The organism is Pseudoalteromonas sp. S4741 (genome assembly GCF_005886135.1).
Taxonomy (GTDB): domain Bacteria; phylum Pseudomonadota; class Gammaproteobacteria; order Enterobacterales; family Alteromonadaceae; genus Pseudoalteromonas; species Pseudoalteromonas tetraodonis.
Genome location: NZ_PNCN01000020.1, coordinates 1 through 41,967 on the forward strand (window position 1 = coordinate 1; position 41,967 = coordinate 41,967).

34 protein-coding genes and 1 pseudogene are annotated in these 41,967 nt (G+C 37.8%); 7 read left to right on the forward strand and 28 right to left on the reverse strand.

Annotated elements, in window-relative coordinates:
• The first annotated feature begins 264 nt into the window (after window positions 1-264).
• Window positions 265-768: a transporter substrate-binding domain-containing protein gene (locus tag CWC30_RS18600; protein WP_249929816.1), complete on the forward strand. Its 504-nt coding sequence runs from the start codon at window positions 265-267 to the stop codon at window positions 766-768.
• The gene (locus tag CWC30_RS18605; RefSeq protein WP_249929817.1) at window positions 765-1,016 is read left to right on the forward strand and encodes a transporter substrate-binding domain-containing protein; all 252 of its coding nucleotides are present in this window, start codon (window positions 765-767) and stop codon (window positions 1,014-1,016) included. Before CWC30_RS18600 ends, CWC30_RS18605 begins: the two co-directional genes overlap by 4 nt.
• A 159-nt stretch (window positions 1,017-1,175) precedes the next feature.
• Here the strand turns inward: CWC30_RS18605 and prpF are convergent, their stop codons facing one another.
• From prpF to CWC30_RS03215, 5 genes are all read right to left on the reverse strand, one after another.
• Complete coding sequence (gene prpF / locus CWC30_RS03195) at window positions 1,176-2,348, reverse strand: 2-methylaconitate cis-trans isomerase PrpF (protein ID WP_138626401.1); 1,173 nt, start codon at window positions 2,346-2,348, stop codon at window positions 1,176-1,178.
• 12 nt (window positions 2,349-2,360) lie between these two features.
• Window positions 2,361-4,970, reverse strand: a complete 2,610-nt coding sequence (gene acnD / locus CWC30_RS03200) for a Fe/S-dependent 2-methylisocitrate dehydratase AcnD (RefSeq protein ID WP_138626402.1) — start codon at window positions 4,968-4,970, stop codon at window positions 2,361-2,363.
• A 113-nt stretch (window positions 4,971-5,083) separates the two neighbouring features.
• Window positions 5,084-6,211: a bifunctional 2-methylcitrate synthase/citrate synthase gene (prpC, locus tag CWC30_RS03205; RefSeq protein ID WP_028835890.1), complete on the reverse strand. Its 1,128-nt coding sequence runs from the start codon at window positions 6,209-6,211 to the stop codon at window positions 5,084-5,086.
• Between the two features lie 24 nt (window positions 6,212-6,235).
• Entirely contained in the window at window positions 6,236-7,114 is an 879-nt protein-coding gene (prpB, locus tag CWC30_RS03210) for a methylisocitrate lyase (RefSeq protein ID WP_013464731.1), read from the reverse strand.
• Between the two features lie 58 nt (window positions 7,115-7,172).
• Window positions 7,173-7,889, reverse strand: coding sequence for a GntR family transcriptional regulator (locus tag CWC30_RS03215; protein WP_036982928.1), 717 nt, complete (start codon window positions 7,887-7,889; stop codon window positions 7,173-7,175).
• Window positions 7,890-8,153: 264 nt separating this feature from the next.
• Here CWC30_RS03215 and rsmF point away from each other — a divergent pair, with 264 nt between their 5' ends.
• Entirely contained in the window at window positions 8,154-9,593 is a 1,440-nt protein-coding gene (rsmF, locus tag CWC30_RS03220) for a 16S rRNA (cytosine(1407)-C(5))-methyltransferase RsmF (protein WP_138626403.1), read from the forward strand.
• A gap of 515 nt (window positions 9,594-10,108) precedes the next feature.
• Here rsmF and CWC30_RS03225 read toward each other — a convergent pair.
• From CWC30_RS03225 to CWC30_RS03335, 23 genes and pseudogenes are all read right to left on the reverse strand, one after another.
• A complete protein-coding gene (locus CWC30_RS03225) occupies window positions 10,109-10,822 on the reverse strand; it encodes a VpsP family polysaccharide biosynthesis protein (protein ID WP_138626404.1) in 714 nt (237 codons plus the stop codon).
• Window positions 10,815-11,543 carry a tyrosine-protein phosphatase gene (locus CWC30_RS03230; RefSeq protein ID WP_138626405.1) on the reverse strand — a complete coding sequence of 243 codons (729 nt, stop codon included), beginning with the start codon at window positions 11,541-11,543 and terminating at the stop codon, window positions 10,815-10,817. The genes CWC30_RS03225 and CWC30_RS03230 overlap by 8 nt, the downstream gene beginning before the upstream one ends.
• A 12-nt stretch (window positions 11,544-11,555) precedes the next feature.
• Window positions 11,556-13,763 (reverse strand): GumC family protein, encoded by a 2,208-nt coding sequence (locus CWC30_RS03235; protein ID WP_138626406.1) that lies wholly within the window; start codon window positions 13,761-13,763, stop codon window positions 11,556-11,558.
• Between the two features lie 24 nt (window positions 13,764-13,787).
• A complete protein-coding gene (locus tag CWC30_RS03240; protein WP_013464725.1) occupies window positions 13,788-14,309 on the reverse strand; it encodes a polysaccharide biosynthesis/export family protein in 522 nt (173 codons plus the stop codon).
• Window positions 14,306-15,520 (reverse strand): outer membrane beta-barrel protein, encoded by a 1,215-nt coding sequence (locus CWC30_RS03245; RefSeq protein ID WP_138626407.1) that lies wholly within the window; start codon window positions 15,518-15,520, stop codon window positions 14,306-14,308. The genes CWC30_RS03240 and CWC30_RS03245 overlap by 4 nt, the downstream gene beginning before the upstream one ends.
• Window positions 15,504-16,907, reverse strand: coding sequence for an undecaprenyl-phosphate glucose phosphotransferase (locus tag CWC30_RS03250; protein ID WP_138626408.1), 1,404 nt, complete (start codon window positions 16,905-16,907; stop codon window positions 15,504-15,506). The genes CWC30_RS03245 and CWC30_RS03250 overlap by 17 nt, the downstream gene beginning before the upstream one ends.
• 177 nt (window positions 16,908-17,084) lie before the next feature.
• Window positions 17,085-17,483, reverse strand: a complete 399-nt coding sequence (locus tag CWC30_RS03255) for a 3-phosphoshikimate 1-carboxyvinyltransferase (protein WP_138626409.1) — start codon at window positions 17,481-17,483, stop codon at window positions 17,085-17,087.
• Between the two features lie 108 nt (window positions 17,484-17,591).
• The gene (locus CWC30_RS03260; RefSeq protein ID WP_138626410.1) at window positions 17,592-19,808 is read right to left on the reverse strand and encodes a choice-of-anchor A family protein; all 2,217 of its coding nucleotides are present in this window, start codon (window positions 19,806-19,808) and stop codon (window positions 17,592-17,594) included.
• A 394-nt stretch (window positions 19,809-20,202) separates the two neighbouring features.
• Window positions 20,203-20,934 (reverse strand): WecB/TagA/CpsF family glycosyltransferase, encoded by a 732-nt coding sequence (locus CWC30_RS03265; RefSeq protein ID WP_138626411.1) that lies wholly within the window; start codon window positions 20,932-20,934, stop codon window positions 20,203-20,205.
• A 14-nt stretch (window positions 20,935-20,948) separates the two neighbouring features.
• Window positions 20,949-22,145, reverse strand: coding sequence for a glycoside hydrolase family protein (locus CWC30_RS03270; RefSeq protein ID WP_138626412.1), 1,197 nt, complete (start codon window positions 22,143-22,145; stop codon window positions 20,949-20,951).
• Window positions 22,142-22,594 carry a serine O-acetyltransferase gene (locus CWC30_RS03275; RefSeq protein WP_138626413.1) on the reverse strand — a complete coding sequence of 151 codons (453 nt, stop codon included), beginning with the start codon at window positions 22,592-22,594 and terminating at the stop codon, window positions 22,142-22,144. The genes CWC30_RS03270 and CWC30_RS03275 overlap by 4 nt, the downstream gene beginning before the upstream one ends.
• The gene (locus CWC30_RS03280; RefSeq protein ID WP_138626414.1) at window positions 22,594-24,084 is read right to left on the reverse strand and encodes an asparagine synthetase B family protein; all 1,491 of its coding nucleotides are present in this window, start codon (window positions 24,082-24,084) and stop codon (window positions 22,594-22,596) included. The genes CWC30_RS03275 and CWC30_RS03280 overlap by 1 nt, the downstream gene beginning before the upstream one ends.
• 2 nt (window positions 24,085-24,086) lie before the next feature.
• Window positions 24,087-25,412 (reverse strand): phenylacetate--CoA ligase family protein, encoded by a 1,326-nt coding sequence (locus tag CWC30_RS03285; protein WP_138626415.1) that lies wholly within the window; start codon window positions 25,410-25,412, stop codon window positions 24,087-24,089.
• The gene (locus CWC30_RS03290) at window positions 25,405-26,556 is read right to left on the reverse strand and encodes a glycosyltransferase family 4 protein (protein ID WP_138626416.1); all 1,152 of its coding nucleotides are present in this window, start codon (window positions 26,554-26,556) and stop codon (window positions 25,405-25,407) included. Before CWC30_RS03290 ends, CWC30_RS03285 begins: the two co-directional genes overlap by 8 nt.
• Window positions 26,546-27,742 carry an O-antigen ligase family protein gene (locus CWC30_RS03295; RefSeq protein WP_138626417.1) on the reverse strand — a complete coding sequence of 399 codons (1,197 nt, stop codon included), beginning with the start codon at window positions 27,740-27,742 and terminating at the stop codon, window positions 26,546-26,548. The genes CWC30_RS03290 and CWC30_RS03295 overlap by 11 nt, the downstream gene beginning before the upstream one ends.
• Window positions 27,743-28,957, reverse strand: a complete 1,215-nt coding sequence (locus CWC30_RS03300; RefSeq protein ID WP_138626418.1) for an MATE family efflux transporter — start codon at window positions 28,955-28,957, stop codon at window positions 27,743-27,745. It lies immediately after the preceding gene.
• Complete coding sequence (locus tag CWC30_RS03305) at window positions 28,947-29,870, reverse strand: glycosyltransferase family 2 protein (protein WP_212746074.1); 924 nt, start codon at window positions 29,868-29,870, stop codon at window positions 28,947-28,949. The genes CWC30_RS03300 and CWC30_RS03305 overlap by 11 nt, the downstream gene beginning before the upstream one ends.
• A gap of 36 nt (window positions 29,871-29,906) precedes the next feature.
• Complete coding sequence (locus tag CWC30_RS03310; RefSeq protein WP_138626419.1) at window positions 29,907-31,250, reverse strand: UDP-glucose dehydrogenase family protein; 1,344 nt, start codon at window positions 31,248-31,250, stop codon at window positions 29,907-29,909.
• Between the two features lie 9 nt (window positions 31,251-31,259).
• Window positions 31,260-32,510, reverse strand: coding sequence for a UDP-N-acetyl-D-mannosamine dehydrogenase (wecC, locus tag CWC30_RS03315; protein WP_138626420.1), 1,251 nt, complete (start codon window positions 32,508-32,510; stop codon window positions 31,260-31,262).
• Window positions 32,511-32,543: 33 nt separating this feature from the next.
• Window positions 32,544-33,677 carry a non-hydrolyzing UDP-N-acetylglucosamine 2-epimerase gene (gene wecB, locus CWC30_RS03320; protein ID WP_138626421.1) on the reverse strand — a complete coding sequence of 378 codons (1,134 nt, stop codon included), beginning with the start codon at window positions 33,675-33,677 and terminating at the stop codon, window positions 32,544-32,546.
• 39 nt (window positions 33,678-33,716) lie between these two features.
• Window positions 33,717-34,613 carry a UTP--glucose-1-phosphate uridylyltransferase GalU gene (gene galU, locus CWC30_RS03325; RefSeq protein WP_138626422.1) on the reverse strand — a complete coding sequence of 299 codons (897 nt, stop codon included), beginning with the start codon at window positions 34,611-34,613 and terminating at the stop codon, window positions 33,717-33,719.
• Window positions 34,614-34,775: 162 nt separating this feature from the next.
• Window positions 34,776-36,686, reverse strand: a complete 1,911-nt coding sequence (locus CWC30_RS03330; RefSeq protein WP_138626423.1) for an acyltransferase family protein — start codon at window positions 36,684-36,686, stop codon at window positions 34,776-34,778.
• A gap of 119 nt (window positions 36,687-36,805) precedes the next feature.
• Window positions 36,806-36,910: pseudogene (locus CWC30_RS03335) on the reverse strand (UTP--glucose-1-phosphate uridylyltransferase); the annotation flags it as partial.
• Between the two features lie 260 nt (window positions 36,911-37,170).
• Here CWC30_RS03335 and CWC30_RS03340 point away from each other — a divergent pair.
• From CWC30_RS03340 to CWC30_RS03355, 4 genes are all read left to right on the forward strand, one after another.
• Window positions 37,171-37,869, forward strand: coding sequence for a transglutaminase-like cysteine peptidase (locus CWC30_RS03340; RefSeq protein ID WP_138626424.1), 699 nt, complete (start codon window positions 37,171-37,173; stop codon window positions 37,867-37,869).
• Window positions 37,853-39,859: a bifunctional diguanylate cyclase/phosphodiesterase gene (locus CWC30_RS03345; RefSeq protein WP_138626425.1), complete on the forward strand. Its 2,007-nt coding sequence runs from the start codon at window positions 37,853-37,855 to the stop codon at window positions 39,857-39,859. Before CWC30_RS03340 ends, CWC30_RS03345 begins: the two co-directional genes overlap by 17 nt.
• Before the next feature lie 21 nt (window positions 39,860-39,880).
• Entirely contained in the window at window positions 39,881-40,426 is a 546-nt protein-coding gene (locus CWC30_RS03350) for a hypothetical protein (RefSeq protein WP_138626426.1), read from the forward strand.
• A gap of 64 nt (window positions 40,427-40,490) precedes the next feature.
• Window positions 40,491-41,813 carry an O-antigen ligase family protein gene (locus CWC30_RS03355; RefSeq protein WP_171034677.1) on the forward strand — a complete coding sequence of 441 codons (1,323 nt, stop codon included), beginning with the start codon at window positions 40,491-40,493 and terminating at the stop codon, window positions 41,811-41,813.
• Window positions 41,814-41,967: the final 154 nt, after the last annotated feature.

Below are 41,967 nucleotides of genomic sequence, written 5' to 3' on the forward strand. Positions count from 1 at the left end.
ACCTACATCCATGTAGGCAACAAAGAGTAAATCGCCCCTAGGCAGAACCCTTCGGGCAGCGCCTGTTTGGCATTGATGCTACGTTATCGCCTATTTATGGGGAATAACCACACCACATAGGCGCTGCCTTGACTAAATACCAAACAGACTGCTGCAAATTTAACCTTGAAAGGTCAACAGACCCTAGAAGAACCTCACTATTTAAGTTGTTTATTCCAAATAACGCACTAAACTTAAAATTAAAGATAAAAATGCATTATCCTTATGAGAATATTTTTAATCGCTGCCTTAGTACTATCATTTTTCACTTACGCACAACCTGCGCCAGTAACCTATACGGTCGACAATAAAAATATCACACTTCCCGGAGAGAAATACAAAAGCGGCTATGGCTATAATTTAAAGGCTGATACCGTCCTTCGTTTAGTTACACTTAATTGGCCCCCTTATATAGACGATCACTTATGCAATAAGGGCTTTCTATACCAGCTCACAGTTAGCATGCTAGTAAAGCGTGGTTATGGCGTTCATATTGAGTTTTACCCTTGGGCGCGTGCGGTACGAGAAGCAGAGCTAGGCAAAGCCGATATATTATTTCCTGAGTACTATATTGACGACGATGTCATATCCAAAAATATTCTAACAAAAACACGAAATCAGTTATTGGCGCTATCAGAACCTATTCCAGGCGGCGATTTATCATTTGTTGCGCTAAAGGATCATACTATTGACTACGATGGCAGCATTAACTCTGTAAAAACCGAGTGATGGGCGTCGTTCGTTCATATAAGAATAGTGCTAAACTCGATGAACTTATTGATCAAGGTGAAATAAAAACCATTGTGGCAAACAGTGAATATCAGCTTATTCACTTGCTATTAAACGGTCGTGTTGAGCTTATTGTTGCTGACTTAGAAGTACTTAAAGCCAGCGTTTACAAGTCACTTTTATCAAATAGAGATAAAAAAAGGATGCTAAAAGTGCATCACAATGGCAATCTATTTTGGAAGATATAAATACTGAAATTGCGAATATGCATGCAAACAATGAGTTTGATAGCTTTATAAAAAATAAAAAACAACAGTGTTATAACCTTGGATAATTAACGATTTATTTTAAACTACATGGTAACTATAAAGCTGATGCTCTCAAAGCCATCAGCTATTATATAATGTTTAAAAATCAAATGGCGCTCTTACCCAGCCTTCCATTAATACACGTGCGCTGCGGCTCATACTCGCTTTAGTCACTTGCCATTGGCCATTTGTAACAACCGCCTCGGCACCTACTTTGAGTGTGCCCGATGGGTGACCAAAGTTAACCTCGTTAATAGCACCGCCACCAGCGGCCAAATTAACTAATGTTCCGTCAATTGCGGCTGCAGTACCAATAGCGACAGCGGCAGTGCCCATCATTGCATGATGTAACTTACCCATTGACATAGCACGGACTAACAAATCTATATCGCTTGCATTAACCTGCTTACCACTTGATGATTTGTAATTAAGCGGTGCAGCCACAAATGCCACTTTAGGTGTGTGCTGGCGTGCTTGTGCTTCATTAATAGTATTAATTAAGCCCATTTTTACTGCCCCATGGGCACGAATGCTTTCAAGCTTAGTGAGTGCGGCTTCATCAGCGTTTATGTCATCTTGTAGTTCAGTACCGGTATAACCAATATCACTGGCATTTACAAAAATAGTAGGGATACCTGCGTTGATCATAGTTGCTTTTAACGTGCCCACGTTTGGCACTTCTAAATCATCCACCACATTGCCTGTTGGGAATAGCGCACCATCACCATCAGCAGGGTCAATAAATTCAAGCTTTACTTCAGCGGCAGGAAACGTCACACCATCTAACTCAAAGTCACCGGTTTCTTGTACTTGAGCGTTGGTCATGGGTACATGCACTAAAATACTTTTTTTAATGTTCGCCTGCCATACGCGCACAATAGCAATATCATTATCCGGTACGCGAGATTTATCAACTAAACCATTGCTGATGGCAAACGCGCCCACAGCAGAGGTTAAGTTTCCGCAGTTACCACTCCAATCAACAAACGCTTTATCAATGGCGACTTGACCAAATAAATAATCAACATCGTGATCGGGCTGTTCACTCTTACTCAAAATAACCGTTTTACTGGTACTTGAGGTTGCTCCGCCCATGCCGTCGGTTTGTTTACCGTATGCATCTGGGCTACCAATAACGCGCAATAATAAGCTATCGCGCGCCGCACCTGCCACTTGGGCAGGTGCGGGTAAATCGGTTAAATTAAAAAAAACCCCTTTACTGGTGCCACCACGCATATAGGTCGCAGGCACTTTAATTTGTGGTTTAAACATAAACGTGTGTCCTTATGATGCTTGCGTGGCTTCTAAAAAGTCTTGCGCAAAGCGTTGTAACACACCGCCTGCCGCATAAATAGAGAGCTCTTCTTGCGTATCTAGTCGACATTTCATGGGTACGTTTATTACCTCGCCATTTTTACGTGTAATAACCAATTCCAAAGTTGCTCCTGGTGTTGGTTCACCCTTTACATCGTAGCTTTCGCTACCATCTAAGTTAAGTGTTTTACGCGTTGTGCCTGGCTTAAACTCAAGCGGCAAAACGCCCATACCAATTAAATTAGTACGATGAATACGTTCAAACCCTTCAGCTGCAATAACCTGAACACCTGCAAGCCTTACACCTTTTGCCGCCCAATCGCGCGACGAGCCTTGCCCGTAATCAGCGCCTGCCACAATAATGAGTGGCTGTTTACGCTGCATGTAGGTTTCGATTGCTTCCCACATGCGTGTGTTTTTACCCTCAGGCTCTATACGCGCATATGAGCCTTGCTTCACCTCGCCGTTTTCATCCAATACCATTTCGTTCAATAGTTTAGGGTTTGCAAACGTGGCGCGCTGCGCAGTTAAGTGATCGCCTCGGTGCGTTGCGTACGAGTTAAAGTCTTCTTCTGGCACGTTCATTTTAGTTAAGTATTCACCTGCCGCGCTGCTTGCCATAATCGCATTAGAGGGTGATAAATGATCGGTTGTAATGTTATCGCCAAGCACTGCCAACGCGCGCATACCACTCATACTGCGCTCACCTGCTAGTGCCCCTTCCCAATAAGGTGGGCGGCGAATATAGGTACTTTCTGGACGCCAATCGTAAAGTGGGTCGTTATCTTCGCCGTAATCAACGGTTAAGTTAAACATTGGCTCGTATACTTTTCTAAACTGCTCTGGTTTTACGCTTTGTTTGATAACCGCATCTATTTCTTCATCAGATGGCCATAAATCTTTTAAGGTTATATCATTACCTTGTTGATCTTTACCGAGGATGTCTTTTTCTATATCAAAACGAATGGTACCGGCAATTGCATAAGCAACCACAAGCGGTGGTGACGCTAAAAACGCTTGCTTAGCATACGGATGAATACGACCATCAAAGTTACGATTGCCCGAAAGCACTGCTGTTGCATATAAATCGCGATCAATCACTTCTTGTTGAATTTTAGGGTCTAGTGCGCCACTCATACCGTTACAAGTGGTACAGGCAAAACCAACAATACCAAAACCAAGTTGCTCTAGCTCTGGTAATAAGTTTGCATCTTCAAGGTACGACTGCACTGCTTTAGAGCCCGGTGCCAGGGATGTTTTAACCCATGGTTTACGCATTAAACCTTTTGCATTGGCGTTACGCGCCAATAAACCTGCCGCAATCACATTGCGCGGATTACTGGTATTAGTACAGCTAGTAATAGCGGCGATAATACACGCGCCATCTGGCATTAAGCCCTCTTCGTTTTCAACAACGCCCGAAATACCTTGCGCTGCTAAATCGCTAGTTGATACACGACGATGCGGATTTGAAGGCCCTGCAATGTTGCGCCCTACACTTGATAAATCAAATTTAAGTACACGATCGTAATGCGCTGTTTTTAAGCTGTCGCTCCATAGCCCTGCTGTTTTAGCGTAGTTTTCTACAAGGGCAATTTGCTCTTCATCACGGCCTGTTAAACGCAAGTAATCAATAGTTTTATCGTCAATGTAGAACATAGCGGCGGTTGCGCCAAATTCAGGAGTCATATTCGAAATGGTGGCTCTATCACCAAGAGTTAGTGCATCAGCCCCTTCACCGTAAAATTCGAGGTAAGTCGATACCACACGTTGCTCGCGTAAAAATTCGGTAATAGCCAATACAATATCGGTTGCAGTAATGCCCGGTTGGCGTTTACCGGTAAGCTCTACGCCAACAATATCGGGTAAACGAATGTACGATGCGCGCCCAAGCATTACACTTTCGGCTTCAAGGCCGCCCACACCAACAGCAATAACACCTAATGCATCAACATGAGGAGTATGACTGTCGGTACCTACTAAGGTATCTGGGAATGCAATACCATCACGGTTTTGAATAACCGGCGACATTTTTTCAAGGTTAATTTGATGCATGATGCCATTGCCCGGAGGGATCACATCAATATTTTTAAACGCGGTTTTGGTCCAGTTTATAAAATGAAAACGGTCATCATTGCGTCTATCTTCAATGGCGCGGTTTTTTTCAAATGCATCGGGATCAAAACCTGCGTGCTCAACAGCTAATGAGTGGTCAACAATCAGTTGAGTCGGTACAACCGGATTTACTTTTGCAGGATCGCCACCTTTTGCAGCAATAGCATCACGCAGGCCCGCTAAATCAACCAGTGCGGTTTGCCCTAAAATATCGTGACATACAACGCGTGCCGGATACCACGGAAAGTCTAAGTCTTGTTTACGCTCAATTATTTGGCTCAGTGCATCGGTTAGCATTTCGGGCTCACAGCGACGCACTAAGTTTTCGGCAAATACACGCGAACTGTAAGGTAGTGTAGCGTATGCGCCAGGTTTAATGGCATCGACGGCGGCTTGGGTATCGTAGTAATCAACATTTGAGCCCGGTAAAGGCTTACGGTATTGGGTGTTATTAATAATGGTCATAATAAATTCGCTAATTTGGTGACGGAGGAGAGTACGCTAAAGCGCTATAATGAGTAATCATCAGCGCTATAAACAATAAAAGGTGAGCTAGGCTCACCTTAAACGCTAACTAATTAGCCTCTTGATTCAATTGGCGTGTAGCTACGCGCATCTGGCCCGGTGTAATCAGCACTTGGGCGAATAATACGGTTATTTGCACGTTGCTCTTTTACGTGCGCTGTCCAACCAGTTACACGGCTCATTACGAAGATAGGCGTAAATAACTTAGTAGGAATACCCATAAAGTGGTACGCCGATGCATGGAAAAAGTCAGCATTACAGAATAACTTCTTCTCACGCCACATAACTTCTTCACAGCGAACTGATACTGGGTAAAGCACCTCATCACCCACTTCTGCGGCTAATTTTTCAGACCATTTTTTAATAATAACATTACGTGGATCTGACTCGCGGTAAATAGCGTGGCCAAAGCCCATAATTTTATCTTTACGCTCAAGCATTCCCATCAGTGCATCTTCTGCTTGGTCGGCGCTGGTAAAGCCTTCAATCATATCCATGGCGGCTTCGTTGGCACCACCATGCAGTGGACCACGTAAAGTACCAATTGCACCAGTAACACATGAGTGAATATCAGAAAGCGTTGATGCACACACGCGACCGGTAAAGGTAGAGGCATTAAATTCATGCTCTGCGTACAAAATTAGTGATACATTCATTACTTGTGCAAATAATTCACTTGGCGCTTTATCGTGTAATAGCGTTAAAAAGTGTGCACCAACTGAGTCATCATCAGTTTGTGTTTCAATACGAACACCGTCATGAGTAAAACGATACCAGTAACAAATAATACTTGGGAAAATTGCCACCATACGGTCAATCGCATCGTTTGCTTCGCTAAAGTCATTTTCCATTTCAAGGTTACCTAGCATAGAGCAACCGGTACGCATAACATCCATTGGGTGCGCGTCTTTAGGGATGTTCTCAAGCACTGTTTTTAGTGCCTCTGGTAAACCGCGTAAACTTTTAAGTTTAGCTTTGTACTCTGCCAGTTCGCTTGATGTTGGTAGCTCGCCGCGTGAAAGTAAAAACGACACTTCTTCAAACTGCGCTTTTTCAGCCAATTCGCTAATGTCGTAACCACAGTAAGTTAAACCTGAGCCTGTTTGCCCTACTGTACATAATGCGGTTTGTCCTGCTACTTGGCCACGTAAGCCTGCGCCACCTAATGCTTTATCTACCATGATGTGTCTCCTGTTGAATTTTTATTATTTGTCAGATTTTGCTGAAAAAAGGTTATCGAGCGTGTTTTCGTATGAGTGATAATCTAAAAAGTCGTAAAGCTCTGCACGCGTTTGCATGTTTTCAATTTGGCTTTGTTGCGACCCTTCATTCAAAATAGCCGAGTACACATTAAGTGCAGCTTTGTTCATTGCTCTAAATGCACTTAATGGGTAAAGCACCATTTCTACGCCCACATCGCTTAGTTGCTCTTTGGTGTAAATTGGGGTTTGGCCAAATTCAGTAATGTTGGCCAAAATAGGCACATTAATCGCTTTGGTAAATGCTTGATAATCTGCAAGGTCATGAACCGCTTCTGCAAAAATGGCATCGGCACCGGCTTCAACACAAGCTGCTGCACGGTCTATTGCTGCGTTTAAGCCTTCTTTTTGAAACGCATCGGTACGTGCCATAATGTAAAAATCGCTATCGGTTTTTGCATCTACTGCGGCTTTAATACGGTCTACCATTTCAGCTTGGGTAACTATTTCTTTATTAGGACGATGGCCACAACGCTTTTGCGCTACTTGGTCTTCAATATGAAAGCCTGCTGCACCTGCTTTAGTCATTTCTTTAACGGTACGGGCAATATTAAACGCCCCGCCCCAACCTGTGTCGGCATCCACTAACAAAGGTAAATCGCTAGCACCGGTAATACGGCGAATATCTTCAAGCACGTTATCAAGGCTGGTCATACCTAAATCTGGCATACCAAATGAGGCATTAGCCACACCCGCACCCGATAAATAAATAGCCTGATGGCCCATTTTTTCAGCCATCATCGCGGTGTACGCGTTAATAGTACCTACCACTTGTAACGGATGGTTATTTGCAATTGCCTGTTTAAATTTTAATCCTGCTGACATTACCTTCTCCTAACTTTGAACGGGGCTGCTCTTTGGCAACTTAGTATTTTTTTAACAACTAGTTAGCCATTTCATTTTGAGTGGCTTGTACTGATTGTTGATATCTATCAAATTTTGTTTGTATATTTGCTTGTGATGCACTGATATGGCGCTTCATTAACATTTCGGCAAGCTCTCCATCATGGTTTTCTATGGCGTTTATAATCGCTAAATGCTCATCAAACGCTTTAGATACCCGCGGCCCTACCATACCCATTTGTACACGATACATTCTTATTAATTGGTACAGGTCGTGGCATAACAAATGAATTAAGTGCGCGTTTTTACTGCCTTTGATTATTCTGTAATGAAAATCTAAGTCGCCTGCTTCTTGATAGTACGACTCACCTTCTTTAACACGCTGAGTGTGCAAATGCTGATTAAGTAATTGTTTCAAGCCTTGTACTTCATCTGGTTCCATATTGTCGGCAGCTAACCTACATGCAAGTCCTTCAAGGGCACTACGTACTTGATACACTTCAATTAAACGTTCTGCGGTTAATGCCACAACACGACAACCTATGTTGGCTTTACGCTCAACTAAATAACAACTTTCTAAACGGTTTAATGCTTCTCTAAGCGTTGCACGGCTTACACCATAACGCTTTGCAAGCTCCGGCTCTGATATTTTGCTGCCTTGTGCAATACTGCCTTCTACTATCTCGCGGCGCATATCTACAAACACTTTATCGGAAGCGGTTGTAACTGCGGTGTCGTTTAACAAGTGCTGAGTCATAAAGTATTTTTATATTGTCGACAATTTATGGTCTAACTATGTGCTTATTAACCTACAGTGTCAACCCTGAAAACACTAAAAATGAATAAAAAACCACCGCATTGTCGACATTATTAGCCAAAAGTATAATAAAAAATGTATTTAAGCTGTTTAACTCAACAAGATGTCGACACCTTTTAAGGGTTACTATTTCGTTTTTAACACTGAAAAAAATCGTTAAAAATGCTATTATCCGGCTTTAATTTTTATTGTATGAGCCAAATCGTGGACGCTAACACTTATATCCCAGAACAATTTATTGACGACGTAAAAACTTATCTGCCTGATCACCTTACGTTAGATGATTTTTTAAATGCGTGTCGTCGACCTTTACGTAAATCTGTTCGCGTTAATACATTAAAAATGAGTGTTGAAGAGTTTAAGCAACAAGCGGCTAAAAAAAACTGGCAACTTACCGCTATTCCTTGGTGTGATGAAGGTTTTTGGTTAGAGCGCCCAAATGATGAAGAGCAAAACCTAGCGCTGGGTAATACCGATTTACATTTAAGCGGGGCTATGTACGTGCAAGAGGCAAGCTCAATGTTGCCGCCAATAGCACTAAAGCAAAGCCTTAAAACCAGCCAAACTGTTCTTGATATGGCCTCGGCACCGGGTTCAAAAACCTCACAACTTGCCGCGATAATGGACAATCAAGGCGTTTTAGTTGCAAATGAGCTGTCGTCATCACGGTTAAAAGTGCTTAGTGCCACGCTAAAGCGTATGGGTGTAGGTAATTGTGCGCTATCGCATTTTGATGGCGTGGTATTTGGTAATTACATGTTTGAGTGCTTTGATAGTATTTTGCTTGATGCGCCCTGCTCGGGTGAAGGCACGGTTCGTAAAGACAGCGATGCACTAAAAAATTGGTCTATCGAATCAAACATTACCATTGCCCAAGTACAAAAAGATCTGATTAAAAGCGCATTTTATGCACTTAAACCTGGCGGTACACTGGTGTATTCAACCTGTACATTAACCCCACTCGAAAACCAACAAGTATGCAGCGCATTATTAGATGAGTTTGGCGAATATATAAGCCCTGAGTCATTAAGCGATTTATTCCCAGGGGCTGATAAAGCCACCACCACAGAGGGCTACTTACATGTTTGGCCGCAAACGTTCGACAGCGAAGGCTTTTTTATTGCCAAATTTAAAAAGCACAGCAGCTGCGAAAACCAAACATTAAAAGTTAAAAAAGGCGCGTTCCCCTTTAGTGACTTTGATAGTAAACAAAGAGCTGCGTTTATGAGCTCCCTCAAAAAGCAATTTGGTTTAACAAGCCTGCCAGGCACTTTAATGCAGCGCGATAAAGAGCTTTGGCTGTTCCCTGATGAATTTGAAGCAATACAAAATAAAATAAAATACGCGCGATTAGGGATACAAGTAGGCGTTATTCATAAAAATGGCGTACGCCTAACGCACGAATTTGCAACAGTATTTGGTAAGCAGTGTAAAAGTAATGTACTGGCATTAACCAATCAGCAGGCTAACGATTACTTTAATGGTAAAGATATACGCCTAGAAGAGGTAACCAAAGCCAGCGGCGAAGTGATCCTAACTTTATGTGGTTGCCCTATTGGGTTAGGAAAATGGCAAAAAAATAAAGTTAAAAACTCTTTACCAAGAGATTTAGTACAAAATACGCAGTTAATAAACTGGGCGTAAATTCTAATAAAGATGTGTATAACAAATGTAACTTGCTATAATTACAGCAGTATAAAAAACGAACAAGAATGTGTGTTTTTAGCACTTTTGACTATACTTAAATAACTTTCTTCTTCTCCCTAAGAATCTGAAAGTGTCTTTAGTTAGCGCAGGGCTCAAATACGAGCCCCTCTATAACCCAGAGTTCTTATAGCTCTGGGTCTTTTTTTGTCTAGGCGAAAGTTAACGGGCGTCGGGGATCGGGTTACGAGCTTAATCACTCTCCCAACCCTATATTACAATAAGAACTTAGTGATTTATTTACCACAGAGGATAGGAGCAGACAGAGAAAGTAATTAAAGACAAAGGTTAAAGAACTGTTGTTAGTACTTAGATTTCCAAAATCGAAGCTTTCTCTCCGTGTAGCGCGAAGCGCCTGGGTATTCTATGTGCTTAAAAAAAGATTAAAGTTTAGAATTAACGAGGTGCGAGGTTCAAGGCCCGTTACCCGAAACCCGTGGCTCGTGGCTCGTGTTTTAACCACAGTATTTATTAAACATCCAACTGCCTCTAATAGCCTCATAATGAGAACCAAATTGCAGCGATAAACACACTATTGGCAAACGATTCATTTGCTCAGCCATACTAAACACATCATAAAATTTATAACCATATTTAGAGGCTAATTTAAGCTCGTTCACATAAAGGGCTTTGTAGGTAGGTGGTAGTTCATTCCAATGCATTAAAGCTATTTGAATAATACCTAAATGAACATCTAACTTATACGAGCCAACTTTTTTGGCTTGCTGAATATAATTGTATACCCGCTCTGTTGGTCCCTCTTGATAACTTACAACCTGTGCTAAGCTCACCCAAGTTTGTGCCCAAGTTTGTCTAAGCTCAACCGACTTTAATAAAGCCTGCTCAGCTTGTTGATATGTTTGCTTTACTTTATCTGATTGCTCACTCGATGTGGTATCAACACCGCTGAGGCTTAATAATTTTATATGGGCTAAAAAATGCCAATAATGAGGATGCTCGGGATCCATATTCGTAGCCAACGTAATCGCATTTTCTGCAGCTTGAAGCGATGAACCAGACAAAGCACCATCCGACTCTTTCACAATATTAAGTGCATTAAAGTACCATGCATTTGCACGCATACTTTGCATGCTGGTATAAGCGATCACAAGAACTATCAAGGCTAAAATAACTGCAGGCACTACCTTGACCATGTTTAATTTAGTCATTAAATAAGCACTCGGTTAGTTGCAGCGGGTTAGTTACAAAAAGCGTTGTGGCCAGCTCTTCACCTAATAATTGCGCTACTGTTTTTCTAGCTTGGCTTAAAATAGGCGGTCGGCGCTTTACAGAATGAGCATCAGAGGCAACATAGTTCACTAAACCATCTTTTAACATTTGCAACGATATTGCTTGAGCGCTTTCGCCCCACTCACCTTCAATGCTCGATGCTGTTAATTGAAAATCGCAGCCTAATTGGTTTAAGTGTTGAATATAATAAAGGTTGGACTGAATATCGCGATTGCGCTCAGGGTGCGGAATAATAACGCGTATATTTTTTTTGGCGAGCCACTGAATAAACTTATCGTAACCTTGTGGCATGTGTGAATGCGGTAACTCTAATAACAACACATTTTTGTCTGCTATTTTACCAATAAAAGGCAGTTTATTAGCCATCACCATTGCCATAAGCTCTATGTCTAAACGTACTTCAGCAGCGGCCGCTAATTTTACATTAATACCCTCTTTATGCGCCTCTCGCTTTAAACTTTGTAAATCGTTTTGTATTTGAGCAGTCGCATTATTAAAGCGGCCCACATGTATATGTGGCGTTGCCACCATATGAGTAATGCCATCGTTTTCAGCCAATTTTAAAAGCGCCAAAGATTCAGTTAAATCTTTAGCGCCATCATCAATACCCGGCAATATATGCGTATGAATATCAATCATAAATTAACTTAATTACGCTTGGGGCTTTTCAGGTTGCTGTGAGTAATCGTAATAATCATAGTAACCATGGCTATGCTCATCTTTAGATTTGCTCATATCTACCTGATTAAGTACCACACCAGCAACATGAGCTTTTACCTCAAATAAACGCTCAAGGCCCGCTGTAATTGGTTTAATACGGGTAACGTCTGACTTAACAACATAAACAACCGAATCAACACTTTGTGCAATTACCAATGCATCACTTACTGCTTGTGTAGGCGGTGTATCAACAATAATATGATCGTACTGCACTTTCAACTCACTAAGCAATTGTTCAAAGCGTGGGCTTGACAACAACTCAAGTGGATTCGACGGAATTTGCCCACTCGGCATAATTGTTACATCCGATTGAATATCAACATGCACACATTCAGCTAGTTGCTCAGTACCTATCATTAAATTACTTAAACCTGGGTGAAATACCGGTATATCAAAACGTTTAGCTAACGTTGGTTTACGTAAATCGGCATCAATTAGTAATACTTTGCCCATTTGTGCCAACGACATCGCTAAATTAGCAGAGGTGGTGGTTTTACCTTCCCCTGGAGAGGTAGAGGTAACCGCTATAACCTGATGCGCTCGGTCAAGATGAGTTAACAGTAAACTAGTGCGGAATGTACGAACCGACTCAGCAAAGCGGCGATAGGTATCCTCCAAATAAGCATGAATCGGAAAATAGCTCTTTTTAGGAACTGCAACGTGAGGCAACAAGCCAAGCATGCGCTGCGCGAGTTTATTTTCGACATCATTTTTATTTTTAACTGTGTCGTTTAAGGCATCAAAAATAAAGGTCATTACCACTGCAAACCCAAAACTGGCTACAAAAGCTAAAATAACAATTAATTTTTTATTAGGCTTGCTTGGATCTTTTGGTGCGTAAGCACGGTCAGTAAAACGCGCTGCTGCAGAGCTAAAATCACTGGTTACTTCGGTTTCTTTAGAGCGTGATAAAAAGGTATTGAAAATATTACGATTTGTCTCAACTTCACGCTTTAACTGATTATATTGGGTTTCTTTGCGGGTAATATCTTGATATTCAGCACGAATTTTAGCTAAGTCGCGTTCAAGCGCATTTACAGTTCGCGTTGTTCTGTTAAGCTCTTTTTCAATACCCGTAATTAACCCTTTTATTTGCTTGTTAAGGTTAGTTTTAACTGTAGCAAGCTCAGATTTAGCTGAAATCATTTTAGGATGTTTAGGGCCATAAACTTCTGCAAGCTCACTTACCTTACGCTCAACCAATACAACTTCGCGTTTAACATCTTGTACTACACGGTGCGAAGTAATTTCAGGCATACTGCCAAGTAATTCTATGTTGTCGTTACCATATTCGTTAATAACACGGTTTATGCTTTCAAGGTTATTTTTAGTCGCTCGCGCATCTACTAGCTGTTTTGAGGTTTGCTCAAGCTCTTGGGTAACCAGCCCTGCTATACCTTCTATATCAACTAACTTTTGTTCTTCTCGGTAAGCTTGTAAACGTACTTCAGAGCTATCTAGTTGTATACGCAATTCAGATAAACGCGTATTTAACCAGCTAGATGCCTGCTGGGTAATGCCCATTTTGGCGCGCATTTGGCTTTCTATGTAAACTTCACCAACGGTATTAGCCACTAAAGCTGCAAGCTTAGGGTCGCTCGACTCAAAACTTACACGCACTAGTTGCGTTTTACGGATTGGAGACACCGTTAAACGAGACTTAAACGCAGCAAGTAAGCCCAACATCTCACGTTCGGCTTGCTCCTCAACTGTAAGAACAGAGCTTTCTTTTTTATTTAAAAAAGGCAGTAATTGCTTAACCATACCTTTTAGCTCACCAGTGAGTGAAGGCTTAGCAATAAAGTCGGTATGCTCTTTCAAATTAAGCTTAGTAATTACCTCACGAGCAATGCTGTTTGACTTAATAACTTCAAACTGGGTTAAATAATACTCTTTTTTAGTAGAGTCTAAGCCATATACTTCCTCAAAGCTGACCGCTTTGGTTTGCTCCGACTCAATTAATAAAGTGGCTGTAGCTACATATTTTGGCACTAGAGTTAACGCAACCATTATAGTGAGCAAGGTAACTACAATAGCAAAACCTAATATTTTCCATTTACTTTGCTTAATAACATTAAGGTAAGCACCTAAATCAATAACTTCCTCGTTGTTGCTAGGTTTTTCAGAGTGTGAATTCATTTTTTAATTACTGCCTTAAACTGCTTAAAACAAGCGCTGTTCTATTTTTATGGTGTCACCCGCTGCAATTTGGCTGTTTAAACTACCTTTTTGTTGCTGCTGTTTGGTTTGCTCTTTAAAAATAAATATTTTATCAACTGAGGCACGCTCGGTTAACCCACCGGCTAACGCAATAGCCTGGTTCACCGTCATAGCAGGTTGGTAAGGGTAAGCGCCTGGTTCTTTAACTTCACCATGTATATAAAAAGGTCGGTATTCTATAACTTGCGCATATACATTAGGGTTAACTAAATAGTCCGGCTGTAAGCCTTCGCTTATTGTTTGCTCAACTTGCGAAACACTTAAACCCACAAGTTTAACCTTACCTAAAAATGGGTAGTTAATCTCACCGCTATTACCAAGCAGTGAGGTTACATCTAAATCAGGCTGGCCAAATACTTTAATTTCTATTTTGTCACCCGCACCTAAAATGTAGTTTTGCGAATCGTTCGCAAAACTACAAAAGCTCAGTAATAATATTAAGCCCGTTAAAATTTTAACCTTCATTCATTTCCCTTTAATGCAAATGTAAAGTTAAGGCCAACAATTACGCGGTCAAATTCAATATTAGTTTGGGTTGAATTACGGTCAATAAAATCAACATAGCCTGTTACCATGCCAAAGTTACTAGCTAAATAATTTAAACCTAGGCGGGCATTTTTAACTTTATCTTTTCGGTTAAAATTACCAGAGTACTGTTGATCAACATAATTCGCGCTTACTACCGAGCTTAAAAAGTCGCTCCAATCATGCTGCCATGTTGCACCATAAACACTTTCGCGAATGTAATCGCCTTCTAGTAATGGGTCTTTAGCGGCACGACTAGTAACCAACTGTAGTGATGAATAAGTAAGAGGTTTCCATACAGCGGCAGCTTCCCAACTTAAACCACTAAAGTTATCACGTAAGTTCGACTCAAAGTCTTTGTTTTGGTAACCCACTTTAAATGAGCCAGTAGTAACGGCTGTAGCTTCCCACTCCATACCTAATAATACTTTAACGTCGTCTGAATCGCGGGTAATACCGTTTGAATCAATAACGTCGTATTGGTAGTTTTCTTGCTTTACTTCTAAAAAGGCACGGGTACCAGCTTGGGTATTATAATAACCTGTAATACCTAGCATAGGCTTGTCGTAATCACGGTACTGCGATATGGCCGTAAAGTTCTGATAATTTTTGTTATAATAACCTGCTGTAAAAGCAACCTGAGCTTTAGAGCTTTCTGCGCCATATTCGTAACGAGCAGTTAGGTTTTGTTGCTGATAATTTACAAGCTCATCTAGTGCGCTGCCCTGGCCTTCAGTTAAACCCGCACCGCGTGGCTCGTATAACCAATCAGCATCACCAGTAACATCTAAACGGTGTTGACTAGTAAACTCTTTGTGCACACCAGCGCCTACATTAACTTGGGTAAAGTTATCGGTAGTGTCTTTATTATGAAACGACGTGCTTGATGCAATATCAAATTTATAGCTGTCTGGGCCGTCTTCAATCAATGCATTTAAACTCGGCGCTATATTCCATATTAAACGTGACTGAGTGGCAGACGGCGTCATAAAAAAGTTGTCGTTGCTGCTCACACCTAGCTGTAGCGTAGGTGTAATCTCGGCGCCGTCTTTAGTCATTACGCTGCCTGGTTGTAATTCTACCGCCAATGCAGGTGCACTTAAGCCCAACGCAACAAGTAAAGTGGTAATTGTATTAGTACGCATTTTCACTTTTAAATCCCTTAAAAATTGTCATAAAAATTATTTTTACATCAAACCATAAAGACCAATGTTTAATGTAATGTAGGTCGTATTCAACTCGCTTGGCCATTTTATCTAAAGTATCGGTTTCGCCGCGCCAGCCGTTAATTTGTGCCCAACCGGTAATACCCGGTTTGGTTTTATGCCTAAACATATAAAACTCTACTTTTTTTCGGTATTCTTCGTTGTGAGCAACTGCATGGGGCCTTGGGCCAACAATCGACATATCGCCTTTTAAAACATTTATAAACTGCGGCAGTTCGTCAAGGCTAGTGCGTCGCAAAAAACCACCTAGTGGAGTAATGCGGGCATCATTTTTAGTTGCCTGAGTCACCACATCGCTGTTTTCGGTCACCGTCATCGAGCGGAACTTCCACACTTTTATTTTGCGGCCATCTAAGCCATAGCGATCTTGCTTAAATATTATAGGCCCTTTAGATGTCAGCTTTATTGCGGCAGCAATAGTCAATAATAGTGGGGTGATTAAAGTAACAATAATAGCTGAAACCACTATATCTTCTGTGCGTTTTATAAATTCATGAGCACCAATACACGGTGCTTCAAACACGCTTAATGTATCAACATCACCCACGTGCTCAATGCGAGCATGTATTAAGTTTGAGAGTAAAAAGTCAGGCACTATGTGCACATCAACGGTGGTATCGCCCAACTGCAATAAAATATCAGCTATGCGTTTTTGCGCTTTCATGGGGAGCGCAATATACAGTATATCTATTTCGCCATTACGTGCTGCGTCTACCGCACTTTGAATACGGCCCTCAACACCTTGTTGTTCGAGTTGTTCAAATAAACGTTCAGGGCTTCTGTCGTCGTAAAAACCTTTAAAGTTAAAGCCTAGTTCATCATGTTTAACTATTTCAGCATGTAAGTATGCGGCCGACTCAGTGGCACCAATAATGGCCACATTACGTTGTGATAGCCCTAGTTTACGGCGGTTGCGTTTATACAAATAAGCACCCAAACGCCAAATATATAAATACGCCACACTTAACGTAAACCAAATAGCTATTCCCACGCGAGAAAGTGACTCAGAAAACTTAAATAAAAATGACACAACTAATAAAAATGCAAAAGCAATGAGTACACTACCCCATGCACACATTACCATTGTTCTAAATTTGCCAGCACGCCAAGAGCGATAAGTAGAAAACAGCTCAGCGCTGTATAAAAAGCTAAGTGCAACAGTGAGTGCAGAAGTAGCATAAATAGGAGTGAGTTTAAAATCATAAAGAAGAGCTGCACACTGAAACGCTAAAAACAACGCAAATATATCAAATAATCGGTAAAAATTGGCATCAGAAGAACCTGAAGGTTTAAATGTCCTTGGAGATGTCATTTTGCTTAATTCCTTATAGCTAATTCAGTGTGAGTAAAGCCCCACAAAATTCACGCGAATAATATAGCATTAGCCGTTACTGTTCAATTGCTCATTCAAACAAAAGTTGTATGTTTTATACCAAAAAGTTTTTATAGGATAATTAAAAAATTACATAAGTTTGTAATGTAATTTTAGTTAGTTAAATAAACCTTTAAACCAATGCCAAACACCAAACGAATATCCTGCAAAAATATCAATTCCCAATGCCGATTTAATTAAATATAAAACCAGCAATGTAAATAAAATAGTAAACGTAACTACCAAACTTAAAATTATTGCTTGAGTAAACCTTGCTATTTTTTGCTCTTTTAAGCTTAATTCACGCCTGTTTCGACCCGCTAAAACAACATAGTAATAACGATATTTAAAAAACTTAACTACGCCTCTGCAATCAACAGCATGATTACCCCACTGCCTAGCGCCAATGGCTATTTTTAAATGCGCTAACTGTTCATCAGTAAAGGTAGTTTGAATGTTTTTAGGCATTCGCTCTAGTAAACTTCTAATAGCTGGATCTTGCTGTAAGTTCGACAAAAAAGCCTCAATATAAACGTGATTATTAATTGCCCATTATTTTAAACAACTATTTAATAATAAAAAGCCAATTAAAACTTAATTGGCTTTCATTCGCTAAAAGTACTTTTATTTAAGAGTACTAGAGCGATAGGTGTTGTTGTTTAACCAGCTTGGTAACTCTACCGTTGGTATGCTGCCATCTTGATTAATATTTGTTTGGTGGTACGAATGTTGGTTCCAAATGCGTGTAGCATTTTTCCATGGCTTGCTGTTATCTGCAGCACCATAAACTGTTACACCATTATTAATGTTGTATTTAGAATCATAGTTATTCGACACAGTTATAAGTTCAGCGTTATCATCACCCTCGAGGTCAACCACAATAGGGTACTCCCAAAGTGTTGCTGTTGAATTATCAATTGAAGATAACAATTCGCCATTAACTCCATTTAATACTTTAACCTTAAAGTGATCTTGTACAATCACTTCGTCGATACCATCACCATTAAAATCGTAAGCACTTACTCCAATTTTACCACTGAAAGAATCATCAATCTCTACTGACCATTTCTCATTACCTGTAGCATCAATCATCTTAACAGAATTATAATTAGCATAAACAATACCTAGCTCACCATTTTCTAAAAAGTTTGAAATAGATTGAACACCGCCACCAGGAGCTGTCGTTGTATCAATTTGCCATTTTACATTCCCATTATGCTCTAAAGCTGCAAGAGAAGACTTTTCACCCGTTGATGCAGTTGCCGGAATAGAAACGATTAACTCTGGCTGATAGTCTGAATCTAAGTTGGCGACAGAAGAAAACCAAGACTTTTCTAAACTAGGGTATGTCCAAAGCACTGCCCCATTAGTATCAAAGAGTGTGCTATTAGCAAATAACTCTTGAATTCCATCATCATTAGAATCAAACATAATTGGAGCAGGAGCCCAACCATATGAAAAAAGCACTTCATTTTCATATGTAAATACAGCATCACCAACAGCTATATCAGCAACACCGTCATTGTTCATATCAGATATACTAACAGAACCAATAGAGCGCCCTGATTTAGGGCTAAATTTATTTATAGATTTTTTAACATTACCCAAGTGATCAATCACACTAATCGTATCGCTATTTCTATCACTCAGAACTATTTCAACCAAGCCATCATTATCTAAATCAGCTAATGCAGGTGAATATCTTGCATCCGAGTAAATTTGGCCATTTTGATAGTCCCAAAGCTCTGTACCATCAACACCGCTAAGAGCTCTTAATATACCGTTAGATGTATTTGTAGATGAAAATGTTACAACAATTACATCTGCAACATCATTTTCATTAATTAGACCATCATGGTTATCATCGTTAAGTTGGCCAACAACTGGGGTAGTCATGACTTGATTATATTCAGGCATGAAATCACTTGAATTCCAGTGCCACTTTTGCTCCATTGCAAATGGGGAAATTGGCTGTGCCACTGATGGTAAATCACCATTAAATTCGCCACCTAACAACGCCATAGAGCCATAAAAACTTTGGCCAATAATAGGCATTTTTGCTGTACCGTATACACCTCTAACATCTGCATAAGGCGCTAATATTACACCTTGCCAACGATTACCTTTAATATCTAGCTTTTGAGCATTAGTAAAGTTAAATACTGTTTTACTTGCATGGTGGCGTAAACGCGCAAAACTCTTACCTTTAACAACTAAGTTGTCATCACCTGTAATATTAAAAATCACTGTGGCATCAGCAGGAATGCCCCATACTTTAAAAGTGTGCGCTTTAGCAAAATCACGAGCATCTAAATTAAATACTTGTCTATCTGAACTGCCATCACCTTGTAAGTAAAGGCCACCCCATTTACGGTAAACTGTACCTGTTTCATCTAGCTCACCTAATTGCGCACTTAAATCTTTGTAGTATTGTTCTTGTTCATCAAAGTTAAATGGTAACGCCGATTCATCTTGGTTAGAAAGTATTTTAGAGCCCCACTCCATACCCCAACGAACACTCCAGTGAACATCAGTACCACCACCGGCGATCATACTACCTACATATTGGCGACCATATTTAAAGTCGATAGTAGATTCACTAATTAAGTAATATTCTTCAGGGCTGTATGGGCGAGTGTAGCCTACACTATAACCTTTAAGATCAATTTCACCGGCAGCAATTGCGCCATCTGCACGGCCAAAGTTCGATTTAAAATCATTAAAAACAAATGCTGAAAAATTATTGGCTACGCCTAAGTCTGCAGCCAGTGTTGTAGAGCTGGCTAAAGAAAGTGCGATCACTGCACTTATCTTTTTAAATTTAAGTAATGAGTTAGTCATTTTTTCCCTCGAAAATGAAAAGTGCATTTATAGGCACCAAGTTTGCGTCATTTGTTTAATGAAAGTTAATTCATCAAGCGCTTTGTGATCATTATATACACAAATAAAATCAAAAGGAATAAAAACACTACGAAAGTACTAATTTTTAGTACCTAAAAGAACACAAAAACATAATATCAATGAGTTACAGTAATAAAAAATCAAAATTAATTTAAAAAAAACATAAAACACACCTTAAAGAACTGCAGTTTGTTAATTTTTTGTTATAGGCTAAGGATTACATAAGAGCATAAGAGCTACTCTGTTGTAACTCTTATATTATTATATTGTCAGCTTGAAATTTGATGTCTAAAAGTGATTTGCGAGGGAGGGGGTTTTAGTCAATGTTAAAAAATTAGCTACTAAACTTATTCTTTATTAATAAGTATGCAAATTTAGAATTTGTAATTAAGTAACGTTTCCACATTCTGCCGGGTTCCTGTATAACCCTGTAAAGCCATTCGAACCCTGCTTTTTGCATCCACTGTGGTGCGCGCTTTACTTTGCCTGCTACAACATCGAACGTACCGCCTACTCCCATTACAAAATCAACGCCGAGTTTGTCTTGCCATTTATTAATAAAGTTTTCTTTTTTTGGGGAGGTTATAGCTACAAATAATAATTTTGCGCCCGACTCTCGTATTTTAGTGACGACAGCCTCTTCATCCTGCCAAAAATAACCATCATGATAGCCAGCAATATTTAAATTTGGGTTTTGTGCTTTAACGACTTCGGCTGTTTTGTTCACTACTTCTTCGGTGGCACCCAATAAAAACACAGGAAAGTCTCGTTTAGCACTCATGGCTAATAATTCATGAAATAAATCAACTCCTGCTACACGCTCTGGCACATCGTGCCCTAAAAAACGTGCACCGAATACTACACCCATACCATCAATATTAATTACTTCACACGCTTTAACCGACTCAGCTAAAACAGGATCTTTTTGCATATTAACTATTTTGGCAACATTAACCACAACATGCTGTAAAAATTGCTTTTGCTCAATTCTGCTTTCGATAAAAGACACCGTCTCTTGCATAGTGGCAATATCCATGGGTGCTTTTAAAAATTCAATACGTTTCATTGTTGAGTCCGTTTTTAAAGTTGTTCAATAACTGCATTTTTGGTGCTATTCATTTTTTGTCGATTAAAATAAGCAAACGAATAATATACCCATGCCTGTGTCCAACGCACATAGTCAACCTTATTAGTGAAGTACTTATTTTTTTGATAAATAAAACGCTGCTTTTTAGGCATATATAAGGTTTGAATAGCGCGGTTTATTACTTTTTCGGCCATTATAAAGTCATCTGGCGTTTTACCTACTTTTAATAACGTAAAAACAGCCTGCGACACACTATGCATATCGAGTGGGTAACGATTGTTGTTGTAATATTTTGCGGTGCCATCTTGCTCAAACAAATGTGTTTTATAATAAGTAAGTCCTTTAGCAATTGCAGATTCAAACTCATCAATTTGCAACTCATCACTCAATAAGCGTAGCGCTTCTAGGTTATAACCGGTATGAAAGCCATCAATAAACTGGTGATGATGGCGAGCACCATATACCCACGAGCCATCAGCCCCCTGCTCGCTTACAGACTGTCGAGCCGCATTTAAAGCAAGCTGTTTGTAGTGTTGGTTATTAGTCAGTACAGCAACTTTTGCAACCCATGCTGCGCCCCAAAGACTGGCATTATGTACAAAGGCCGTTTCACCCGGTATATAACCAAAAAACTGCCTACCATCACATTCTTTATATAATGTTTTTACAATAAAATGCGCACTATCAATTGCAGGTTCTGAGTGTTTTTTGTCTTTGGTGATTTCACTTAACGCATATAAAGCCTGAGCAACATAAATAGTAGTAATTACGTTTGGCTTACCTTTAGGAACAAAAAAAGCGCGTGCATTCCAGTCAAAATGATAACCCCAACAGCTATGCTGCCAAATAGATTTATCACTTTGCTGGGCCAATAACCAATCAGCCAGCTTTATCGCTTCATTTAAATAAGTTTGCTCATTGGTTGCTTTATAGTCTTCCAATAACCCCAAAATAAATAAACCAATGCCTTTTGGGTTACGCTTCTTGGGCACACCAAATAAGAACCTTAAATTTATTGCAGAGCGCTTATGTAACTGTATCCACGCCAGACCAACCAACCCTTTTTTAAAACGAGGAAACCAATTAAAAAACTTACTATTGAGTCCATCGAAAGGATCCTGTCCTGCGTAATTTGATTTTCTTACGTCACGTATTAACTTTTTAGTTATGACTTGTATGCTATCTGTCATAAAATTTCACCAAGCTCATCCCAGATTGACTTATCAATTTTCTTTAACACTTTACCAGGAGACCCTGCTACAATTGAATTTGAAGGGATATCACTTACAACAACTGAATTAGCACCAATTATAACGTTATCACCTATGGTTATATCACCTAAAATTCGAGAACCTGCACCTATATAAACATCGTTTCCAATCACTGGGCAAGATTCTCTCAGTTTTCTACCTATTGTGATCCCTTGTCCTATACATACGCGCTCACCAATTATGGCTTTTTTATGTATTACGCAGCCGATACCACCATACATAAAACGGCTACCCTTACCAATTTTTACTGAGCTAGGAACAACAGAATTAAATAAAATAAAAATTATAACTTTAATTACAGGTTGTATTATTGGAATATTTTTTTTAAATGCCCAATGCGTAATATTATAAAAATTAATTAAATTCATTATGCTACCTTAGCTCCAAATTGATTCTTTAATTTATACCTCAGTCGGTCAATAACTTTGAATAACTTTGTACTTTTAAAACTTACTTTTAACTTTGCAATGAGAGAGCTTTGTGGGTTTATAGGAATAGAATTTAACTCTGGTGCTAAAGTGTTAACTAATTTTTTAAATAATTTATTACTGCTGTAGGTTGTAAGTTTGGGACTTAAACAAAGCATCTGGTTTATTATTGCATGACTTGCAAATGGATTAACTTCTTCAAAAGCAATATCTGACTCAGCATTACCAACGGCTCCCCAGTTACCTAGTTTTTGCTCAATGTAAAACAACAAGTTAACAGGATATGTTGACGCTAATTTATGCTTTTTAATATCAGCCATCCATTTATGTGTAACTGTATTTGCGTAGCTAGAATTTATGCACTGATATTTGTAACACATAAAATTTGTGTCAGTATTAAACATATGCGTCCCATAAACAGAGCGCCCATACTCTCCAACCCCACAAATATTTATGCGATTATGTAAATGCTTGGAATAATAATAAACTTCTGGTAGCCGCTTAGGTAGTGCATAAAAAACAGAGGCAAAATAATTGCTTTTAAACTCACTCGGTATATTATCAAGTGATTCAAAACTTTTATGCACATTAAAATTTACATTTAATGCATCACATACTTTTTTCCCTATTACAATATCTGAATGCTCAGTATCCATAAACGATAGTGTATCTACAAAATAGTAAACATCACCTTTAATAGCTTTGGATGCCGCAGCCATTATTCGACTGTCGTTACCAGCAGTTACTGCTATTGAAAGGGGTGATACCTCAGAAAAAGCCTTGAGTAATAGTTGTAATTCTCGAGCTATGTTTTCTACAACATGTTCAAACCTTTCAATTGTAAATTTTTTCCAAGGCCAATACCTAGTAATATCGAAAGAATTTAAATTTAAAGCATGGTTTGGTAATACCTTATTTATTTCGTTAAATGGCGTTTCATCACCCACCCATGCATTACCATTTCCTTTTTTAGGAAATACTTCTTTGTAAAATTTTTCGGCACGTTTGTTTTTTGTAACATTTAAACCGCTATATTTAAGTAAATTAATATCTGTTGCAATTTGCTTTGTTTGACTGCAATAATTTATTTGTGCAAGCGAGGTAGCATCAGCTCTGAGGAAAGCCCCATCCATGCCATTGTAAAACAGATAATAACGACCACAACAACGAGATAACTTTTGATTTATTAGCCCGAATGTAGCCTCATTGTAGCAATCACTTAATAAGGCCTCTAAATTAAAATTTTCTTGCTCAGGATGTACAATTGTACCAATAACCATACATTCAAAAGCTTTACTTTTATAATAATTTACCTCATTTAATTCATGATAATAAACATCATAGTTATCAATATCCGTAAACTTAAAGCCATCAGGGACCTGTAAATTTTTAGATTCTTTATAGCTAATTAGTATTTGCCTATTAAACATAATCAAGGTTCCACACTGTATATTACTTGTCTAAATTTGCCACTTTTTGTTCTTGGAATGCGTTCAACTGTTATCACTTCGACTTCCATATCTTGTCCTAAATATTGTTTAACATTTTTTATAAGCTGCGCCTTTGAGGTCATATTATAATTACTACCAACCACAACTTTTGCAATCAGTTTGATTTTGTGTGTTTGTTCTAGCTGTAATTCAATCAATCCTGTAACGTCTTTTGGAATATGATTAAAAATTGTTACTTTGTTACCATTAGAAGCTACTAAATAATCACCTAAACGCCCTTTAATACCTCCTACTTTTTTAAAGGGTAGCCCGCATAAACAAGGGCTATAGTTTAAATCTATATCAATAAATTCATCACCTGTGTTGTATCGAATAAGAGGCATGGCTTTATTATGAAACCCGGTTGCCAAAAGTTGATTATTTTGATCAAATTCGTAATAACCATAATCCTCGATTAAGTGTTGATAACCTTTTCTGCAAGTACCTACTGTCGCAACTCTTTCACTTAGGCCATACCAGCTATAGACCTTAGAATTAAAAACACGCTCTATTAATGCAGTCTCTTCTTTAGTAAAAGACTCTGAAGAGAGTATTATTGCATTTATTGGTGTTTCTATTTTATGCTCAGATGCATCAATAAGATGTGCTAATAAACATATTGAAGACGGGTAAGCTTGTATAAGTTGAGGTTTATAGCTGTTAATTTTATCTACATATTGCGCTATGGTATTTGCATTTATATGATAAACAGACATCATTAGCATATTATCAACAATATTTCTTCGCCAAAACGGCGCATTAGATTGTTCTAGCGGTACAATTAAATCAGCTCTTAACCATAATTTTCTGTCCGTAGGTTTTAAACCCGTCCACGTTATTTGTCTGGCTGATTGAGCATGATCTTCAATTATTGCCATTAAATTAGCCTTTAACTGAAGGGGCTTTCCCGTTGTACCACCAGTCTGAGATTTAAAAAAATACTTGATATTTTTATCATTACTGATGAAACGACTCGGCATCTCTCTAATATTATCCTTAAGGATAACTGGAAAGTCTTCAATTTTGCTTGAATTTATACTTTGATAAAAATCACAGTGTTTTTTTGAATAATCTAATTGTTCTGTTAAAAGTTTTTTATTTAACGCAGTTAATTCTTCTCGTGACAATTCTGCGTTTTCCAACAGCTCTTTAAAACGGTTTTTGTATAGGTAATTTTCTCTAAGCGCTTTATATATTAGAGCCTTAATATTGATAAGTAACTCTTGTATTAATACTGGCGCCTTTTTGTAAAGCTTGCTTTTATACATTAGCCATAACACCAAGAGCTTTAGCCATTGAGCTTAATTGATTACTAATACTAGCTTCATTATTAACCGTTTTTAAAGCCTCCTGTGACATTCCAGATTTTGTTGCGGCATTAAGTCCTTCACTATCAATAAATGTAGTCCATTGATCTATTGAAAACTCATCAAACATTTTTCCATTTACGCCATCTTTTAAATAATTGATCTCAGGGCTATGAAATGAAATTTTTTCAGTTAATACCGGTAAACCTGCACTAAAGGCATGTACTATAGCTAAACCTACATAACCTGGCATGATGAACCAGTCAGCACTTTTAAAAATTACCGCCAATTTAGTTTCATCAAAAATTTCACCTAAAAAGTGGCAATTTAAGTCAGCGTTTTCACTCATAGATTTCCATTGGTCAAACATTTCACCATTACCTACAACTATTATGGCAACATCTGCTTTATGCTTACTTTTTGCCAATGCGTTTATAAAATGATTTAATCGTTTACCTTCTCTCAATCTTCCTGAAAATAAATACACCGTTTTGTTATGTAGCGAATACTGAGTTTTAAAATCCTCGACTTGTAGATTAGTTACAGGTAAATAACTGGCCAATAATTTTTCTGTATTAAGTGTATTAGGTGCTACAAAAATTTTATGCTCTTTTATACCTTGTTCGACCAAATATTGTTTGCCCGGTGCAGAGAATGTAATAATTGAATCCCCTTTTGAAATACACCAATTAATGATAGTTACTCTAATTTTTTCTAGGTATTTTTTTATACCACTATTAGGTCTTTGGCAATGATCGAAGCCATGAGTCCAATATACTAATTTAGTTCGTGTCAGCTTACAAAACAAAGCTAAGGTTAATTCGGTAATATTTGAACTGTTTGGTAACGCTAACACTACCGATGGTTTTTCTTTTACAATAAATTTATACACATAAGGAAATAAACTTAAGCTTCCAATGTATTTGAATATATTCAAGCATTTGAGATACCTAAGCTTATTAGTTGGAATTATATAATCTTTAATATCACTTTGAGTTATTACATCAACCTCACAATCAAACCTAGCAGTTAACTCGGTTAAAATTTCGTTTCTATATCTTTGCCAACTAGCATCCTTTGAAACAAACAAAATTTTATTTGTCATTTTTTAAACCTTTTTTAATTGAGGATAAGTAAAGTAATGTATATAACACCCAAACAAGGTTGTTACTTCTGAAAAAGTCTGTTTCCATAAATGAGTGAATTGTAATAAACAATAAAAAAGCTATGTATAAATAATTAGAGCGACTTATTAATACTAAACTATGAATTTTAAATAAAATAAAAATTGCTAAGCCAACAAATCCGAGCATTACCCAAATATCCAAGTACGAATTATGTGACTGGTTTAATTTAGTTATAAAAGCGTCATAATCAGCACCATAGAGAATACTGAGCCCTTCTTCTCCTATTCCCCAGAAAGCCCTATATCCAACGCCAAACCATTCAAACCCTTGCATTTCAGAAAGTATAAACTCCCAGATAATAGCCCTTCCGGTAAAATCTAAACCGAGTTCTGTCAGCGTTTGAGTATCTGTGATAAGTAACATAGTAAAAATAGCTAAAGCCCCTACCCAAATACATAAAATAAACGGCAAGGCGTTAATTCTTTTGTGTTTAAACAAAAACAAAGTATATGTAAAGGAGATGAGTGTTAAAGCTAAGGATGTTTTTGACTTAGTTATTACTAATAAAAGAAATAATCCTAACAGAATGGCATAATTTATTTTGGTTTTATTTTTCTCAATAAAAACATCAAAAAGTAAAACTAAAGATGATAATGCATAAATATAGCCTGCTGTATTTTTATGACCATGTATAGAACGAAACCCTATATCTTGCCACGCAAATGAAAACGGTAAGCTAATTATTCCGACAAGCAAAACTATAATTGCAAAAAGCTTTAAAACTGAAAATATTTTCTCAAAGTCTAAGTGGCAAACTATTGCGAGTAAAAAAGAAAAAATAAATACTTGTTGTAAGAGTCTCGTAAAAGAAGTTGTAGGAATATCTGACCAAAAACAAGATAGTAAGGCAAAAAAAATCAACATAAGCATTGGTATTGATTTTATTAATACCAATTTTGCGGTCATCGCCTTTTGATATAAATATAAAATTGATATTAAAAAAGACGTAAGCATAACTAGCCTATTAACCATATTAGAAGACACCTCTAAATCGGTTACCCAGTCATCATTTCTTACTGTTAAAGACGGTGAAAATATTCCTGCCGAATTAAGTAAAAATATTAAAAGTAAAAAAAAGAGAAGATCGTTTCGGCTAACTTTCATTTAAAACACCGTGTTTTTTATTCTAATTTGAGTATTAAATACATGTAATAGTTCACCTAAAACAAAACCAATTACAATACCTAAAGCTCCAAAATAAAAGCCAAGTAACGTTGATAATAAAACACCTAAAAGTGAGACTTTAATCCCCATTAATGCTAAGTATTTAAAGTCTTCTGATACGACTAATAGATTAGTGTTTGAAAATTTAAAGGATTGGATTAGGCAAGCTAATAGCCAAGTAAGCAAAATCCATTCATTAATAGTTACTTTTAACACTGACTCAATAAAAGGCAGGGCAAGCAACACGGCTAAGGAATAAAGTAATACAACAACAACCATCAAAAATATAATCTTTTTTGACTTTATCTTCAGTAGCCCTTTATTACTAGAAATAAGCCTAGCCCATAGCGGCTTTTCAGCCATATAAATCCCTGAAGCAACTAAGTTTATTGGCATTATTATTAAACGACAAATGGCTAAAGCTGCGGTTGCCTCCAAACCAACAATTAATGTGGCTAAATAAGTATAACTATTATTTTGAGCCCAAGTAGATAGCGAACCTACAGAAGACCAACGACCGACATCCACTATATCATTCAGAGTCCTTTTTATCTCTGTGGCACTCGGGACAGTAAACTTACATCTGTATATTAAAATAATTAAACCAATCACGCCTGACAGGGCTATAACTGAATATAGATATGACAACTTGACAACTTTAAAATCAACTAACATCAGCGCAATCAATCCCAGCAAAGTAACCATAAAAGATACCAACGCTGAAATAACTATAAGTTTTCTTCTATCAAAAACATAATTATAAGCTCGAAAAAGCTCTCTAGATAAATAGAAAACAAACGCGAGATAAACTGAAATAATTAAAAATATATTGAATTTAAGTATCAGAAAAAAAACGGGAACCACAAATATTAAATAAACAACATTTGTCACATAACACAATGAAGATGCTTTATTTAACTTAGCTTGATAATCATTAATTTTGGCATATTTGACTGATAAGGTAGTATTTAAAAATGCATTTTGTAAGGTGGAAAGAAACATCAACAATGAGAAAATATTCATATAAATAGCGTAACTTGAATCGCCTAGTTCCCTTATTACAAACAGTGACAATATAAAGTTTGATGCACTCAGTGCAGCAACATCAATAACACCGCATAGTTTAAGGGTTTTGGTCCATATTTTACTCGCCATACATATAGACCGTTTTACCAATAAGTCCTTCTACTTGGCCTAAACGAGCTATTGACCTAATTAGTAAAGGAGTTCCATAATACTTATTTGTTAGTAATGAAATAATATAACCTAGCCCGATTCCAATCAAACCGCTTATTAACTTAAAAAGCACAAGCGTTAATTTATTTCCCAAACTCATATCATCCGCTCTAATTTTTATATAAGTTTGTCCGCCTCTCCTAGCACGTAAAGTAGCATATTTTAGGTTTGCACGTTCAACAGCCAAGTACTCAAAAGCTTCTGCTTCATTGCACCAAATAAACTTTGCATTAAAAGCCTTACAACGATAAAAATAATTAGAGTCTTCACCTCCAGAACGACCATACTCAGGATCAAATAGACCAACTTTTTTTATTAGTTCAATTGAAACAAATGCATTTCCAGTATTACCTGTTGAAAGCTTTTTACCTGTTATATGACGAGCACGCTCAAAAATTTTTGATGCTAAAACCCAACGAGGGGTATTTGGATAATAAACGGTAATTACAGGCCCAATAATAATGTCTGGTTTATATTTCAAATAACTCTTTTCTAACTCTACAAAGTAAGAAGTACCTATAAACTCATCGTCATCTAAGAAAAGAATAAAATCAGCCGATGTTTCCAATCCCATCGCTAAACAAGCATTCCTAACAACAGAGATGTTACGAGAAGACTCGGCTAAATAATTAATATTGATTTCATCATTGTTGAACTCAGAAATTACAGGTTTGGCACTCTCTTCAATATCATTATCTACAATTAGAATTGATAACTTAAATATTGAAGGTTTCATAGCTTCAAATATTGATATCAATAATTTTTTAAGCAATTCAGGTCTTCTGTATGTACAAATACTGATTTGTACATTTTTAATATTAGTCAATTGCACAATTTATTACCTTTGAGTAAATAGTTAAACATCTGTTTATTGGATTACTCTTCCTATCGACCAATAAGTGATGTCTTGTTTTTTCATTCTCTTAGGATCAAATAAATTACGACCATCAAAAATTATTGGTGCAATTAACTGCTCTTTTATCAAATCAAAATCTGGCACTTTAAAATTCTGCCATTCGGTACAAATAACTAAGGCATCAGCTTTGTTCAGAGCGGACTCTTTGGTACCCATCAAGCTTAGATTATCTCGACTACCATAAATTCGTTGGGTTTCTTCCATTGCTTCAGGGTCATATGCTTGTACCTTAGCTCCTGCTTCCCATAACTGTTCCATTAAAATACGACTTGGTGCTTCACGCATATCATCTGTATTAGGTTTAAAGCTTAAACCCCACAATGCAAAGGTCTTACCTTTAATTGCATCTGGATTTTTTTCTAAGTCATAGTGTTTTGTTATGTATTCAAATAACTTATGCTTTTGAGCATAATTTACGGCTTCGACTGCTTTAAGTATTTTTGATTCGTAACCTATGCTATCGGTCGTACGAACAAGTGCTTGTACGTCTTTAGGAAAACATGAACCACCATAGCCGCAACCGGGATAAATAAACTGATAACCGATTCGTGGGTCTGAACCTATGCCATGGCGAACATGTTCTATGTCAGCACCTACTCGTTCAGCAATATTTGCCATTTCGTTCATAAAGCTAATTTTAGTAGCTAACATGCAGTTGGCAGCATATTTAGTAAGTTCAGCACTTTTAATATCCATTACGATAATTTTTTCGTGATTTCGATTAAATGGTGCATAAAGTTCACGCATTTGGTCTTCTGCATCTGTCGAGTCTGTACCAATAATTATACGATCAGGACGCTTACAGTCACTAACAGCAGCCCCCTCTTTTAAAAACTCAGGATTTGATACCACCGAGAAAGTTAAATCACTTTTTCGGCTATCAAGAATTGACTGCACTGTTGCTTTAACTTTATCTGCAGTGCCCACAGGTACCGTTGACTTATCGATAATAACTTTTGGCTTTTGCATATGCGTAGCAATAGTTTCGGCTACTTTTAATACGTACTTTAAATCTGCCGAGCCATCTTCATCTGGTGGCGTACCGACTGCAATAAACTGAAGCTCACCAAATTCAACCCCAAACTGCGCATCTGTTGTAAAAATTAAACGACCTTCCGCAAAGTTTTTTTCTACCAAAGGCGTTAGCCCGGGCTCGTAAATTGGAATAATACCTTTTTTTAAGTTTTCTATCCGTGTTTCATCAATATCAACACAGCATACATTGTGACCTGCATCAGCAAGAACTGCAGCTTGAACCAAGCCGACATAACCTATACCGTAAAAAGTAGCTTTCATAATAATTCCTTACAAAATACCGCGGGTATCGATAACAACTTTTGATGCAAACTCTGTTTTATCCGCCGCTTTAAATTGTTTATGATCAACTAATACTACAACGACATTTGCTTGCTCTAGTGCGCTTTCTAGCGACACTAAACTAACATTTTTATCTGCAAGGTTGGCTGGTAGCTCAGTAATGTTTGGCTCTACCGCGAGTATTTCACCAATATTTTTTGCTGCTAACTCTTCAACAATATTCAATGCCGGACTTTCACGAAGGTCGTCAATATCGGCTTTAAACGCAAGGCCTAGGCATGCAATAACTGGACGTTTAAATTCATCAGCGGCTTTTGCTACTTTTTCAATTACGTAGAATGGTTTTGCGTCATTAGTTAAGCGCGCTTGTTTAATTATTTTTGCTTCGTCTGGGCAACTTGCAACAATAAACCAAGGGTCAACCGCAATACAGTGGCCGCCAACACCTGGGCCTGGGTTTAAAATATTTACACGCGGGTGACGATTAGCAAGCTTAATAAGCTCCCACACATTAATTTTTAATTTGTCACAAATGACCGACAATTCATTGGCAAAGGCAATGTTTACATCGCGAAATGAGTTTTCGGTTAACTTAGCCATTTCAGCAGTACGGGCATTGGTAATAATACACTCGCCACGTACGAAAGTTTCGTATAATTTAACGGCTTTTTCGCTACACGCTTTGCTCATACCACCTATAACGCGGTCGTTTGATACAAGCTCTTGTAATACATAACCAGGTAATACACGCTCAGGGCAATGCGCAATGTTAATGTCGGCGGCATCGCCTTTATCTTGTGGGAAGGTTAAGTCAGGGCGCGCTTCACTTAACCAAGCGGCTAGTTGCTCTGTTGCACCTACAGGTGAGGTGCTTTCTAAAATAACTAAGTTACCTTTTTCAAGTACTGGGGCAATCATTTTTGCAGCCGACTCAATATAGCTTAAGTCTGCGCTGTGGTTACCACTTTCGCTGTGAATAAATGGTGTAGGTACAGCTACCATAAACGCGTCGGCTTTTTCTGGCGTTGTAGTCGCTCTTAAGTTACCAGTAGATACTACGCCACGAACTATTATGTCGAGATCAGGCTCTACTATGTGTATTTCACCGGCATTAATGGTATTAACTGCTTTTTCGCTTACGTCTAAACCAATTACTTTCATACCGCGCGATGCAATAACCGCCGCAGTTGGTAAACCTATATAACCTAAACCAACAACTGAAACTGTTTTAATTGTCATTACTAAATCCTTGAAAAAGTTTTAAACTTTATTTTAATCTTTAAAGTGTTGCTTAATTTTAGCCACAATGCGTTCACACGCTTTACCATCACCATAAGGGTTATGTGCACGACTCATTGATTGATATTCTTGAGCGTTAGTGAGTAAGTTATTTACTTCACTCACAATGCGGGCTTTATCTGTGCCTACTAATTTAACTGTGCCTGCTTCTACCGCTTCTGGGCGTTCTGTAGTGTCACGCATAACAAGTACAGGCTTACCAAGGCTTGGCGCTTCTTCTTGTACGCCACCTGAGTCGGTTACGATTATGTGAGCTTGATTCATTAAGTACACAAATGGGAGATAGTCTTGCGGCTCGATTAAATGCACATTATCAACATTTTTTAATATGCGGTTTACCGGTTCGCGTACATTAGGATTTAAATGCATTGGGTATAAAATTTGTGTATCTGGGTGCGCGGTTGCAATTTCTACCAACGCCTCACAAATTCGCTCAAAACCGCCACCGAAACTCTCACGGCGGTGCCCTGTAACTAAAATAAGCTTTTTAGTTTCATCGAGCTCTGGAAACTTAGCTTTTAGAGTTGAAATTAAAGCGGTATCGGTTTTTACCTTATCAACCACTTGTAGTAATGCATCAATAACGGTGTTACCAGTAACTAGAATATCGTCAGCTTTTACTGCTTCGTTGAGTAAGTTTTGCTGCGATGTTTGCGTTGGTGCAAAGTGTAGCTTTGTTATAGCGCCAGTGAGCTTGCGGTTACCCTCTTCAGGCCATGGTGAACTTAAGTTGCCTGTGCGTAAACCCGCTTCTACGTGCCCTACTGGAATTTGCTGATAAAACGCCGCTAAGCTTGCAGATAAAGTCGTGCTGGTATCGCCATGAACAAGCACTAAATCTGGTTTAAACTCTTCAAGAATAGGTTTTAAGCCTAACAAAATATTTGTTGTTACATCGTATAAGCTTTGGCCCGGTTTCATAATGTTCAAATCGTACTCTGGTACAATTTCAAAAAGGTCTAAAACTTGGTCAAGCATTTCACGATGCTGAGCAGTAACACATACTTTTGCATCAATACCGTCTGCTGTATTTAGCGCTTTAACTAGCGGCGCCATTTTTATTGCTTCAGGTCGCGTACCAAAAATACTTAATACTTTAATAGCCATGATTTCCCTTAATTTTTTACTAACCGGTTTTGCATAACTTTATGCATTTGCCATTAATTGCTTAACACGCTTTGTAAATTCTTCACCCAATAGGTTTGATTGCATTGCGTATTCTACGTTTGCAAGCATATAGCCTAGTTTTGAGCCGCAGTCATGCGACTTACCTTTTAAATGATACGCTTCAATTGTTTCAAGATGACGTAACTGTAGTAATGCATCTGTTAATTGTATTTCGCCGCCAGCTCCTGGAGGTGTAAACTCGAGCAAGTCCCAAATAGCTGGCGATACAACATAACGCCCTGTTATGGCTAAATTACTGGGCGCTTCATCATTATTTGGCTTTTCAACCATGTTGGTAATGGTTGCATTTTCGCCAGGCGCAATATTTTTACCTGCCAAATCAACCACACCATAGTTGTGCACTTCGTCCTGTGGGACGGGCTCAACCATAATTTGATTATGTTGCGTGCGTTCAAATTGGGCGATCATTTGCGCTAAGTTATCTACCTTAAGGTTTGACTTATATTGATCGATAATTACATCGGGTAATAAAATAGCAAAAGGGTTATTGCCAATGATTGGCCGGGTTTCAAATATTGCATGGCCTAGGCCTAACGGCGCCGATTGACGAACCGATATAATGCTTACATCTCTTGGGATTATTGAACGCACCTCTTCTAGCAGACTACGTTTTACGCGAGCCTCTAGAGTAGCTTCTAGTTCAAAGCTAGTATCAAAATGGTTTTCTATCGCGTTTTTAGAAGCATGAGTAACCAGTACAATTTCTTTAATACCGGCTTTTACTGCTTCGTTTACAACGTATTGAATGAGAGGTTTGTCTACTAGTGGAAGCATTTCCTTTGGTGTTGCTTTGGTAGCTGGTAACATACGGGTACCCAAGCCTGCAACAGGCAAGACTGCTTTTAATACTTTCACTTCAATTCCTTTTATAGTTACTTTTTATTGCTCTTTACCTAAAGCAAGGTTTATCGCTTAGGTATTTCAAGCGGATATTATACACTAGTTATTAATTCACTCAATAAAATAAACAGTCTTTCGCATTACCTTGTGTTGCAAAAATGTTAAAAAGCAAAATTCTTACTTAATAATTGGATTAATAATTTTTCCTACATATTCTGAACCAAAATCATTTAAGTGGCCCGTATCTAAATACAAAGAATTTTGTTCAAAAGTCACACAACCACTTTTTGTACACATTGATTTACTTAAATCAATCAGCTTGACATTAGGATAGCTTTCAACATCTTTAAGAAAATAAAGAATTTTCGAGTAATATTGAGAAAACTCATTTCTTTGAAATGTACAATTATTATCAATGAAGTTTGAGTAGGAGACTAAACTATAATGCTTTCTCAACAGACATTGCCCAATATTTTTACCGTTATTAGGTGGAGGGCTAACAACAAATATACGTTTACCTGTTGAGCTAAGTCTTGATAACGTTTGTTTTAACGAGATTAAATAAGTATCAAAATCATTATTAAGAACTCTAGCACCATCAAAATAGTCATACTTAAACCATTGCTCGAATGCAGAAGAGAGAATTACAGTTTTAATCTGCGAGTTATTTTCTATCTCATTGATAACATCATTATTGAATTTAAAACAAGATTTTGACCAGTTTAAGTCATAACTTTTAAAATTTGGAAAAGTTGATAAAGAAACATTTGGAGAACAAGCACTTTTTGTCGCTTGTATAAGCTCATTGTTTTTAGATAAGCCTTTTACTAAATGCATTGCATATGAGTCGCCCCATACAATTGTTTTAGGGTTCTCACTAGTTTTACATTCATCAAGTATCTGAAAGTCTGATTTGAAGTTACATAGTTTATTTAGACCTATGCTTGGCTTTGATTGAGTAATTTCAGCTTTACTAAAACCACCAAACTTTGGATATAGGGAGAGTAATAAGCCCATTACAGACATAACTAATAAGCTAAAAACAGATAACGTTAGCACTGTTTTTGTAGATTTATTCGATTTTCTTCTGAAAGGCTTCTCAACATATTGATAAGAAAATAAGGATAAAAGAAAAACTATGAGCATTGAAAAAGCAATTAACTCATTAGTTAAAGACTCTAACGTCATTAATTTTGCGAAAGCAAAAATTGGCTGATGCCATAAATACAAGCTGTAGGAAATTAGACCTATAAAAACTAATATCTTACTAGAAAGCATTTTACCAACTATATTATTTTCGCTTGCGAATAAAATTATTAGTGCCGTTGAAATGACCGGCAGTATAGTAAACCAACCAGGGAAGGCATATTCGTAAGAATATGTTGAATAAGAAATAATGAGCAAAAGTATAGCCAAAATACTTAACCACCCTTTAAGGCTTTCATTTATGGCTGATAAGGTATTTTTAGTAATTAATACAGAACAAATTGATCCAGCAAGAAGTTCCCACGCTCTAGTGTGGATTAGATAAAAGTTAACTGATTGATTTGAAGTTAAGAACATAGACAGTAATGAAATAATAAAAATTACTGATAGAGCAAGAAATATATGCTTCTTAAACCTTGTAAGCAAGAGTAAGATAAATGGGAAAAATAGATAAAATTGTTCTTCTACAGCTAAACTCCACATGTGTAACATAGGGTTTAGCTCGGCACTTGGGTTAAAATAGTCAAGCTTAAGAAAGAAGAATATATTAGCCATAAATGTTGACACTGCAACAATACTATAACCGAGCATTTTCATTGATGCTGGATCTAAAAAGAAAAAGGATAGAAAACTACTAACAACAATCATAAAAGCCATTGCAGGTAATATTCTTCTAGCACGTCTCTCGTAAAAAGACGATAGAGAAAACTTCCCTTCAGAGATCTCTTTAAGCAAAATAGTTGTAATTAAAAACCCCGATATTACAAAAAAAACATCAACTCCGGCAAAACCACCAGGTAAAAGGTGTAACCCTGAGTGATGAAATAATACAGGTAAAATTGCTAATGCTCTTAAACCATCAATCTCAGCTCTGTATTTCATATTTTTTGATCCATAGAAAATCTGACTTCTGTAAAAACTTCGACATAATAAAATATTTAGTTAGCTTAAAACTACTAGCTTATTGAATAGTTTGAGATACTTATTTTAAATGTATTAGGTGGAGGAGCAACTAGTGGAAGCATTTCCTTTGGCGTTGCTTTGGTAGCTGGTAACATACGAGTACCCAAGCCTGCAACAGGCAAGACTGCTTTTAATACTTTCACTTCAATTCCTTTTATAGTTACTTTTGGTTATAACGTAGCTATATATAAAATAACGCTGCGAGTAGCGTGTTTTAAATACTACTAACCAGATGGGCGGGTATTATACACAACACATATAATCGCTCAATATAAAAAGCAGCCTTTTTGATTGTTTTAGGTTGATTTTTTGTTAACTGGTTGTTTTTTGCCTTTTTTGTAATCTATCAATTTACTTTCAATGGGAATATAATAGTACTGTTAACTTTTAAGGGATGGGATTTGTGCGCGTAGGAATTTGCATAATTATATTAGTGTCTTTTTTTGCTTGTGCACAAGACATGCTTTTACATTTGCGTAATAGCGATATAATTACCCGTGCCAAACAGTTTTACGGCGATGCAGGCCACCAACGAATAAAAACATGGCTGAGTTTTATAGATGACTCTGCCGACAAAAGCGAATGGCAAAAAATTCATTTGGTTAATGACTTTTTTAATAAGCATATAAAGTACAAAACCGATGACGATCTTTGGCAAAAAAAAGATTACTGGGCCACCCCGCTAGAAAGCCTAGGTGTTGGCATGGGTGACTGTGAAGATTATGTTATTGCTAAATATTTTACTTTAATCGCTTTAGGTATCCCCGAAGATAAAATACGCTTTATGTATGTACGCCAGCGTACGGTTAATCAACCACACATGGTGCTTATATACTTTGAACAACCTAACCAAATACCGCTGGTGCTCGACAATTTTAATACAAAATTAGTGCCTGCTAGCAATCGGGGCGATTTAAAACCTATATACAGTTTTAATGGCCAAGGTTTATGGTTAGCCAAATCCAAAGGGTTAGGTAATAAGGTTAAAAATAGCCGTGGGGTTTCTGCTTGGAACACTATGCTAGAACGAATTGAACAAGGTGAGCTTGCCCCCGCCGCCGGTAACAATAAAGGAACTAGTAGTTATGTCTCGACTCTTTAAACATGGATTGAGTTTAAAAACTCAAGTATATGGCTTGATCATATTAATTTCGGTTATTTCATTTTGTGTACGCGTTATTACCGATGTGGATACAACCCGTAATTATTTACAAACGCAAATGGCCAGCCATGCGCAAGACACCGCTACCAGTTTAGGGCTTTCTATATCTCCTTATTTAGAAGACGACAGCCTAGTAATTGCCGAAACGATGGCAACCGCTATTTTTGACTCTGGTTACTACAGTGAAATTAAGTTTACTGATGTACAAAATAATACTGTATTTGAGTTACAAAACCCTAAACGCGTTGAATCAGTTCCTAGCTGGTTTATAGGTGCTGTTGAACTAAGTGCACCAACTATGCATTCTGAAATAAACAATGGTTGGATGATGGCAGGCACACTTGATGTAACCAGCCATACTGGGCAATCTTACCTTACCTTATGGCAACACACACTCCGCAGCTTATATAGCTCATTTTTGCTATTAGCAGCATCGCTGGCTATTGCATTTTTAATTTTACGCGCAGTATTTAAGCCGTTAAAAGCAGTAGAAGACCAAGCCACTTTAGTGACTCGAAAACGCTTTACCTTAAATAAAGAAATACCAGTAGCACGGGAGCTTCGTACTGTTACCCAAGCCATCAATAACATGGTTATAAACTTACAAAGTACGTTTGATTCGCTGACCAAACAAACACAAGCGCTTACTGAAGAAGTATACATAGATTCGTTAACGGGGTTGGGTAACCGTAAGTCGTTTGAAAACCACTTTAATTCTGTTGTAAATAATATTACTGACGATGCGCCAATTACTGCGTTGATGCTTACCCTGCCCTCGTTAAATAATATTAACCAAGTGGTAAGCTACCAAGATGGTGATCAGCATGTACTTGATGCAGCAAAAATACTTAAACAGCTTGCTGATGAGTTACCAAATTCAACTATATTTAGGCTTAATGGGGGTACGTTTGTATTACTGGCCCCATATGACGTTTTATTTTTAAATAAAGCCCGCCTAGACCTCATTGATAATTTAAGTCAAAAAGAAAACAGCTTACATATAAACGGTTACGCTAATTTAGCCATTGTTGGCGTTGAGCAAGGAGCGAGTTTAGGTGAAGTGTTATCGCTACTTGATACTGGTTGCACTATAGGTGAAGACACTACGTTTGATAAAAACGATAAAGAGTCATTATTTAGTGTTAACCAATGGCGTACCTTAATTAAGTCGATTATAAATGCTGGCGAAGTGAGTTTTTCGGTGCAACCTGTTAAACAAGCTAATAAAACTGATTCTCAGTGTTACTTTGAGGTATTTGCACACTTTATTCATGAAGGCGAAAAGGTAAATAATGGCCACTTATTCGCGATGGCTGAAAAGTTAAATTTAACCGAAGAACTCGATAAAAAAATTATACGTAGCTTTGTAGATGTAAAAGAGCAATACCCAAATGATGTATTTGCACTTAATATTAGCAAGGCATCCTTGTACTCAACTGACTTTATACAATGGCTTACCCTTTACTCGCACGCTAAACCGGTAATTAAAACAAACTTAGTGTTTGAACTACATGAAATTGGTTTGCTTTATAACGTGCATGTTGCGTCTTTACATATAGATGCAATTAAAGAGCTGGGTATTAATGTGTGTATTGAACACTTTGGTACTAGCTTAACGTCGTTTAGGTATTTACAAGGTCTTGATATTGAGTATGTAAAAATTGATGGTAGTTATATTCAAGATTTAGTAACTAACCCACAAAGCCAATTTTATATTCAAACAGTTAATAATATTTGTCATGGTTTTGGTATTAAAGTTTTAGCCTGTTTAATTGAAAAAACCGAGACTTTAGAAATTCTCGAATACTTAGGATGCGATGGCGTACAAGGTAATTTAATACTGCCACCATCAAAAATTATTAAATCTAATGAAAATGGCGTAAATAAAGAGTTTACTTTTTGCGCCGATGCGCTAAAATTTTGCAATTAGTACTCAACCAAGGGACGAGAAATGAAAAAATTAATTTTAGCTGGCTTAGTAGCTAGTGCGTCTGCTCTAACTGCTTTGCCAACCTATGCACAAACGGATAACGATGCTGTGGTTCAAGAAGTGAGCATAAATAGCATTATTGATATTCTTAATAACGTAACAGCAGATACTACGCCAGAGCAATTACGCGAAGATTTAGTAGAAGCGATTAAACGTATTTGTAAAAATAAAGAAAAAATCAAGCTAGACGAAAAACTGCTTAATGGCGCTTGTGGCGCTGCTGATATAGATGCAATGGTTGCTGCTGTTGTGGCACGTTTTGGTGCAGACAATCCATTAATTTCTGACTTTTTAGCTGCTCTTTCGGATGCTGGTTTAGATACTGATGCAATTACCCTAGCAGCAATTACTGCGGGTGTTGATGCTACAACCGCTTCTGAAGCAACTGCTGCAGGTCCGGGTACTGGCCAGCCAGCTCCGCCAGTAGGCAGCTTACCAACATTACCAACACCTCCAGGTTCTGGTGGTACAGGCGGTGATAACGGTATATCTGAAGTCGGTAACTAGTTTTTACTATTAGTATATTTAAACGCAGCCAATTGGCTGCGTTTTTACTTTGTTTGAGTTTATTTTGAATCGTTTTATATTTTTTCTTATTTGTCTGATCCTTTTTTTGCTTCCCCTTCCTTTAGGTAGTTACAGGCCTTGGGCAATTTTAGCTATTGGTATTTTAACTAGCTTTACCTTTATTACTCACTTGGCAAACAGTGTTTTAAATAACCACCAAGCACTTTTCCCTCCTCGATATACTTGGCCATTATTTACTGCCTTAGGCATTGTTGCTTTGGTGTGCGGGGTCCAGTTATTTGGCGTAAGTGTTGATGCTTTTCAAACAAAACAAATGTTATTAAAAACCAGTTTTTTAATAATGTTGGGCTGGTTAATATTTAATTACTGTAATAATGTAAATCGTATTAAAAAATTAATTTACGCCGTCATTTGCGCCGGTGTTTTTCAGGCTTTGTATGCTAGTTACTTAAACTTATCGCCCGATATTGTTAGCCCTTTATTTGGCTACAAACACACCGACAGAGCTATTGGTACTTTTACCTATTCTAACTTTTTAGCTAACTATTTAGCGCTGTGTTTATGCTTAGGCATTGGTGTGTTAATTAGCGAATTAAAACGCACTAACAATGGCTATAAACCTACTTTAAAACAAACGCTACGCGCCTGGGCCGAGGTATTATTAAGTTCTAAAATAATCTTACGTATTTCGTTAATTATTATTATTGTGGCGCTTATTTTAACTCGCAGCCGTATGGGTAACTCGGCGTTTTTTATTGCCTTAATTATAGTGAGCTTACTGGCGCTGTTTGTTTATAAGCAAAAGCCTAAAGCATTTAAGTTACTGATTGTGAGCTTTTTTATTATCGATTTAATCATCATTGGTGCCATTTTCGATGTAGAAAAGGTAAAACAACGTATTAGCGAAACCAGTTTACAATCGGAAACTCGCGATGAAGTTGTACGCGACTCAATCCCACTAATTTTAGATAACCCGTTATTAGGCTCGGGCGGCGGTACTTTTTACACTGCGTTTCCTGCATATCAGTCTGAGCCCTACTCTGGTTATTACGACAATGCGCATAACGATTATGTGCAATTTGCAGTTGAGCTGGGTATTCCTGCAACGGCGTTATTGGGACTACTGGTGCTTTATTGTTTATGGTTGTGTATTAATACTATGCGAACGCGCAAAACGGCCCTTTATCAGGGGGTGGCGTTTGGTTGTGCTACAGCTATTGTAGCAATGATGCTGCATTCGTCGGTTGATTATTCGCTTCAGGCGGGGGCTAATTCGATGTTATTTATAGTGGTGTTATGTTTAGCTTTATTAACCAACAAGTTACCGGCATCAAAGCGGATTAAAAAACGGCGCAGCAAAAGTTAACGGGCTGCGGGGAGCGGGTTACGAGCTGTTGTATCCTAACATCTCTTTGACCTTCTCATTTACTCCTCATTATCTTCTCTCAGTGCAATAAGATCTTTAAGAAAAGTATGCACAAAGAGAGCTAAGAGACGCTGCGCTTTTAGAGGTTAAAGTC

Coding starts and splice junctions, on each gene's coding strand:
- CWC30_RS03270 (WP_138626412.1), bottom strand. CDS start 22,145: ATGACAGATAGCATACAAGTCATAACTAAAAAGTTAATACGTGACGTA.
- wecB (WP_138626421.1), bottom strand. CDS start 33,677: ATGGCTATTAAAGTATTAAGTATTTTTGGTACGCGACCTGAAGCAATA.
- CWC30_RS03345 (WP_138626425.1), top strand. CDS start 37,853: ATGTCTCGACTCTTTAAACATGGATTGAGTTTAAAAACTCAAGTATAT.
- CWC30_RS03235 (WP_138626406.1), bottom strand. CDS start 13,763: ATGAATTCACACTCTGAAAAACCTAGCAACAACGAGGAAGTTATTGAT.
- CWC30_RS03265 (WP_138626411.1), bottom strand. CDS start 20,934: ATGAAACGTATTGAATTTTTAAAAGCACCCATGGATATTGCCACTATG.
- CWC30_RS03275 (WP_138626413.1), bottom strand. CDS start 22,594: ATGAATTTAATTAATTTTTATAATATTACGCATTGGGCATTTAAAAAA.
- CWC30_RS03240 (WP_013464725.1), bottom strand. CDS start 14,309: ATGAAGGTTAAAATTTTAACGGGCTTAATATTATTACTGAGCTTTTGT.
- CWC30_RS03300 (WP_138626418.1), bottom strand. CDS start 28,957: ATGGCGAGTAAAATATGGACCAAAACCCTTAAACTATGCGGTGTTATT.
- CWC30_RS03285 (WP_138626415.1), bottom strand. CDS start 25,412: ATGTATAAAAGCAAGCTTTACAAAAAGGCGCCAGTATTAATACAAGAG.
- prpF (WP_138626401.1), bottom strand. CDS start 2,348: ATGTTTAAACCACAAATTAAAGTGCCTGCGACCTATATGCGTGGTGGC.
- prpB (WP_013464731.1), bottom strand. CDS start 7,114: ATGTCAGCAGGATTAAAATTTAAACAGGCAATTGCAAATAACCATCCG.
- acnD (WP_138626402.1), bottom strand. CDS start 4,970: ATGACCATTATTAATAACACCCAATACCGTAAGCCTTTACCGGGCTCA.
- CWC30_RS03310 (WP_138626419.1), bottom strand. CDS start 31,250: ATGAAAGCTACTTTTTACGGTATAGGTTATGTCGGCTTGGTTCAAGCT.
- CWC30_RS03250 (WP_138626408.1), bottom strand. CDS start 16,907: ATGACATCTCCAAGGACATTTAAACCTTCAGGTTCTTCTGATGCCAAT.
- CWC30_RS03230 (WP_138626405.1), bottom strand. CDS start 11,543: ATGATTGATATTCATACGCATATATTGCCGGGTATTGATGATGGCGCT.
- CWC30_RS03350 (WP_138626426.1), top strand. CDS start 39,881: ATGAAAAAATTAATTTTAGCTGGCTTAGTAGCTAGTGCGTCTGCTCTA.
- CWC30_RS03280 (WP_138626414.1), bottom strand. CDS start 24,084: ATGTTTAATAGGCAAATACTAATTAGCTATAAAGAATCTAAAAATTTA.
- CWC30_RS18600 (WP_249929816.1), top strand. CDS start 265: ATGAGAATATTTTTAATCGCTGCCTTAGTACTATCATTTTTCACTTAC.
- CWC30_RS03225 (WP_138626404.1), bottom strand. CDS start 10,822: ATGACTAAATTAAACATGGTCAAGGTAGTGCCTGCAGTTATTTTAGCC.
- wecC (WP_138626420.1), bottom strand. CDS start 32,510: ATGACAATTAAAACAGTTTCAGTTGTTGGTTTAGGTTATATAGGTTTA.
- CWC30_RS03290 (WP_138626416.1), bottom strand. CDS start 26,556: ATGACAAATAAAATTTTGTTTGTTTCAAAGGATGCTAGTTGGCAAAGA.
- CWC30_RS03260 (WP_138626410.1), bottom strand. CDS start 19,808: ATGACTAACTCATTACTTAAATTTAAAAAGATAAGTGCAGTGATCGCA.
- CWC30_RS03215 (WP_036982928.1), bottom strand. CDS start 7,889: ATGACTCAGCACTTGTTAAACGACACCGCAGTTACAACCGCTTCCGAT.
- CWC30_RS03330 (WP_138626423.1), bottom strand. CDS start 36,686: ATGAAATACAGAGCTGAGATTGATGGTTTAAGAGCATTAGCAATTTTA.
- prpC (WP_028835890.1), bottom strand. CDS start 6,211: ATGGTAGATAAAGCATTAGGTGGCGCAGGCTTACGTGGCCAAGTAGCA.
- CWC30_RS03295 (WP_138626417.1), bottom strand. CDS start 27,742: ATGAAAGTTAGCCGAAACGATCTTCTCTTTTTTTTACTTTTAATATTT.